This is a genomic window from Yimella radicis (assembly GCF_054778255.1).
In genome coordinates, this window is sequence record NZ_BAAGZR010000010.1 from 114,513 (window position 1) to 171,875 (window position 57,363).

Sequence of the window (57,363 nt, forward strand, 5' to 3'; positions counted from 1 at the left end):
CATGCCGATGATCCCCGAGACGATCTTCACGATGCTCGCGTGCGCTCGACTCGGCGCTCCGCACTCGGTGATCTTCGGTGGCTTCTCGGCCGACGCGCTGCACACCCGCATCGTCGACGCGGACGCGTCCGTCGTGGTCACCACCGACGGTCAGTGGCGCCGCGGCAAACCCGCACCGCTCAAGGCTGCCGTCGATGAGTCGCTCACCAAGGGCGATCACCCGGTCAAGCACGTCCTCGTCGTGCAGCGGACCAAGGGTGAGGTGGCCTGGAACGACGACCTCGACCTGTGGTGGCACGACGTGGTCGACCGCCAGTCCGACCAGCACACCCCCGAGCCGATGGACGCCGAACACCCGCTGTTCATCCTGTACACCTCGGGCACGACCGGTAAGCCGAAGGGCATCCTGCACACGTCCGGCGGTTACCTGACGCAGGCCGCGTACACGAACTCGGTCGTGCACGACGTGCACCCCGAGACCGACGTGTACTGGTGCACCGCCGATGTCGGGTGGGTCACCGGCCACTCCTACATCGTCTACGGACCGCTGGCGAACGGCGCGACGCAGGTGCTCTACGAGGGCACACCCGACACTCCGCACCAGGGTCGGTGGTGGGAGATTGTGCAGAAGTACGGCGTCACGATCCTCTACACGGCACCCACCGCGATCCGCACGTTCATGAAGTGGGGCAACGACATCCCGACGAAGTTCGACCTGTCGTCCATCCGCCTGCTGGGTTCGGTCGGCGAGCCGATCAACCCCGAGGCGTGGCGGTGGTACCGCCAGAACATCGGTGGCGGTAAGGCGCCGATCGTCGATACCTGGTGGCAGACCGAGACCGGCGGCATCATGATCTCGCCGTTGCCCGGACTGACCACTCTGGAGCCGGGTTCGGCGCAGAGGCCGATTCCCGGCATCGCGGCCGAGATCCTGGACGACATGGGTGAGCCGTTCACCGAACCGGAGAAGGTCGGCTACCTGGTGCTCACCAAGCCGTGGCCCGCGATGCTGCGCACCATCTGGGGCGACGACCAGCGCTACCGCGACACCTACTGGAGCCGGTTCGGTGAGAAGTACTACTTCGCCGGTGACGGCGCCAAGTACGACGCCGACGGCAACATCTGGCTGCTCGGCCGCGTCGACGACGTCATGAACGTCTCGGGTCACCGGCTGTCGACCGCGGAGATCGAATCCGCCCTGGTGTCACACGAATCCGTGGCCGAAGCCGCGGTGGTGGGAGCCACGGACGAGACCACCGGCCAGGCCGTCTGCGCGTTCGTCATCCTGCGCGAAGGCTTCGAGGACGACGGCGACGACACCGTGCAGGAACTGCGCAACCATGTCGCCAAGGAAATCGGTCCGATCGCCAAGCCTCGACAGATCCTGGTCGTTCCCGAACTGCCCAAGACCCGCTCGGGCAAGATCATGCGCCGTCTGCTCAAGGACGTCGCCGAGAACCGCGAGGTGGGCGACGTCACCACGCTCGCCGACTCCTCGGTGATGAACCTGATCAAGGACGGCATGGCCAAGGGCTGAAGTCCGCGATCGAACGCCCCACGTCCCCTCGGACGTGGGGCGTTCGTCGTCTCGCCGCTCGGGCCGTCGCAGTGCCGTCGAAGTGCCGTCGCGGGACGGCCGCGGGGCCGGTTGGTCGGACTCACCCGAGCGGATGATGGGATGGGTCATGTTCAGGTACACGTCGACAGGGGGTCCCCACGTGCCAGCTCCACCAGCCAGCGCTGCGCCGAAAGCCGGACGCGGACGCATCGAGGTGCACAACCTCACCAAGTCGTTCAAGGGCTTCCGGGCCGTTGACGACCTGTCCTTCAACGTCGAACCGGGCCGAATCACCGGCTTCCTCGGGCCGAACGGCGCCGGCAAGACCACCACGCTCCGCATGATCCTGGGGCTCATCCGGCCGACGTCCGGCGGCTCCACCATCGGCGGCGTCCCGTACGTCAAGCTCGCCGACCCGCTGCGCACCGTCGGCTCGGCACTCGAGGCCACGAACTTCCACCCCGGACGCACCGGACGCGATCACCTACGTGTGCTCGCCACGTCCGCCGGCCTGCCGAAGAGCCGCGCCGATGAACTCCTCGAACTCGTCGGCATCCCGGCGGCTGCGAAGAAACGCGCCGGCGGCTACTCGATGGGTATGCGTCAGCGGCTCGGACTGGCCGGCGCACTGCTCGGCGACCCGGACATCCTGGTGCTGGACGAGCCGGCGAACGGTCTGGATCCCGAGGGCATCCGCTGGCTGCGCGGGTTCCTGCGCCACCTGGCGGCCGAGGGCAAGACCATCCTGGTCTCCAGCCACCTGCTGTCCGAGGTCGAACAGACCGTGGACGACGTGATCATCCTGGCCAACGGCAAGCTGATCCGCCAGGGGCAGATCGACGAACTACGCGGCGAACCGAAGGTGCGCGTGCGCACGCCCGGCGCCCGTGAACTGGCCGAGGCGCTCACCGCGTCCGGTTTCCGGGTCGAGCCCGGCGAGGAGGCGGGGATCGTGGTGGCCTACAGCGACAACCCCGCCGCGGTCGGTGACGTCGCGTTCCAGGCACGCGTGCCGGTGCACGAACTCGCCCGTCAGCGCGCCGACCTCGAAGCACTGTTCTTCGAACTCACCAGCCAGGGCACCGCGCGCAACCGCAACCTGGGTGACCCGCCCGGCCCCGAAACGGGGGCCGGCGCACCGCAGGACCAGGCTCCGACAGAAGGGGGCGTGCGCTGATGGGCCGCGCGATCAAGGCAGAGATCCAGAAACTGATGACGACCCGCCTGTGGTGGGGGATGGCGATCGCGTTGTTCCTGTGCGGGGCGCTGTTCGCGTTGCTGTTCGGCTCGATCTCCCAGACCGACTCCGATCAGGAAGGGATGCCGACGTTCACACCCCTGCAGATCGCGATCAACACCTACACCAGCGGTGTCGGCTTCGGATACGTGTTCCTGATGGTCATCGGCATCATGACGATCGGCTCGGAGTATCGGCACAAGACGATCACCGGCACGCTGTTGGCCGAACCACGACGTCCGGTCATGATCGCCTCGAAGGTGATCGCGCTGCTCGGTTTCGGTGTGCTGTACGGCCTGGTGTTCCTCGCCGGATCGGTCATCACCGGCGCGACGATCCTGTCGGCGCGTGGGATGCAGGCGTTCCCCGAAGCAGGCACGCTCACCCGTTCGCTCCTGCTGGTGCTGCTCGTACTCGGCCTCTGGGCGCTCATCGGCCTCGGCCTGGGTGTGATGATCCCCAACCAGGTCGCCGCGATCCTGGTCGGCGTCGGCATCGCGTTCATCCTCGAACCGATCCTGTCGGTGGTCGGCACACTGATCGACGGTGGCCGCGACGTGGTGAAGTTCTTCCCGAGTCAGGCCACCAATGCGGTCCTCGGTGGGTACACCGGCGACCCCGAGAGCGTGATGCTGAACTGGTGGCAGGGCACGCTGATGTTGCTGCTCTACGCGGCCGTCTTCGTGGCCATCGGGACGTGGTTGACCAACCGCCGCGACGTCACCTGAGACACAACGCAACAGCACTCGACCCACACGGGCGAACCCCAGCCTGCAGGCGTAGGCTGGGGTTCGTCTGTGTGTCACCCCACACGGGCGATTCGATCGGCGACACAAACGAAAGAGGCGCATCAGCGTGTCCCAGCCTTCCGAGCCGCTCGCAAGCTTCGGCCCCAACGAGTGGTTGGTCGACGAGCTCTACGAGCAGTACCTGCAGGACAAGAACTCGGTCGACAAGGCCTGGTGGAGTTTCTTCGCCGACTACGAACCGAGTGCCGAGTCCGGCTCGAGCAACGGCTCGTCCAAGAGCTCCTCGAACGGCAGCGCCGAGAAGACCGCCGAGAACACTGCGGACAAGAACGGCGAGAAGGCCGCTGCGAAGCCGTCGAAGGACGCTTCCGCGAACAGCTCCGAGAGGGACAAGGCTCGGTCCGCCGAGGGCAACGCCGAAAACGTCCAGCCGGGCGATTCCAAGGCCGCCGACGCCGACCCGTCCGCCGCTCCGCAGGCCAAGACGGAGAAGTCCCGCTCCGACCGCAACCCCGGCCGGGTGCCGACCCTCGACCCCAAGCAGCACGAGCTGTCCAACGCCCGCCCGATCTCCCGTGACGGTGGCGTTGCTCCGGTCCAGTCCGTCGACGCCGAGGACGAGAAGGTGCCGTTGAAGGGTGTCGCCGCCCGCATCGTCACCAACATGGAGCAGAGCCTGGAGGTGCCGACCGCGACCAGCGTCCGCTCGGTGCCGGCGAAGCTGCTCATCGACAACCGCATCGTCATCAACAACCATCTCGCCCGCAGCCGCGGCGGGAAGGTGAGCTTCACCCATCTGCTCGGGTACGCGATCGTCAAGGCGCTCAAGCTCGTTCCCGACATGAACAACGCGCTGGCCACCGACGACAAGGGCAAGCCGGTGCTGGTGCGCCCGGGCCACGTCAACTTCGGCCTGGCGATCGACCTGGCGAAGGACGACGGCACCCGCACGTTGGTCGTCCCGAACATCAAGAACGCCGAAGCGATGGACTTCGTGCAGTTCTGGACGGCGTACGAGGACATGGTGCGTAAGGCGCGCACCAACACCCTCACACTCGAGGACTACCAGGGCACCACGATCACCCTGACCAACCCGGGCGGCATCGGCACCGTGCACTCGGTGCCGCGCCTGATGAAGGGCGCCGGCGCGATCATCGGAGCCGGTGCGCTGGAGTACCCCGCCGAGTGGCAGGGCGCCAGCCTCAACACCCTGAACAAGAATGCGGTCAGCAAGGTCCTGACGCTGACCAGCACCTACGACCACCGCATCATCCAGGGTGCGGTCTCGGGTGAGTTCCTGAAGGTCGTCCACCAGCTGCTGCTGGGCGAGGACGGGTTCTACGACGACATCTTCCAGGCGATGCGGATCCCGTACGAGCCGGTCCGTTGGGTGCGCGACATCGACACCAGCCACGACGACGACATCAACAAGGTCACCCGCGTGCACGAGTTGATCCACGCCTATCGGGTGCGCGGGCACCTGATGGCCGACACCGACCCGCTGGAGTACAAGCAGCGTCGTCACCCCGACCTCGACATCACCAACCACGGCCTGACGCTGTGGGACCTCGACCGCACCTTCCCCACCGGAGGGTTCGGCGGCGAGCCGTTCCTGAAGCTGCGCAAGGTGCTGGGCATCCTGCGCGACTCGTACTGCCGCGGCGTGGGTATCGAGTACATGCACATCCAGGACCCCGAGCAACGCCAGTGGATCCAGGGCAAGGTCGAGGTGCCCTACGAGAAGCAGACCTCGGCCGAGCAGCTGCGCATCCTGCGTAAGCTCAACGCCGCAGAGGCGTTCGAGACCTTCCTGCAGACCAAGTTCGTCGGCCAGAAGCGCTTCAGCCTCGAGGGCGGCGAGTCGGTCATCGCGCTGATGGACCGCATCATGTGCGAGGCCGCCGACGAGGGTCTCGACGAGATCTGCATCGGTATGCCGCACCGCGGACGCCTGAACGTGCTGGCCAACATCGCCGGCAAGTCCTACGGCCAGATCTTCCGTGAGTTCGAGGGCACCCAGGACCCCAACTCGGTGCAGGGGTCGGGCGACGTGAAGTACCACCTGGGCACCGAGGGCGAGTTCGTCTCCGACGCGGGCAACAAGACCAAGGTCTACCTCGCCGCCAACCCCTCCCACTTGGAGGCCGTCAACCCGGTGCTGGAAGGCATCGCGCGCGCCAAGCAGGACCGCATCAACCTTGCCGGCACCGCGTTCACCGTGTTGCCGATCCTGCTGCACGGTGATGCTGCGTTCGCCGGTCAGGGTGTGGTGGCCGAGACGCTGAACCTGAGCCAGCTGCGCGGGTACCGCACCGGCGGCACGATCCACGTCGTGATCAACAACCAGGTCGGTTTCACCACCGCGCCGTCGCAGTCGCGTTCGTCGACCTACTCGACCGACGTCGCCCGGATGATCCAGGCGCCGATCTTCCACGTCAACGGCGACGACCCGGAGGCGTGCGTGCGCGTCGCCGAGCTGGCGTACGAGTTCCGTCAGCGCTTCCACAAGGACGTCGTCATCGACATGGTGTGCTACCGCCGCCGTGGCCACAACGAGGGCGACGACCCCTCGATGACACAGCCGCTGATGTACAACCTCATTGAGGCCAAGCGCAGCGTCCGCAAGCTGTACACCGAGGCCCTCATCGGCCGCGGTGACATCACCCCGGACGAGGCCGAGGCCGCCCTGCGCGACTACCAGCAGCAGCTGGAGCGGGTGTTCGTGGAGACCAAGGAGGCCAAGAAGCAGGCCGCCGCCCCCTCAACCCCTGACGCCTCGACCGGCACCGACGCCGAGGGCCACGGTGGCCTGGAGCGTCCGTCCGCGCAGACGGCCGACGACGCGACGGTCGACGGGCGCAACCGCTCGACGGCGATCAGCGAGTCCGACCTGCACAAGATCGGTGAGACCTGGGTCAAGCCGCCGGAGGGCTTCACCGTCCACCCGAAGATCGCCAAGCTCATGGACCGCCGCAACGAGATGGTCCACAAGGGCGGGATCGACTGGGCCATGGGCGAATTGGCCGCCTTCGGCTCGTTGATGATGGAAGGCATCCCCGTGCGCCTCGCCGGCCAGGACAGCCGTCGCGGCACCTTCGTGCAGCGTCACGCCGTCCTCATCGACAAGGTCAACGGCAACGAATGGACGCCGCTGCGTTACCTGTCCCCCGACCAGGCCTGGTTCTGGGTGTATGACTCCCTGCTGTCGGAGTACGCCGCACTCGGGTTCGAGTACGGCTACTCCGTCGAGCGTCCGGATGCGCTGGTGCTCTGGGAGGCTCAGTTCGGTGACTTCGCCAACGGCGCCCAGACGATCATGGACGAGTTCATCTCCTCCTCGGAGCAGAAGTGGGCGCAGCGCTCGTCTGTCGTGCTGCTGCTGCCGCACGGCTACGAGGGTCAGGGTCCCGACCACAGCTCGGCCCGCATCGAGCGGTTCCTGCAGATGTTCGCCGAGGACAACATGACGATCGCCTACCCGAGCACGCCGGCGAGCTACTTCCACCTCCTGCGTCGCCAGGCGTACGCGCGTCCGCGCCGTCCGCTGATCGTGTTCACGCCCAAGCAACTGCTTCGCCTGAAGGCGGCGACCAGCAGCCCCGAGGAGTTCACCAGCGGTGTCTTCCAGCCGGTGCTGCCGGACGCCACCAAGCCCGAGGCCTCGCAGGTCGACCGGGTGCTGCTGGCATCGGCGCGTGTCGTGTACGACCTGGAAGCCGAGCGCGAGAAGCGTGGCGACACCAAGACCGCGATCGTTCGGGTCGAGCAGTTGGCTCCCATTCCCGCCAAGGAGATCGCCGAGATCATCGGCCAGTACCCGAACGCCGAGCTGGTGTGGGTGCAGGACGAGCCCAAGAACCAAGGTGCGTGGCCGTTCATGGCGCTCAACCTGCCGGAAGCTCTGGCCGAGTTCGGCGAGACCCGCGCACTGCGCGTCGTGTCACGTGCTGCCGCGGCATCGCCGGCGACCGGATCGCCCAAGCGTCACGCGGCCCAGCTGGCCGAGTTGGTCGCTTCGGCGTTCGACCGCTGACCGGAACGGCCGAGTACGGATGTACTTCACCGACCGCGGAATCGAAGAATTGGCGAGTCGGCGTGGCGAGGAAGAGGTCAGCCTGGAATGGTTGGCCGATCAGCTGCGCGCTTTCGTCGACCTCAACCCGGAGTTCGAAGTGCCGGTCGAACGGCTGGCAACATGGTTGGCTCGCCTGGATGACGACGAATGACGAGTGAGGATCGAGTGACCCAGAACGACGAACGGCGTCAGCCGGAGTTCAACCCGAGCGCCGAGTTCCAGGTGGTCGAGGGTCCACGCCGGGTCGGCGTGTGCTTTGTCGGCGACGAGTACGTAGCAGGACTCGGCGACCCCAAGGCGCTCGGTTGGGTTTCGCGGGTCGTGGCCCGCACCCCGCACGCCGGGGTCGACCTGGCCGCGTACAACCTGGGCGTCCGTGGCGACAGTTCGACCGAGGTTCTCGCCCGGTGGCAACAGGAGTCCGAACCGCGATGGCGCACCGCGAACGAGCGGCGCCTGGTCATCGGTTTCGGTGCGGGCGACATTGGCCAGGACCTCTCGACGGCACGCTCGCGCCTGAACCTCGCCAACATCCTGGACGACGCGTCGTCCGCGGCCATCGCGACCTTCGTCGTCGGGCCGGCGCCCACCCAGGACAACGAGTTCAACGAGCGCCTGCAGCTGCTGGTCGATGCGCAGGCGGACGTCTGTTCACGCCGCGGCGTCACCTACGTCGACTGCTTCCGCCCGTTGCTCGGGCACGACCAGTGGCAGTCCGATCTTGCTGCATCACCCGACGGCCTGCCCGGGCAGGCCGGCTACGGTCTCATCGCCTGGCTGGTGCTGCACGCCGGCTGGCAGTCCTGGCTCGACCTCTGAGCCTGACCGCCCGATCACGCTCGATCAGTACGCGCCGTCCTTCGCCAGGACGGCGCGTACTGTCTTCACGAGGATGAGCAGGTCACCGGTCATCGACCAGTTCTCCACGTAGTACAGGTCCTTGCGCACACTCTCGTCCCAGGTCAGGTTGGAGCGTCCACCCACCTGCCACGGCCCGGTGATGCCGGGCTTCACGTACAGCCGTCGATGCACGTGCTGGTCGTAGGACTCGACTTCGGCGGGTAACGGCGGACGGGGGCCGACCAACGACATGTGCCCACGGATCACGTCGAACAGCTGCGGCAGTTCGTCGATGGAGTAACGGCGGATGAATTTGCCGGTGCGCGTGACACGCGGGTCGTCCCTCATCTTGAACAGCATCTCGTTGCCGTCATGCTCCTCGTGCAACGACTGCAGGCGGGCCTCGGCATCGGTGACCATCGAGCGGAACTTCGTCATCCGGAAACGGGAGCCGTTGACCCCCACGCGCTCCTGCCGGTAGAACACGGGACCGTGGTCCTCGAGCTTCACCGCAAGTGCGGTCACGATCATGATCGGAGCCGCCAACAGCAGCATGCAGAGCCCGACGACGAGGTCGAAAGCTCGCTTTCCGACGTACTTCATCCCGGTGTAGCGCGGCATCTCCACGCTGATCAACGGCAGACCCTCGACCGGCTTCCAGTGGATTCGCGGACCGGCGATGTCGGTCATGCGGCTGGCGAGCACCAGATTGCACTTGGTCTCTTCGAGATCCCAGCCGAGATCACGCAGGAAGGTCGGACCGGTGGAACTTTGACCGGCGACCACGACGACATCGGCACCGACCACCATCGCCGCCCTCGCGGCGTCCTCCGGCCGGCCGACCTCGGGCAGTACGCTGCCGTCGGCCAACCGGAACTCACGGGACTGACCTGCGGTCGCGACCGCCACGACCTCATAACCGGCGATCGGGGTTCGCCGGACGGTGTCGACGACGTAGCGGACCTCGACCGGTGAACCGACCACGAGCGCCCGCTCGACCCACTCCCCACGCCCCCGACGCCGGACCAGCACCCGGCGCTGCACGACCCGTCCGATCAACAACAGGATCAGACCGAGCGGGAAGGCCACAGCAAGGAAACCGCGGGCGAACGCGACCTTGAACAGCGTCGCGAAGATCGCCACACCGCCGAACAACGCCCACGTCGCACGGGCCAGGTCGCGGTATTCGGTCGAGCCGACGGCCACGACCTTCATGCTGTAACCGCCGAACGCTGCGATCGCGATCAACCACGCCAACCCGAGCGCGATGCCGGTCTGGCTGTACGACAGGTCGCCGAGCCCGGCGACCTTCGCACCGCGTGGATCGCCGAAGCGCACGACGACTGCCAACCACATCGCCAGTGCGATCCCGAGCACGTCGCCGGCCAGCAGACGTGCTTGAAGGGACCGGCGCCAGTTGATGTGCGTGGAACCGGTGACCGTTCGCTCGCCCAAGGTCGTCATACGGGGCCGTTCATCCCTCACGTGCCCGGTGTCACGACCGGCAGTGCGGCGGCCAGGCGTTCGTTCCAGGGGCCGATGGGCTCGATCCCGTTCGCGTCGAACACGTCGTGGCCCAGGACGCTGTTCGCGGGACGGGGTGCCGGTACCGGAAACTGATCGGTGGTGATCGGAGTGACCCGTCGGGCGTCGAGGCCGGACAGGGTGAAGATCTCCTGCGCGAACCGGTGCCAGGAGGTCGAGCCGGAACTGGTGCCGTGGTAATAGCCACCCGGGGCCCCGGAATTCACGAGTCGGACGATGAGTTCGGCCAGGTCACGGGTCCAGGTCGGCTGCCCGACCTGGTCCGCGACGACGGTCAACGTGTCGCGTTCACCGGCCAGCCGCAGCATGGTCTTGACGAAGTTGCCCCCACCGGCGCCGTACAACCACGCCGTCCGAACCACATAGGCGTCCGGACTTGCTTGCCGCACAGCCCATTCGCCCGCGGCCTTCGTACGACCGTATGCCGAAGCGGGTGCTTGCGGCGCGTCCTCGGGCCACGGCTGGTCACCGTCACCGGGCATCACGTAGTCGGTCGAGACATGCACCAGCCGGACACCGGCAGCCGCGCACGCGACCGCGACGTTGTGCGCGCCGACCGCGTTGATCATGAACGCCTCAGCCTCGTGCTCCTCGGCCTTGTCGACCGCGGTCCAGGCCGCACAGTTCACCACCACGTCAGCGTCCCGCACCGCGTGCGTCACCGCTCCCGGAACCCGGATATCGCAGTCCGCACTGCCCAGAGCCCAAAAATGCTCTCCCGCCTGCGCCAACACCGACTGCAGGTCCTGACCGAGCATCCCGTGCCCGCCCAGCAACACCCACCTCATCGATCTGCACCCATGGGACCCGGGGAAGTGCCGGTCGAAGTGCCGGTGGACAGAACCTGTTGGGTGCGGGCGTACTTGTCCTCGACCGCTTGCTTCACCGGACGCCACCAGGCTTCGTTGGCCTGGTACCACTCGACCGTCGCGGCCAAACCCTGATCGAAGCTGCGGTAGGTCGGTTCCCACCCCAGTTCGGTGCGCAGCAGGGTGGAATCGATCGCGTACCGCAGGTCGTGCCCGGCCCGGTCGGTCACCTGATCGAACGCGTCCGGCTCTTGCCCGAACAGCACCAACAGTTTGCGCACCACGTCCAGGTTGTTCACCTCACCATCAGCACCGATCAGATACGTCGCACCGATCCGGCCACGATCCAAGATCGCCCACACCGCACTGTTGTGATCATCGACATGGATCCAGTCGCGCACATTCAAACCGTGCCCGTACAGCTTCGGACGCACCCCATCGATCAGGTTCGTGATCTGCCGCGGAATGAACTTCTCCACATGCTGACGCGGACCGTAATTGTTCGAACAGTTCGAGATCGTGGCCTGCACCCCGAACGACCGAACCCACGCCCGCACCAACAAATCCGACGCACCCTTGGTCGACGAATACGGCGAGGAGGGGTTGTACGCCGTGGCCTCGGTGAACCGGCCCGGGTCATTCAACTCCAGATCGCCGTACACCTCATCGGTCGAAATGTGGTGATACCGCACCCCATGCGCACGGACCGCTTCCAACAACGTGTACGTGCCGATCACATTCGTATCCAGAAACGGGCGCGGGTCAGCCAACGAATTGTCGTTGTGTGACTCCGCCGCGAAATGCACCACCGCATCCGCACCCGCCACCACACCGTTCACCAGGTCAGCATCCGCGATATCGCCCTGGACGAACTCGACCTCATCCAGCACACCGTCCAGGGACGCCTTCGACCCCGCATAGGTCAACTTGTCCAACACCGTGACCCGCACATCCGGCCGCGTCCGCCGCGTCAGCTGAACAAAATTGCTGCCGATGAACCCCGCCCCACCGGTCACCACGATCCGCACGAAAAATGCCCCACTCCACGCTCGACTCGACGCCGGAACAGACGCCCGCGCAAGCTTACCGGCCAACCCATAGACTGCCGCGGGTGAAGGGAATCATTCTCGCTGGCGGGTCGGGCACACGACTGCACCCGATCACTCGCGGCATCAGCAAACAACTCATGCCGATCTACGACAAACCGATGATCTACTACCCGCTGTCAACCCTGATGATGGCCGGCATCCGCGAAATCCTGATCATCACCACACCCCACGACGCCGACCAGTTCCAACGCCTGCTCGGCAACGGATCCCAATGGGGCATCGAGCTGACCTACGCCGTACAACCCTCACCCGACGGCCTCGCCCAAGCCTTCATCATCGGTGCTGACTTCATCGGCAAGGACAACGTCGCCCTCGTCCTGGGCGACAACATTTTTCACGGCACTGGACTCGGCACCCGCCTACGCGACCACAAGAACCTCACCGGCGGGCTCATCTTCGCGTACCACGTCCCCAACCCCACCGCCTACGGCGTCGTGGAGTTCGACGAACACATGCGCGCCGTGTCCATCGAGGAAAAACCCACCTACCCCAAATCGAACTACGCCGTCCCCGGTCTCTACTTCTACGACAACAACGTCATCGACATCGCCCGCAACCTACAACCCAGCACCCGCGGCGAACTCGAGATCACCGGCATCAACGACGCCTACCTCCAACAAGGCACCCTGCAAGTCACCGTCCTACCCCGCGGCACCGCCTGGTTCGACACCGGCACCTTCGACGGCCTCATGTCCGCCTCCCAATTCGTTCACGTCGTCGAAGAACAACAAGGACTCAAAATCGGGTGCATCGAAGAAATCGCCTGGCACAACGGCTGGCTCGACGACAGCACTCTGCGACAACACGCCGACGACCTCACCAAAAGCGGATACGGCCTCTACCTACACCGCATCCTCGCCGAACCCCGACGCGAAGGACGACTCGCCCGATGAACATCGAACCCCTCGCCATCGAAGGCGCCTACGTCATCACCCCGCGCCAGTTCCCCGACGACCGCGGCGTATTCATGGAAGGCTTCCGCGCCGACAAACTCGCCGAACACCTCGGCCACCAGATGCAGGTCCTGCAGACCAACATCTCCGTCTCCAGCGCCGGCACCGTCCGCGGCATCCACTACGCCGACGTACCACCCTCACAAGCCAAATACATCACCGCCGCCTCCGGCGCCCTCATCGACTACATCATCGACATCCGCGTCGGCTCCCCCACCTACGGCCAATGGGACTGCGTCCTGCTCGACAGCGACTCCCGCAAAGCCGTCTACCTGTCCGAAGGACTCGGCCACGCATTCTGCGCACTGCAGGACGACACCACCGCCGTCTACCTCTGCTCCGCCGTCTACAACCCCGAACGCGAACACGGCATCCACCCCCTCGACCCCACCATCGCCCTAACCCTCCCCGACGGAATCGAACCCACCCTCTCCCCCAAAGACAACGCCGCACCCACCCTCGCCGACGCCGAAGCACAAGGCCTGCTGCCCACCTACGAAGACTGCCTCAACTACCGCAACTCGCTGCGCTGAACAACGGTCGCTGCGACACGGCGGACAATCGCGCACGAGTTCGCGGGCTCGGGCGGTGAGTGCTCGCCGCTGCGCCAGCGGCACCGTCCGGTCGGCGACCGGACGAACAGGCGGTCACAGAGGCATCACACTTTCGGCGAATCCGAAGCGACTGCACGGCAACGGTGCGAAGATCTGCGCACATTCGGGCCCGCTCGGGTCGTCGATCTGCAAGGAGTTCCACCATGGCACTGGTCCACTCGCGTTCACGTATCGCTCTGGCCACAGCGGTCGCTCTCACCTTCGGTCTCACCGCCTGCGGTTCGGACAGCCTCGAGGAGGGCACCAGCAGCGCAAAAGAGTCGGTGAAGAGCGTCGCCAAGGACACCTCGCTCGCCGACAAGGTGCCGGCTGCCCTGAAGAGCAAGGGCACGCTGACTATCGGTACCGATGCGTCCTACCCGCCCAATGAGTACTTCGACACCGACGGCAAGACGATCGTCGGAATGGACATCGAATTACTCGACGCGGTACTCAGCAAGCTGGGACTCAAGGCGAAGTACGTCAACGGCGGCTTCGACTCGCTCATCCTCGGTGTCGGATCCGGCAAGTACGACATGAGCGTCTCCTCGTTCACCATCAACAAGGAGCGCATGCAGCAGGTCACGATGGTGAGCTACCTCAAGGCCGGCAGCCAGTGGGTCGTGCCGAAGGGCAACCCGAAGAAGATTTCGCCCGACGACGCCTGCGGAAAGACGGTCACCGTCCAGAAGGGCACCGTCCAGGTCACCGACATGCAGGCCCGTAGCAAGAAGTGCACCACTGGCGGCAAGGGTGAGATCAAGCTGCTCATCGAACAGGACCAGAGCAAGGCAACGCTGAACCTGTCCGCAGGCAAGGCCGACGCGATGGTGGCAGACCTCCCGGTCTCGGTCGACGCCGTCAACAAGAGTGGCGACAAGCTCGAACTGCTCGGTGAGAACTACGACACCGCCCCCTACGGCTACGTGGTCAAGAAGGACCAGAACGAGTTCGGCAACGTGCTTGTCGAAGGCTTGAAGGCCATCAAGAAGGACGGCACCTACGACCAGATCCTCAAGAAGTGGAAGGTCGACGGCGGCGCCATCGACGACTTCGCGGTCAACCCCTCGGTCTGATGACCACTCAGACACACAACGACGACCGGCCGGGCGAGATCAACGCCCGGCCGGTCCGGCACCCTTGGCGCTTCGTCGCCGTCGCGGTCATCTTGATTCTGGTCGCGATGTTCGTGAGCTCGTTGCTCACCAACGACCGGTGGAATCTTGAGTTCGTCCCGAACGTGATGAACTTCAGCCCCGTCCTGCGTGGCCTGGTACAGGGCACGATCGTCTGCACGATCGGCGCGATGGTTCTCGGCGTCACTCTGGGCATCCTGCTGGCGGTCATGCGACTGTCGGGCAACCCCGTCCTTCGCGGCGTCGCCTTCGCCTACACCTGGTTCTTCCGCGCCGTCCCCCGCCTCGTCCTGCTGGTGATGCTCGGCGTGGGCGCCGGATTCCTCTACCCCAGGCTCGACGTCGGCATTCCGTTCGCGCAGCAGATCTTCGGAATCGACACCCCGCTGGTGTTCGGCTCGATCGACGTCAACGCGTTGTCCAACGGAATCGCAGTCGGCATTCTCGGGCTCGGCCTGTCAGAAGCCGCCTATATGGCCGAGATCGCGCGGGCCGGCATCCTGTCGGTCGACAAGGGGCAATCCGAGGCCGCTCAGGCACTCGGCATGAGCAACGGCAAGACCATGCGTCGCGTCGTGCTCCCGCAGGCGATGCGCGTGATCGTCCCGCCGACCGGCAACGAGACGATCGCGATGGTCAAGGACACCTCACTGCTCGTGGCAGTGCCGGTGTCCAACGAGCTCTGGTTCCAAGTCACCCAGGTGGCCAACAACACCGGCCGAATCATGCCCGCGTATGTCGCCGGATTCCTGTGGTACCTGATCATCTGCTCCATCCTGATGGTCGGCCAGTACTTCCTGGAGCGACGCTTCGGACGCGGCTACGGCACCCAGACGAACAGCTCACGAAAGCTCACGATGATCGGCAAGGGATCCGCATGACCACCGGCACCCACGCGCAGCCGCTCGTCCACGCGGTCAACGTGACCAAACGCTTCGGCGACAACAAGGTGCTCAAGGGCATCGACCTCGACGTCCGCGAGGGCGAGGTGGTCTGCCTGCTCGGTCCGTCGGGTTCGGGCAAGACCACGTTCCTGCGCTGCATCAACCAGTTGGAGTCCATCAACGGTGGACGCATCTGGGTGGACGGCGACCTCATGGGGTACGAGGATCGCGGTGGCACGCTGCACCACCTACCCGACAGGAAGATCGCCGACCAGCGTCGCGAGATCGGGATGGTCTTCCAGCGATTCAACCTGTTCCCACACATGACGGCGCTGGAAAACGTCGCCGAGGCGCCGGTGCACGTCAAGGGTGTCGGCAAGAAGCAGGCACGCGACGAGGCACGCACATTGCTCGAGCGGGTGGGTCTTGGCGACCGCTGCGACCACTACCCCGCGCAGTTGTCGGGTGGCCAGCAGCAGCGGGTCGCGATCGCCCGCGCTCTCGCGATGCGCCCCAAGTTGATGCTGTTCGACGAGCCGACCTCTGCGCTCGACCCCGAACTTGTCGGCGAGGTGCTCGACGTGATGCGCGAGCTGGCGCAAGGCGGGATGACGATGATCGTGGTGACCCACGAGATCGCGTTCGCCCGTGACGTCGCCGACCGTGTCGTCTTCATGGACGCCGGCGTGGTGGTCGAGCAAGGAGAGCCACGCGAGATCATCGCCCGCCCACAGCACGAACGCACCCGCACCTTTCTGCGTCGCATCCTTGCCGAGCAGGACGAATCGCCGACACCGGAGCCCGACGCACCCAACCTCACCAAGGGCTGAGCGGCACGCGAATGTCGTTGTCCCGCTTCAAGATCGGCCTCGCCATCGTGCGAGGCCGATCCATGTTGCCCACCTATCAGGACGGCGACCGGCTACTGGTGCTGTACGGCGCCCGTCCCCGTCCCGGACGCGTCCACCTGGTGCAGTTACCACCGTCACCGGCCGGTCCGCGTCCGCTGGCCGTCAAGCGGGTCCGCGGTGAGACACCGGACGGATGGTGGGTCGAGAGCGACAACCCTGCCGAGGGCACAGACTCCCGAACGGTCGGCGCCATCGCGTCCTGCGGGATGGTCGCCGCGGTGATCGGCGGACGACCGTTGCCCCGCCGCCCGCTCGGTCGCCGCGCGGAGTAAGTTCGATCTCGACAGGGCTTGCTCGGCTGCTGCCGAGTGGGCCACGCCCAGCGAAAACCCACGGGAAGGACTTTCATGTTCCGCCGTTTCATCGCCCCCACCGTCGAGGTCAGCGCCCACTGCGACCTGCCTTGTGGCGTCTATGACCCCGCTCAGGCCCGCATCGAGGCCGAGTCGATCAAGGCCATCATCAAGAAGGTCGCCGACAACGACGACCCGGACTTCCGCACCCGCGCGATCCTGATCAAGGAACAACGCTCCGAGCTGGTCAAGCACCACCTCTGGGTGCTGTGGACCGACTACTTCAAGCCGCCGCACTTCGAGAAGTACCCCGAGCTGCACACCCTCGTCAACGAGGCCACCAAGCTCGCCGGCGCCAGCGGCACCAAGGGTGAGCTGGACGAGAAGGTCGCCGACGACCTCCTCGCCAAGATCGCCGAGATCGATCGCATCTTCTGGGAGACCAAGAAGGCCTGAGCACCGCTCCCGGTTCGAAGGGGCACGACCGTCGCGGTCGTGCCCCTTCGTCATGTTCAGGATCGGGTCCGACCAGGACGACCCACGCGTCCAGGCGTACGACCCGGACCCGTTCGAGGACCACACCCACGACGAGGTCGGGTCGTCCGGCAAGCACGCCCCACGCACGACCTGACGTGCGACCGGCAGGAACGGCGAAGGAGCGGTGCAGATGCACCGCTCCTTCGTCATGTTTGTGCGATTCGCTCAGGCGTTGGGACGCTTGCCGTGGTTGGCACCCTTGCCCTTGCGCGCACGACGCTTACGACCGCGCTTGCTCATGGTCTGCTCCTGAATGTCGTCCAATGGCCGGGCAGGCCCGGCAAACTCCGTCAGTCTCCCACACCGGCACCCGGAGGCAGAAATCACCTGACGTTCACTGCAGGTCACCCAGCCTGAACATCTGTTCAAGGATGTGTGACACATGGCATAATGAAGGACTGCGCTCGACCGAGCGCATGACTACAGCATTCAGGTGGACCATCTATGAACGCCTTCCTCGAACTGCTTGCCGCCATGCTGTCCGGCGGGCAGACGACCTCCCCTACCCCCGTTGTCGGATGGCGTCCGCCCACCGGCTGATTCAGCTGTGACTTCCAGCGTTCCTGACACTCAGTCTTCGGACGCTGCAAAGCACGACCCGCGTAGCGCTGCCTTGGGCAGCGCTACGCCTGTTACAGCAGTCCTTGCTGTCACACTCACGATGGCCTGCGCCGCTTGCGTCCATCTCGGGATCCCGATCGATGACCCGCTGAGCCTCCTGCTCCTGGTCGCGATTGCCTGGGTTGCAGAGACCTTCGCATCTCTGGTGCAGCGGTTCTCCTCGATGTCGCTGACCTCGACCCTTGTCGGTGTCGCTGCTGTCCTTTGCGGTCCTCTCGGCGCGTGCGTAGTCGGGTTCATCGCTACAGGTTTCGCAGTAGGTCGCCTTCCGGCGCCGGTTCGAGCCTTCAATGCAGTGATGACCGGCTGGATGGGCATGGTCGGCGGGTTGGCCTTCGGCGGACTCACCGGGTCCGCCATCGACCGAACAACCTGGCTGAACATGCACACGGAGGCGTTGATCGTGCCGATGGGAGTCATGACGCTGGTCATGATGCTTGCCAATGCTCTGCTGCTGAGCCTGGTCATTCAGGTGACTGCGGGCGTCCCGTTCTCGCGCTCGCTGCGCGACTTCGGCGAGAACAGTGCCCTACTGTTCCTGATCGGCGGCCTCATCTCCTACCTGATCGTGGTGCTGTGGGTCGGTGCTCGCATCGGGCCGTTCACGGTCCTGGTCATGGCACCTCCGCTGCTGCTGGCGCAATGGGCCTACTCCTCCCTCGCCGCCGAGGCATCCAACGTCGACCACGCCGTCGAGGCGCTGGTGTCCGCCCTCGAACTCCACCGTCCGGGGTCTCGCCGCCACGGCGAGCTCGTGATGGTGATCGCGGAGGAGATCGGCAATGTGCGCGGTTTGTCCGAAGCCGACGTCCAGGACGTCCGCCATGCAGCACGCCTGCACCACCTGGGCACCATCGACCCCGATCGCCCGAACATCATCACCGTCGACCGTGAGTCCGCCCGTAGCGGAGCAGGCCTGCTCGACGGCGTCGACTTCCTGAGCAGCGTCCGGAAGGTCATCGCCACCCAGTCCGACCCACTGGGTGCGCCGGGCAACACGTCGGTGACAGGGGTGCTGGCCACCGCCGATGCGCTGGCGTCGATGCTCGAGCACCGGCTCATGGAGCTCGGCCGCGACGCAGGCGTCGATTCCACGCTGATCTGCGAGTGCATCGAGGCCGTTGCCCGACGCGACGAACTCGACCCGGCCGCCCGTCAGGGCATGTCCGCTGCAGCCGGCGGAACCCTGCCTGAGCAGATCATCCAGAAACTCGCCTCGCCGTCCCCGTTGGGGGTCCACGAGGGTGCCGTGGGATGAGGAGTCGTCAGCCGCTGGTCGATCGCGCGATCGTTGTGCTGAGCGCGGTCGTGCTGCTCGTCGCGGCTGCCACGCTCGCCCTCAATCCGGCACAGGCACTTGCCGACGCGGGTTGGCGTCTGGGCGTGATGACCATCGCGCTCGCCCTGGTCGTCCCGCTGCATCTTCGACTGCCCAGCGGCATGGACGCATCGCCACTGGCGCCGTCCATCGGACTGGCGATGGTGCTGACTCCGTTGTCGACCGCTCAGAATGACCTGACCGGCACCGCTCTGGTGGTCGTCGCCCTCGCGGTCGGAACGATGGTCGGGGTGGGTTTGTCCTCGTTGCTGGGTCAAGGCCGCACCTCGTTGGCGATGCTCGGCAGCCGCCTCATCGGCGCAACGGCAGCCGCCCTGCTGTTCCGCAACATGCCGATCATCGACGGCGAATCGCCGGCTTCGGCTGCTCAAGGATGGCTCGACGATCCGTGGCGCACGGCGCTGGCGATGACCCTTTGCGGCCTGGTGGCGATCGCCGTCGACCTCGGGCTCCTCGTGCTGCGCACTGCCGCACCGGGACGCCTTGGCACCCAGGGCGAACAACTTGCCCGCGAGATCGGCCCGGTCTGGCTCGCGGTACTGGGCATCGCGGTCGCGATCGCGCTGGGGTTCGGCCCGCTCGATCTGTGGTCGGTGCCGGTCATGGCCTCACCCCTGTTGCTGATGCGAACCGCTCTTCGCCGGCAGGCGGCGATCGTCCGGGTGCGCCACGACGCCATCGCCGCGCTGGGACAGCTCACCGACGGCACGGGCTACACCACCACCGGCCACGGGCGTCGGGTTCGTGACCTGGCGCGCGAGGTCGGCCTGCAGTTGATGCTGAGTGACCGGGAGCTACGCGACCTGGAGACGGCGGCACTGATGCATGACGTGGGCCAACTCGGATTGACCGACCCGATCCCGGGCGGCGCCACCAGCGAAGCCGCACCGTCCGACCAGGCCGCGATCGCAATCGCAGGAGCCCGAGTCGTCCGGACCCTCGGCGGGATGGAACGGGTCGCCGAGATCATCGAGCAGCAGACCACGCCGTACCGCAATGTGCGCGAGTTCGGCGAGGACGTCCCGATCGAGTGCCGCATCCTGAAGGTGTGCAACGCCTACGACGACCTCACCCAGGGACGTCCGGAAGCGCGGGCCGAGGCCATCGAGCGGATCTCGCTGGGCATGGGCTACGAGTACGACCCGGACGTCGTCGACCTGCTGACCCACGCCGGCACCACCCGCTGACGGCGAAGCAGGCCGGACGGACCGCTTCAGTCGATGCGGTGGATCTCCACCGTCGTGACCTGGATGCTGATCCGCTGCATGATCTGCGTGCGCAGGGCGACGGGCGCCGATTCGCACTGGCAAGAGCGACGCACGAGCGCCTTCATGATCGCGTCACGCTGGTACTCGTCCAGGCACGGCGGGCAGTCGGCCAGGTGCTCCTTGAGCGCGGCGCACTCCGCGTCGGTGAGTTCACCGTCGAGGTACTCGCCCAGGTGCTGCAGGTAACTGTCGCACCCGTGGGCCCCGTCGAACATCATGCGTCGTCACCCTTGATGAATCCGCGCTCACGCGCGTAGTCGGTGAGCTTCTCCCGCAGCATCCGGCGTCCGCGGTGCAGGCGCGACATCACGGTGCCGATCGGGGTTTCCATGATCTCGGCGATCTCCTTGTAGGAGAAGCCTTCGACATCGGCGAAGTAGACGGCCAACCGGAAGTCCTCCGGGATGTCCTGCAACGCGCGCTTCACATCGGAGTCGGGCAGGTGGTCCAGCGCCTCGGCCTCGGCGGACTTCAGGCCCTTGGACGTGTGCGCCTCGGCACGTGCGAGTTGGTAGTCCTCGATCTCGGCGGCGTCGGACTGCAACGGCTGCCGCTGCTTCTTGCGGTAGTCGTTGATGTAGGTGTTGGTCAGGATGCGGTACAGCCACGCCTTCAGGTTCGTTCCCGGCTTGTACTGGTGGAACGCGGCGTACGCCTTCGCGAAGGTCTCCTGGACGAGGTCCTCGGCGTCGGAGGGGTTGCGCGTGGTGCGCAGTGCGGCGCTGTAGAGCTGGTCGAGGTAAGGCATCGCGTCGCGTTCGAAGCGAGCCAGGCGCTCGGCCGGCGATTCCGCGGCCACGTCGACGGTGCCGCCGGAGACAGCGGTCTTCTCGTGGCTGCGGTCACCGTCGTCGCCGTCGGCCACGTCGTCCGGCAGGTCGGTTGGCACGGTCGCCGTGCTGGAGGATCGATCCTGAGTCATCGTGGTCCAGCCTAACGCCGACCGCTGACGGTCGGTCTCCTTCGGCTTGGCCGGTAGGCCGAGACCGTTGGGCGCCGGCTGGGGCGCGGCGTCGTACGCCACGTCGTCGGGCGCGCAGGGTGCGGCAAACACGCTCGGTTTCCTCCTCCCGTGCGAGCACTCACCCGCACGCTCAGGCCAACACCCGTCGGGACCTGATCATTCCGGCCTCACCCGACCCAGACGCGCGGTTCAACGGGCGAGTGTGCCGAGCCAGTCCCGCACCGCAGCCACGACGTCGTCGGGCTGCTTGCTGAAGCCGTGCGCCCCCTTGCACGCGAAGACCGGCAGCGCGTCACCGAACTCGTCGTGGAAATCGTCCGGACGGCCGAACGGGTCGGTTGCTCCCTGCACCACCGCGATCGGCAGTCCGGCATCCAGCACGCCACGCACCTCGCACGCGCGGCCCCGGTCGGACTTGCCGGCCCCGCTCAGCGGGAACGACAGGGCCAGCACGGCGTCCGCACCCACCTCGACCGCGGTGCGACAGGCGACCCGGGCACCGGCGGACCGGCCGCCCACGACCAACGGACCGGGCAGCTTGCCGCGACCCGCGGTGAGCGCCGCGATGATCGGCGCCCAGGCCACGTCCAGTGTTCTGGGCGGCGTCGCCAGCTTGCGTCCGACAACCCGCCAGGGTTGCTCGACACGGACGTAGTTCCAACCGTCGGCAACGAGGGTACGCAGCGCAACCAGGTCGGGCGCTTCGATCCCGCCGCCGGCACCGTGGCTCACCACAACCGTGCCGCGAGCATCCGTCGCACGCTCGATGTGCGCTCGGCCGACTCCCTGAGGAGTGTCGATCTCCTTGATCTGCAGCCTGGTCTGCACCGACATTCGCTACGCCCCGATGATCTCGCCGGTGGTCGGGTCGGTGACTCCCCGAAGCTCGTCCCGGCCGATCGGCAGGGTCAACTGCTCGCCGTTGTTGCGTCCGGAACCGACTGCGGACGAGACCGGCCACGCCTCGAAACGGCCCGGCGGAGGCGATTCGAGCAGCGCGCGCACCTCGTCCGGGTCCTTGGTGTCCGGGTCGAGCCAGTGCTGCCACACCTCGCGGTCGAGCACCAGCGGCTGACGGTCGTGGATGCGGTCGAGGCCGGCCTCGGCCGCGGTGGTGATGATCGAGAACGTCGTGAGCCACGCGTCCGGGTCGTCCGCGTCCTTGCTCTTGTCGCGCCAGAACTCATAGACACCCGCGAACGCACAGTGCTCGCCGTCGCCACGACGGATGAAGAACGGCTGCTTGCGCGGCTTGACCTTCGCGTCGGTCGCGGTCTGACTGACCTGCCACTCATACCAACCGTCAGCCGGAACCAGGCACCGCCGACCGACCGCGGCCTTCGCGAATGCGCCCTTGTCGAGCAAGGTCTCCGATCGAGCGTTGATCATTCGCAGACCGACCTTGGTGTCCCTCGACCACGACGGCACCAGACCCCACGTCAGCAGGCGCAGCTGACGGACCGGTGCGTTGTCGGGATCGTCCTTCGGAACACGCGTCAGCACGACGGTCGACTGCTTGGTCGGAGCCATGTTCCAGTCGGGCGCACCGGCCGGCGGTTGCTGTGGGTTCACCAACACCGATCGAGCGTGCTCATCGGTGCGGTCCTCGTCGACATCGAACTCGTCGGCGATGTCGTCCGGGCTGAAGCTGGCTGCGTATCGCCCACACATGTGGCCAGCCTAGAGCCGCGCACGTGCGCTCTCGCACTACCGTTGGACCCGATGGATCCGCATACTCCCACCGGCGACTGGCCGGCACCGACCGCCCCTGGCCCGCTCGACTCCACCGTGCTGGTGCCCGGTTCGAAGAGCCTGACCAACAGGTACGCAGTGCTCGCGGCACTTGCGACCGACGCCTCACGCATCACCCGTCCGCTGGTCTCGCGCGACACGACTCTGATGATCGACGCCCTGCGCAGCCTCGGCACGCAGGTGATCGAGGAGGAGGTCGACGACGAACCGAGTTGGCTGATCGAACCACTCGCCCTGCGCGGGCCGGCCCGTATCGACTGCGGTCTCGCCGGCACCGTGATGCGCTTCCTGCCGCCGGTCGCCGCTCTCGCCGACGGCGAGGTCTCCTTCGACGGCGACCCGCACGCGCGTAACCGTCCGATGGCGCCGGTTCTCGGTGCGCTGCGTGACCTCGGGGTCGAACTGCGCACCGAGGGCGCCGAGGCTCTCCCCTTCACCGTCGTCGCAAACGGCTCGGTGCGCGGTGGCACGGTGCTGATCGACGCGTCCGGTTCATCGCAGTTCGTGTCGGCGCTGCTGCTGGCCGGTGCCCGCTTCGAGCAGGGCATCACCGTGGTCCATGACGGCAAACCGTTGCCGTCGTTGCCGCACATCGCGATGACCGTCGAGGTGCTGCGCGATTCCGGTGTCGTGGTCGACGATCTGGACGCGAACACCTGGCGGGTCGAACCGTCCGAGATCTGCCCGGTCGAGGTCGAGGTGGAGCCCGACCTTTCCAATGCGGCACCGTTCCTGTCCGCGGCACTGGTCGCCGGAGGGTCCGTGCGCGTGCCGGGCTGGCCGCAGTTCACGACGCAGGCGGGCGACGCGATCCGCGACATCCTGGACGCGATGGGCGCCGACGTGAGCTTGGACCGCGACGGTCTCACCGTCAGCGGCGACGGACAGATCTCGGCGGTCGATCTCGACCTGCACGACGTCGGTGAACTGACCCCCGTGGTCGCGGCGCTCGCCGCGCTCGCCGACTCCCCCAGCCAGTTGCGCGGCATCGCACATCTGCGCGGCCACGAGACCGATCGCCTGGCGGCGCTCACCGCCGAACTGAACGGTCTCGGCGGTAAGGTCACCGAGACCGACGACGGCCTGCGCATCGATCCCGCGCCACTGCACGAGGGCGTCTTCCACACCTACGGCGATCACCGCATGGTGATGGCCGCCGCAGTGCTGGGCTTGCGGGTGCCCGGAGTCGTGGTCGAGGACGTCGCGACCGTGGGCAAGACGCTTCCCACCTTCACCCGGCTCTGGGGTCAGATGCTCGGGCACCGGGACTGATCCGTGGGCGGACGGTACGACTATGACGAGTCGCGCATCGGCGTGCGTCCGAACCGGCGCGGTACCCGTCCGCGTACCAAGGACCGCCCGGCGCACAAGGACGCGATCATCGGCATGGTGACCGCCGTCGACCGAGGACGCTGGACCGTGCTGGTCGACGATCACCCGGTCACCGCGATGCGAGCGCGCGAACTGCACCGCAGCCCGATCGTTCCGGGCGACCGCGTGGGACTCGTCGGGGACACGTCCGGCACCGAGGGCTCCCTCGCCCGCATCATCCGGATCGAGGAGCGCGACACGTTCCTTCGCCGCACCGCCGACGACACCGATCCCGTGGAGCGGGTGCTGGTAGCCAACGCCGACCAACTGGCGATCGTCACCGCCCTGGCCGATCCGGAGCCGCGTCCGCGGATGGTCGACCGATGCCTGGTCGCCGCGTACGACGCCGGCATGGAGCCGCTGCTCGTGCTCACCAAGGCCGACCTCGCCGATCCGGACGAGTTCATGAAAACCTATGCGGGACTAGATGTTTCGTACGTCGTCACCGAGGTCAGGGACGACGGCACCATCACCGGGCTCGACGCCGTCCACGAGCGGGTCCACGATCGGATGACCGTTCTGGTGGGGCACTCCGGAGTCGGCAAATCGACCTTGGTCAATGCCCTCGTGCCCGGGACGGACCGGGCCGTCGGACACGTCAACGCCGTCACCGGACGCGGCCGACACACCTCGACCTCGGCCATCGCACTGCCGCTGCCCGAGGGCGGCTGGGTGATCGACACCCCGGGCGTCAGATCGTTCGGTCTGGCCCACGTCGATCCGGCTTCGTTCATCGACCACTTCCCCGAACTCGCGGCGGGCACCGAGGAATGCCCACGCGGGTGCACGCACGACAACGAGTACTGCGCGCTGGACGCCTGGGTCGCGGCCGGCCACGCCGGCGATTCCGGGCCGGCCCGGTTGGAGTCGCTGCGCCGCTTGCTAGGTTCGCGCCTGGGCAACCCCGAGGACGAGTGACGGTGCTGCGGTGGCGATCGGGTTGAGCACCGCCGGCTCCCACCTGTCGGCGCTCGCCGAGATCAAGTCGGCGCCGGGTCAGTGGAAGGTCGCCCTTCGCGCGACCGCGATGACGACGGTGACCGTACTGGTCGTCTGGGCCACGCTGGGCAAGGAACTCGCGCTGCTGTCGATCACCGGGTCCTTCATCGGCAACACCGCGATCCGCCGCCCGTGGCGCGCTCGGCTGCACATCCTGCTCTGGATGGACGCCGCCTACCTGATCGGTTGCGCGATCGCGGTGCTCATCGGCGACAACCCCGTGCTGCTCACGCTGTCGATGACCGCCATCGCCATGACGGCGGTGCTCGGCTACAACGCACTGATGGCCGACCCACCGGGACCGATGTTCCTCATCATCGGTCCCGCGATCGCCTCCTACCTGCCGACGATCGGGGTGGGCGCCTGGCAGGTGATGGCGGTCTGCGCACTCAGTTGCCTGGTCGCGTCCGTCGCGACGTTGGTGCTGCATCCGCGCGCCAAGGAGTCCGCCGAAACCCTCGCTGTGGCCAAGGCTGCCGATGCGGTCGAAGACCTCACCGAGGCGACGGACAAAGCTTCGGACGACGCCCTCGAACTGGCCCGACTGCGGGACGCCGCCTACGCGGAGGTGCTAGCCGCGAGCATGACGCTCGCCGAAGCGTCCGGACGAAATCCTGTTGGGCGACAGTGGCATTCGTTGCTCATCGAGCTGCGCAAGCTGCACTTCGAGGTCATCGACGAGGTCGCCGAACGGTGGCTGCCGGGAGCGGTCGTCGAGGTCGAGGCGGGTGCTCAGCGCAGGTACCTGGGTGCCCCGCCGGTGGAGTACATGCTGCGCTGGGGACTCTCTCCACGGTCGCTGCCGTGGCTGGCCGCCCGCCGCATCGGCATGGCGATCGCGCTCACCTGTGCCGTCTCGTACGGGCTGCAGTTACACCATCCGTTCTGGGCGGTGATGACGACCGCTCTGGTGATGTCACTGGGCACCGACCGCCTGTCCCTCACCCACCGCGGACTGCACAGGATGCTCGGCACACTTGCCGGCATCGTTGTGTTCATCGGCGTCCACGCGCTGCACCCGCCGCTCGAGGCCGCGATCGCGATCTGCCTCGTGCTGGTCTTCCTGGTCCAGTGGACCGCCGTACGCAACTATGCGATCGCCGCCTTCTTCGTGACCCCGATGGCGCTGCTGGTGACCACCACGAGCAACGAGGGGCAGGCGGTGGGTGACGTCGTCGGCGAACGCATCATCGACACACTCATCGGCGTCGGAGTGAGCCTGCTGGTGATGTGGGCGACCGACCGACGGGCGCCGATCGCTTTGGTACGCAGGCAGTTCCGGCGGGTGCTGCGAGTGACCGCTGACCTGTTGGAGCTCCTGGCGGCAGGCGATCAAGCATCCGAGACGGGGTTCCGGGTGCGGCGCGACCTCGCCTACGAGCAACTGCAGGCGGCCCGCATCCTGAAGATCGCCCAGGAGGACCTCCCCGTGACGCTCGGATCCTGGTCCCGGGTCGAGATCACCGTCAATCAGCTGGTCTTCACCGCTCTCGTGGCCTGTTGGCTGCGCGACCCGACCGAGCACCTGGACGCTGCCGGGATGGCCACACGTCTGCGCACCGTGATCCGTGAGTTGCCGCCGGTCAGCACGCGTCTGGTCGACGCCGATCAGTTGTGCGAACAGTTGGACACCGTGCTGGGCATCGGTGCGCCACAGCTCCCGCTCCGCACCGTCCAGGCGGACGACTGACGCGCAGGTCCCGGCGCCACCACAGCAGGGTCGCTACGGTCGTCCTCGTGAGTTACTCCGATGATGTCCGTATCGCCCACGTGATCGCCGATGCGGTCGAGCCGACGACGATGGGCCGGTTCCGGGCCGACGACCTGATCGTCAACAACAAACCCGACCTGACACCGGTGAGCGACGCCGACATCGCTACGGAGGAGATCATCCGCGCCCAGCTCAAACGGGCCCGCCCGCGCGACGCCGTCGAAGGCGAGGAACAAGGACTGGTCGGCGAGGGTCCGCGTCGCTGGGTCGTGGATCCGATCGACGGCACCAAGAACTACGTCCGCGGTCTGCCGGTCTGGGCGACCCTCATCGCCCTGGTCGAGGACGACGAGCCGGTGGTCGGCCTCGTCGCCGCCCCCGCACTCGGGCGCCGCTGGTGGGCGGGCAAGGGCACCGGCGCCTGGACCGGACGAAACCTGCAGGGCGCCAAGCAGATTCACGTGTCCGAGGTGTCACGGATCGAGGACGCCTCGATGTCGTACGCCAACGTGCGCGACTGGGACGCCCACGGCAAGCGCGAAGCGATGCTGCAACTGATGGACGATGTCTGGCGCAGCAGGGCGTACGGCGACTTCTGGTCGCACGTGCTCGTCGCCGAGGGCGCCGTCGACATCGCGCCCGAGCCCGAACTCGCCACCTACGACATGGCGGCGTTGGTGCCGATCGTCACCGAGGCCGGTGGCCGGTTCACCGGCCTCGACGGGAAACCCGGCTGCTGGAGCGGCAACGCGGTCAGCAGCAACGGCCTGCTGCACGACGAGCTGCTGCGCCGCTTGGGATCGTCGGGCGCACCCGAGGCGTAGGTCAGACGACCGTCAGATCGCCGATGCCGAGCGCACCCACTTGGTCGGCGTACTTATCGGCATCACCGACGAGCACGATCGTCCGAGGCTGCGAACTCCATTGCTGCCAGGCCGAGTTCACGTCCTCGAGGGTCAACGACCGCATGGCCGCGAGGTAGTCGGTGATGAACGAGGTGTCCAGGCCGACGAAATGGAGCGACGCTGCCTCGTCGGCGACCGCGTCCGCAGTGGCGTACCGGGCGGGAGCCGTCATCGACAGGAAATCGACGCCCTCGCGCAGCTCCTCGGCGTCCAGACCGCCGTCGACGCCGTCGAAGATCTCCCCCAGCAGCCGTAACGAATCGGGCGTGGAGTCCGCCCGCACCGAGCCCGCGACGACGAACTGCCCGAAGTCGGACCTCGGTCGGAAACTGCCGCGCATCCCGTAGGTATAGCCCTTCTCCTCGCGCAGCACCCGGTCGATGCGGGCGTGCGGCGAACCGCCGACGGCGTACGACAACACCGGGTAGGGCGCCCACTGCGTGCCGTTCTCGCGGGCCGGGCCCAACCAGCCGAGGTGGATCTCGGTCTGCACCGAGCCCGGACGGTCGACGAAGACGACGCGATTGCGGTCGTCCGCGGGTTGGTCGGATGCGACGTCCAGCGTCGGCGCGGACGCCTGGGAGTGCCAACCGCCCAGCGTCCGGTTCAACGCAGCGAGCATCGTTTGTTCGTCGAAGTCACCCGCCACCACCACGAACGCATCGCCCGGGCGCACCCAGTCGGCATGAAAGCGTGCGCAGTCGTCACGGGTGAGGTCGGCAAGCGACTCGCGCGTTCCCCCGGTGGGCCGGGACAACCGCGACTGCGGGGTGAAGAAGGTACGGACGAACTCCAACGTCCCGCGGTAGCCGGGGTCGGCGAGATCGTGGTCGATCTGCGAGATCCGTTGCAGGCGATGGCGATTCACCTCCTGCTCAGGGAAGGCCGGTTCGGTGAGGCATTCCAGCGCGAGCCCGAAGCCGGTCTCGACGTTGCGGGTGGTCGCTTCGAGGTCGAGCCAGATGCCGTGCTGGGTGACGCCCGCGTGCAGCCCGATGCCGTTGCCCTCGAACAGTTCGGCCATCTCGTCGGCGGAGTGCGATGCGGTGCCCTCGTCCATCGTCCGGGAGACCATCGTCATCACCCCTTCCCGGTCGCGCGGCTCGGCGGCCAACGGAACCGGGAGGTTGAGACGGGTGGAGGTGACGTGCTGTCCCGGGAGCGGATAGAGCGCGACCTGCAGTCCGTTGTCGAGCGTGTGCTCGCTCGCCTGCGGGAAGGTCCACGGCGCGGGCGGGTGCACCTCGGGTCGGGCGGCGTTCATGCTGCGGCTCCCTTCTTGTGGACGACGACAGCTCGGGAGTCGGGCCGCATCCATTCACTCGCGACCCGGCGTACCTCATCGGCGGTGACCGTCGCGGCGTCGTCCAGGTGGGTGTTGATGAACTGCGGGTCGTCGTGCAGCAGCGTCGACTGGCTGATCGTGTCGGCCCGCTCCTCGTGCACGGCGAGCGCCTGCAGCCAGCCGCGTTCGAAGTCGGCGAAGGCTGCCTTCATCTCGGCGCCGGTCGGGCCCTCGTCGGCCAGACGGGTGAGTTCCTCGCAGATGACCTCCTCGACCCGGTCGATGCTCGAGTCCTCGGCCGCGTCCGCTGTCAGCAGGCCGAGCGAGACACCGTCGACCAGACCCATGCAACTGCGCGAGACGTGGGTGGCGACCTGCTCGCTGCGGACGGCCCGCCGGTACAGCCGCGAGGTGGCCAGGCCCGAAAGGATGTCGAACGCCGCCTCGGCGACCAGGTAGTCGCGGGTGTGGTCGGGCGGGAGTCGGAACGCGAGGTAGAGCCGGTCGTCGGGTACGTCGTCCGTGCGCTCGAAACGTAGCGGCGCCGTCAACGGCGGCAACGGTTCCGTGCGCGGGGCGAGCGCGATGTCGGCGCGCGGGATACCGCCGAAGTACTTGTCCGCCAACTCGATCCCCTGTTCGGCACCGACGTCGCCGACCAACGTGAGCACGGTGTTGTTGGGGCCGTAGTGCCGCTTGAAGAAGTCGTGGACGTCGTCCAGCGTCGCCGCGTCCAGATCAGCCATCGAGCCGATCGTGGAGTGGTGGTAGGGGTGGTCCTCAGGGAAAACGAGGCCGTAGAGGTCCTCCAACGCGTGCCCGTACGGCCGGTTGTCGTAGCGCTGTTGCTTCTCCTCCTTCACCACGTCGCGCTGATTGTCCAGGCAGGTCTGCGTGACGGCGTCCAGCAGATAGCCGTGCCGATCGGCTTCCAGCCAGAGCGCGAGATCGAGCACGCCGGTCGGGACGGTCTCGAAGTAGTTGGTGCGGTCGAACCAGGTCGTCGCGTTCAGCCGGGAGCCGTGGCCCATCAGGACGCGCATGTGCTCGCCCTCGGCGACATTGCGCGATCCCTGGAACATCAGGTGCTCGAACAGGTGAGCCAGTCCAGTGCGGCCGGGCGTCTCGTGACGTGAACCCACGTTCACCCACAGGTTCACGGCGACGACCGGGACGCTCGGGTCGGGCGCGACCACGACGCGCAGTCCGTTGTCGAGGGTGTGGTCGTGCACTTCGAAGTCCAAGGGCATGGGCGCCACCCTAAGCGGGTGGAACCGCCGTGCCCTGACGGGCGTCGGGGCAAAAGTCCGGCATTCGTCCTCAGGGGTGAGTTGCCGGGTAACCTGAACCGACGTCCGGCCGGTGCGCCGGACCGCAGATCGTCAACGAAAGTCGGAGACCTGATGAGCACCTCGCACGACCCGCAGTTCGGCAGCCACCCGTCCGCCCCCGCGCACGGCGGTCACGGCGCTCCGGCGCAGATCGTCTGGCAGGACACCTCGCCCGGTGCGACGCCCGCGTGGACAGGCCCGGCCGCCTTCGGCGCCGAGAGCGAGAACCCGCCGGCCGAAGCACCCGCACGCGAGGAACCGAAGTCGCTGTCGTCCGCCTGGGCCTCGTGGTCGCGGACGCAGGAGCCGGCGGCCTCCGATGCTCCCGCCCGGCACGACAGCTTCACGAACGACCGGAATGACCGACGTGATGACGTGCGCGTCGATGAACCGGTGGCGCAGCAGCCGGTCGAGGATTTCGCCTCGCAGGAGCAGGTCGCGCAGGTCGAGCCCGATTCCGACTCCGGCGCCCGGGATCGCGGCGACGAGCAGCGTCCCGATGGTTCGGGCGGAGCTGACTGGAACGGCGCGGCCGCCGGCGGACTCGGTGCCGCGGCAGCGGCCGGAGCCGCGACGCCCGGGGGTTGGGTCAGCCCCGGCTCGGCCCCGACCGCGGACGAGGTTCACCAGGACTGGACCGACCGCAACGGGCAGTTGGCCCCGTCTACACAGGACCCACGTGAAGCACAGGCGCCGGCCCACGAGCCGAACGTCCCGCAGACCTCGCACGAGCAGCACGACCAGCACGAGCACCATGTGCCCGACGAACAGCCCTCGGGCCTGAGCCTGAGCAAGGACGAGAGCCACCGCGACGAACCGAACGACTTCGGTGCCCCGGCGGACGGCCAGGCCACCATGCACCACCGTCCCGACGACGACGACTTCGGCGGCGAGGACCGGCGTGGACAGGACGACGGATCGCAGGGCGGCTACGACCCGTACGCCCGTCCGGCGCAGCAGCCCGAGCCGTTCGGTGGCCACGACGACCGCGCCCCCGGTGAGGTGCACCGCCCGCCGATGGACGGGCCGCAGGCACAGCCCTTCCAGCAGGACGCCTCGTACCCGGCGCAGGGGCAGCCCCAGGGCTATCAGCAGGGCTACCAGCAGGGTTACCAGCAAGGACAGGGCCAGGCCGAGGCGCAGGACGCCTGGTCCGCCCACCACCAGGGACTGGCGGCCGAGAGCCCGATGGCGACCGACCCGTCGGCGGGTGACGCGATCCCGGCACCGCCCGCGAACGATGCCCCGGGCCAGTCCGGTGCAGGCTCCACGGCCACCGACTCCGACGACGATGCACTGACCATCGGGCGTGGACGCGACAACTCGATCGTCCTCGACGACATGTTGGTCTCGCGCAAGCACCTGCGCATCACCGCCGACGACGAAGGACTGCTGTTGGAGGACCTCGGCAGCCGTAACGGCACCTATGTCAACGGACGCCGGGTCGAGCGCTCGCACCTGCAGGAAGGCGACCGGATCGGCGTGGGTGGCACCACGTTCGAGGTGCGCGACGGCTGGCTGGTGACGATCTGATCTCGCGAGACGGAGACCGCTTGTTGATCGATTGTTCGAACCTGCCGCGAGTACGCACATGACCACCACGACCAGGGGGACGGGTCGATGACCGATGTCCGCATCACGTACGGCGAAAACACACGCCGTATCGCCAACAACCAGATCCTGACCATCGGCCGCAGCCGCGACAACGACCTGATGATCACCGACGCGGGTGCTTCGCGCCGACACGCCCAGGTGCGCCGCACGGGTGACCGGATCGAGGTCACCGACCTCGGCTCCTCCAACGGCACCTTCGTCGACGGTCAGCGGATCAGCGGGCCCACGATCGTTGCCGTCGGTGGACGCGTCCAGTTCGGCGGTCTGGATGCGCAGCCGATCGGTGTCGTGATCCGTGACTCGGGTACCACCGGCGGTTCCACGAGTACGCCGATGCCCTCGGCGGGAGCCCGCATGCCCGGTCCCGGCTCACGCCCGGCGACCGGTGGCCCTTCGGGACCGACCGGACCCACGCGTCCCGGCGGTGGTCCGAGCGGACCCTTGCCCAAGCGATTGCCCGCGACCTCGTCGGTGCCTCGCGTCCCCTCTCACACCGGTGTGGTTTTCGACCGCTACCAGTTGCAGGATGCGCTGCGGGCGCCGTCCGACGGTCGCCCGACAGCCTTGAGCGGCGCCGCTCCTCAGGTGCTGGCTCCTGCCGGCGGGCCGGGCGGACAGCGCGGCCCGGGCGGCCCGGGCGGTGCAGGCGTCCCGGGGCCGGGTGCGGCTCAGGGCACGCTGACCATCGGTCGCGGCCTGGAGAACCAGGTCGTCGTCGATGACCTGTTGGTCTCCCGGGTGCATGCTCGCCTGGTGCCGAACGGTGTCGGGTTCGACGTCCAGGACCTCGACAGCCGTAACGGCACGTACATCAACGGTCAGCGGATCACCGCGGGACGCCTCGGCGAGGGCGACCTGCTGGCTGTCGGTCACTCGCGGTTCACGGTGTTGCGCGGTCAGCTCGTCGCCAGCCTCGACGAGGGTGACGTCAACTTCGTCGCCAACCATCTGACCTTCGAGTTGCCGAGTGGCAAGAAGCTGCTGGACGACATCTCGTTCGCCCTCGAAGGGTCCAGCCTGCTCGCGGTCATCGGCCCGTCGGGCGCCGGCAAGTCGACGCTGTTGAAGGCGCTGACCGGTTCGCAGCAGGCGACCGAGGGCGAGGTCTACTACGACGGACGAGACCTGTACGAGAACTTCGACGACCTGCGTCACCGCATCGGAGTGGTGCCGCAGGACGACGTCGTCCACCGCCAGCTCACCGTCAAGCAGGCGCTGCGGTTCGCCGCCGAGCTCCGTTTCCCGGACGACCTCGACAAGCACCTGCGCGACCGCCGGGTCGATGAGGTCATGGGCGAACTCGACCTCACCGCCCACGCCGACACCCGGGTCGACAAGCTGTCCGGTGGCCAGCGCAAGCGCACCTCGGTCGCGCTCGAGTTGCTGACCCGACCCTCGCTGCTGTTCCTGGACGAACCGACGTCCGGTCTCGACCCGGGCCTGGACAAGCAGGTCATGCACACACTGCGCGGCCTGGCCGACGGCGGTCGCACAGTCGTGGTGATCACGCACAGTGTCGCCAACCTCAACGTCTGCGACAAGGTGTTGTTGCTGGCGCCTGGTGGCAAGGTCGCCTACTTCGGACCGCCCGACCAGCTCCTGCCCTTCTTCGGGCTCTCCGACCACGCCGACGTGTTCACTCAGGCCGCCCGCGATCCCGAGGGATCGAAGCAGCGCTTCAAGGCCTCCCCGCTCGAGGCCGAGCAGATCGAAGCACCGCTGTCGGCTCGTCGTCCTGCGCAACGTCCGCTGGAGAAGCCGCCGAGGCAGCAGTCCATCGGTTCGCAGTTGTCGACGCTCGCGCGGCGGCACCTCAAGGTGATCTTCGCCGACAAGGGCTACACCGCGTTCATGCTGTTGCTTCCGGTCGTGCTCGCCGTCCTGGTGATGGTCGTCCCGAGCAAGCACGGACTGGCCACTCCGCCGGCCGATCAGATCAACACCGCCGAACCACGCGTCCTGCTGGTGGTGATCATCGTCGGGGCGCTGTTCATGGGCACGGCGGCGAGCATCAGGGAACTGGTCGGCGAGCGCGCCATCTTCACCCGGGAGAAGGCGGTCGGTCTGTCACCGGCGGCGTACCTGTGGAGCAAACTGGCGATCTTCGGCTTCCTGACGCTGCTGCAGTCGATCGTGCTGGTCGTCCTGGTGACGTTGGTGAAGCCCGGTCCGTCGTCGGCGGTGATGTTCGGCAGCGGACTGATCGAGTTGATCATCGCCACCTGGCTCACCGCATTCTGCGCGGTCGCGCTCGGCCTGTTGATGTCGAGCTTCGTGACGACCAGCGAGCAGGTCATGCCGCTGCTGGTGGTGTCGATCATGACGCAGATGGTGCTGTGCGGTGGCCTGTTCCCTGTCGACGGGCGGGCGGTCATGGAGCAGCTGAGTTGGTTCACTCCGGGTCGCTGGGGGTACGCCGCGGCCGTGTCCACCGTCGGTCTGCAGGACTGGATCCCCGACGGCGAACAGTTCGCCGCCTTCCGTGCCGACGTCGATGACCCACTGTGGTCGCACTCCTCCGGTACCTGGATCCTGTGCGTCGCGATGCTGCTGGTGCTCGCGGCCGTCTTTACCGCGTTGACCCAGTGGCGGTTGCGCAAGACCGCCGACTGATCAGCACCACAAGCAGTCACACACTGGGCAGCCCCACCGACAATTCGGTGGGGCTGCACCCGTTTCGGCACGTATCCTTCTCGGTATGCCCCGTGAAGCCGGCAAGAAGATCATCGCCAACAACAAGAAGGCGCGCCACGACTACCTCATCGAGGAGACGGTCGAGGCCGGCCTGGTCCTCATGGGCACCGAGGTGAAGAGCCTGCGCATGGGGCGCGCCAACCTCACCGACGGTTTCGCCGGCGAACGCAACGGCGAACTGTGGTTGGAGAACGTCACCATTCCCGAATACCTGCAGGGCACCTGGACCAACCACTCGGCCAAGCGCCGCCGCAAGCTGCTGATGCACCGCGCCGAGATCGACAAGCTGATCGCCAAGTCGCGCGAGTCCGGGCACACGCTCATCCCGCTGTCGCTGTACTTCCTCGACGGCAAGGCGAAGGTCGAGATCGGCCTTGCGAAGGGCAAGAAGCTGCGCGACAAGCGGCAGTCGCTGCGCGAACGGCAGGACAACCGCGAAGCCGAGCGGGCGATGTCGAACGCGTTCAAGCGCGGTCGCAGGTAGGCGCGATGAAAAGGCGCACGGCAGGAACGGTCATGGTGGCCGCGCTCCTGCTCGCGAGCTGCACCTCGGGGCCACCCGGCACCGGCGAATCCTCACCCTCAGGCTCTGGCGGGTCCTCACCGTCGACCGCGCCGTCGACCACAGCGGCAGGCTCCGACTCCCCCAGGCTCACCGTCCGGCCGGTCGCCGGCGGGCTGGAGAACCCCTGGGATCTTGCGTTCCTGCCGAGCGGCCAGATGTTGGTGACCGAACGTTCGGGCGGCCTGTCCCTGCTGTCCTCGACGCGGCCCGGGGCACAGCGCACACCCGTCGCTGCCGACCTCGACTCTCTGAACGCACGCGGCGAGGGTGGTCTGATGGGTCTGGTGCTGATGCCGGACTTCGCGACATCGCGTCAGTTCCTCACCTGTGAAACCCACCGCGAGGTCGACATCCGTCTCGTCGTGCGGAAACTCTCGCCGGACGGTCGCAGTGCTGACCGCGTCCGCGATCTGTTGACCGGGCTCCCTGTTGCCGGCAGCGGACGTCACTCGGGCTGCCGAATGGACTACGGCACGGACGGCATGTTGTACGTCGGCACCGGAGATACGGCGGATGCCGCTGTGCCGCAGGACCGCTCGAGCCTCGGCGGGAAGGTGCTGCGGATCGATCCACGCACCGGCGGAGCGCCTGCGGACAACCCGTATGCGTCCTCCTCGAATGCCGGCGAGCGTCTGGTGTGGACGTACGGTCACCGCAACGTCCAGGGCGTGGCCGTACGCGGGTCACGGGTGTACGTCGCCGAACACGGACCCGACAAGAACGACGAGATCAATTTGCTGCGCAAGGGCGCCAACTACGGCTGGGACCCCAGCAAGGGCGGTAGCCAGGACGACTACGACGAGTCGGTGTCGATGACCGACACCGACCGCTTCCCCGACGCGGTGCCGGCCGTGTGGTCGTCCGGCGACATGACAGAGGCGATCTGTGCGGCGACCTTCCTGACCGGCAAGCAATGGAAGAACTGGGACGGCGCACTCGTCACGACGGCGCTCAAAGGTTCGAAACTCCTTGTGTTGCAACTTGATTCATCGGGGACCAGGGTGGTCTCGACACAGGCCCCGAAGCCGGTGAACGAGGCGTACGGACGCCTTCGTGCAGCCCGTCAGGGTCCGGACGGCGCGTTGTACGTGACCACCAGCAACGGCAGCGACGACCGCGTCCTGCGGATCAGCGCCGGCTGATCAGCCGATCCAGCTGCGCGGGTCGACGGCCTGTCCGTCATTCAACGTCGTGTAGTGCAGGTGACAACCGGTGGACCGACCCGTGGTGCCGACGTACCCCACCAGCTGACCCTTCTTCACCGTGCCGCCACGGACGGCGAAGGCCGACAGGTGCTCGTACATCGTGGCGAGGTTGACCCCACGGACGAACCCGTGGTCGACGACCACGTAGTTGCCGGCCACGCTGTTGTAGGTCGCGGTGACCACCTCGCCGGCGGCGGACGCGTACACCGGCGTCCCGCAGGCCAGGGCCCAGTCGACGCCGGCGTGCAGCATCCATACCTTCAGCACCGGGTTGTTACGCATGCCGAACTCGGACACGATCGAACTCGGTGACGCGGGCGGCTCGAGGAAGCCGCTGCCGCGGCTGGGCGCACGCGGCGAAGCGGCCGGTGGCGGCACGGCCATGCGTGCCTGCCGGGCCGCCTTCGCGCGGGCTGCGGCGCGCGAGGCCAGCACCCGGCCCAGGCGGGAGGACTCGCCCTTCTGCCAGGCCAGGAGCTTCAGGTCGGCCTTGCGCTGCCGTTCGAGGGAGTCGCGCTGGGTGATCTGGGTGCGTCGCAGTGACTCCAGGCGGGCCTTAGCGGACCGCGCGTTGTTGCGAGCAGTCGTCGCCGCGGTCACCGCGGTGCCGGCCTGCACCTTCAGCCGGGCGACTCGCCGGCTGGCAGCACCGAGCCGGTTGATCGCAGCGGTCTTGGACGCCTTCTCCCCCGCCAGGCTCGTCAGGACGCCGTTCTGCTGGCGCATCACGATGTCGGCCAGTGACATCGTCTCCGACGGGTTCTTGCGACTCATCAGGATCTGCAGCGTGAGGTCGAAGGACCCCAGACCACCGGTCATGTAGCTCTGCCGCGCCACACCACCCACCAGACGTTTGGTCCTGACCTGATTGGTGTTGATCGTGGTCAGGTCACCGCGGGCCCGACGCTCCTCGGACTGCGCGATCTTGAGCTGGCTGTTGACACCCTTGAGGTGGTTCTCGGCGCCGGTGAGCGCCTTCTGCTTGGTGCCCAGGTCGGTACGTGCCTTCGCCAGCAGGCCGTCGGTGCGACGCAGCGCGTCCGAGGCCGCGATCAACTGACGACTCACGGCGTCGAGCCCGCCGGCCGTCGCGATGATCTGCCGGTCGATCTTGGCCTTCTGGTCGCCGGGATCGTCCGCTGCCGCGTTTGCCCCGCCGGGAACGAGCATCATCAGTGCCGCGATGGCTGCACCGCGTCGCAGGGTCGGGCGCAGACCTCGTTCAGTTCGCTCCACGTCGCTTGTGCCTTTCTGCGTCACACCTACACCCTCACCACACGGCGCAGGCTCAACCATGAGACGAGGATGGACAACACGACGGCTCCACCCACCAACCAGGGTAGGACCTGCCACACCTCGTCCGCACCGATGAGCGCAATAACGTCACCCCCGCGACCCTCGGCCGAAAACAGATCGGCCACGCCCTTGACGACCAGCAGCCACAGCGCCACCCCGGCCAGCACGGCACCAACTAGAGCAGCCAGGACCACCTCGATGATGAACGGCAGGTAAATGGTCGTGGCCGAGGCGCCGACCAGGCGCATGATCTCGACCTCGCGCCGTCTGCTGAACGCCACTTGTCGCACCGTCGTACTGATCAGCAGGATCGAGCACAGCACCATCAGCGCCGCGAGACCGACGGCTGCGACGCTGAGCACACCGAGCAGCTTGAAGAAGGTGTCGAGCACCTTGCGCTGGTCGGTGATCGCCTCCACCCCGGGCGATCCGTCGATGGCAGCCACCACCTCGGCGTAACGGTTGGGGTCGGACAGCTTCACCCGGAAGGACGCGGGCATCGAGTCCGGGCCGACGTCACTGAGGTACGGGCTGTTCTTGAACTGCTGCTTGAACCGTTCGTAGGCCTGGGCGGCGGACTCGTAGTGGATCTCCTCCACCAAAGGCTTCATGCTCTCCAGGTCTCGCTTGACCTGGTCGCGTTGAGCCGGCGTCACCGCGCCGTCGACGCACGAGGCGGCCGCCGAGGAGTCCTTGGTGCACATGAAGATCGAGACCTCGACCTTGTCGTACCAGTACCCCTTGGCCATCGTGACCTGCTTCTGGGCAAGCAGACCGAGACCGAGGAAGAACATCGACACCATCGTGACCAGCACGACGGAGATGATCATCGACATGTTGCGGCGCAGGCCCCCACCGACCTCGCCGAGCATGAAACGCAGTCGCACCTCAGTCCACCAACCGTCCGCGCCCACGCCGTTCGTCCGGCTGAGGTTCGGCCAGGTAGCTGCCGAGTTGTTCGTCGCGCACGAGTTCTCCGTTGTGCAGTTCGATGACCCGCTTGCGGAACAGATCGACGATGCGCTCGTCGTGGGTGGCGACCACGACGGTCGTCCCGGTCTTGTTGATCCGTTCCAGCACCTTCACGATCTCGGTGCTGGTGTCGGGGTCGAGGTTGCCGGTCGGTTCGTCGGCCAGCAGGATCTGGGGCTTCTTCACCATCGCGCGCGCGATCGCGACGCGCTGCTGCTCGCCGCCGGACAACTCGTGCGGGCGCCGTTTGGCCAAGCCGTCCAGCGAGACCAGTTCGAGGATCTCGGGCACCATCTGCTTGATCCGGTGCCGCTTGGTGCCGAGCACCTGCAGAGCGAACGCGACGTTCTGCGCGACGGTCTTGTTCTCCAGCAGACGGAAATCCTGGAAGACGACGCCGATGTCCCGGCGCAGTGGCGGCACGTGCCGGTCGGGCAACGTACGCAGGTCGCGGCCCGCGACCAGGATCGCGCCCTGGGAGGCAGTGATCTGGCGGGTCATCAACTGCAGCATCGTCGACTTGCCGGAGCCGGAGGTCCCGATGAGGAAGGCGAAGTCGCCGCGCCCCACGTCGATCGAAACATCGGACAACGCCGGTTCGGCGCTGCCTGCGTACCGCTTGGTGACGTTCTCGAAGGTGATCATGCGGGTTCGAGCAAGGCCTCACGTCGGTCGGATGGTGCGGCCGCAGCGAGATGCTCGCCGAGGCATCGCCACCGTACGCCGCGGTAGCGTCCGACCCCGGACGGCACGCCGGACGCCCGGCCAAATGGCGCTGCGGCATGGTCCTGACGCATGGGCAGGTCTACCCATGGTGGCGGCCGAACCGCGTCCGGCGTGGCCACGGCTCGATTCGCCTACGCCGGGGGTGCGTGTTCGTGAATCCGTCCGGCACTCGGTTGATTACCGCGGGCCACACCGGCGGTGGCATGACCGTTCGTTCGGTGGCGACCGGCGCGACCCAGCCAGTGGTGCCCGCCGACGCGTGCCTGCCGCGGAGCGAGGCGGACTCAGCGTCGTTCATCGCCGAGTGCAAGGGGGATCGGCTCGGACATCCATCGATGTCCGAGCCGATTGTCGTGCAATCACTCGCGAAAAACGCTGTGCGTCAGTCTTTTTCGCCGGTGCGCTTCCAGCGGATGCCGGCCTCGATGAAAGCGTCGATCTCGCCGTCGAAGACCGCCGAGGTGTTGCCGGTCTCCTGCTCGGTGCGCAGGTCCTTGACCATCTGGTACGGGTTCAGCACGTACGAGCGCATCTGGTCACCCCAGCTCGCGGTGGAGTCGCCCGCCAGTTCCTTGCGCTGTGCGGCCTCCTCCTGACGCTTGAGCAACAGCAGTCGGGACTGCATGACGCGCAGGGCGGCGGCGCGGTTCTGGATCTGGCTCTTCTCGTTCTGCATCGAGACGACCACACCGGTCGGGATGTGCGTCATGCGCACCGCCGAGTCGGTGGTGTTGACGCTCTGGCCGCCGGGGCCGCTGGAGCGGAAGACATCGATCTTGAGCTCGTTCTCGGGGATCTCGATCGAGTCGGTCTGCTCGATCAGCGGGATCACCTCGACCGCGGCGAAGCTGGTCTGGCGTCGGCCCTGGTTGTCGAACGGGCTGATCCGCACCAGGCGGTGGGTGCCGGCCTCGACCGACATGTGGCCGTACGCGTAGGGCACGTTGACCTCGAAGGTGGCCGACTTCAGGCCGGCCTCCTCGGCGTAGCTGGTGTCCATCACCTTGGTCGGGTAGCCGTGACGCTCGGCCCAGCGCAGGTACATGCGCATGAGCATCTCGGCGAAGTCAGCGGCGTCGACACCACCCGCTCCGGCGCGGATCGTGACGACGGCCTCGCGCTGGTCCCATTCGCCGTTCAACAGGGTGCGCACTTCGAGTTCGCCGACGGCCTTGCGGATCGAGATCAGCTCACGCTCGGCTTCGGCGAGGGTGTCGGCGTCGTTCTCCTCGGCGGCCATCTCGACCAGCACCTCGAGGTCGTCGATGCGCTGGTCCATGGTCTCGATGCGCTCGATCTCGGAGTTGGCGCGCGAGAGAGCGCTGGTCACCTGCTGCGCCTTGTCGGGGTCGTCCCACAGATCGGGGGCGCCGGACTGCTCCTCGAGGTCGGTGATCTGAGCCCGGAGCGCGCCCATGTCGGTCACGTCGCTCACCGACTTCATCGTCGCGCGAAGTTCCTTCAGTTCCACCGCAAAATCAACAGCCACAGTCGGCAAGCCTACGGCAGTGCCGCGCACTTGCCGAACCTACTGATGCGCGCCGAGCCCACGTGGCAGACCCAGTGGGTTCGGCACTCACGGTCGGACGATGGAACGTGCTCGTGACTCGACGGTCACCGATACCTCGGTGCCGAGGAACGACAGGAAGCCCCCGGTGATCGGCGGCCGGACGAGTGCCTGGACGCGTACGACGGCCGTGTTGTTGCCCGGTGCCGAACCGTTCACCACCTGCCAGGCCTGGACATTCGTCGGCACCTCCTGCCGGGACAGGCTTCCCTGCGCTGTTTGGCCCACTCGTGCGTCGGTCAGTGGCACTCCTCCCGCCAGCCCGCCCCGGTACACCGATCCTTCGTCCACGCTGTCGGCCGCTTCGAGGGCCGCGGAGTCGGCTGCGTTCAGCACCCGCATCTTGGCCAACTGAACTGCCGTGACGTCGATGCCACCCACGACAAGGAGGCCGAGTATCGCGAACAGTCCGGCCGCGAGGACGAGGATGCGTCCGCCTTCGGGGTCTCGCTGCAGACGGGTGACGAGCGCGCGCACGAGCCACCTCATTCGCGGTACTTCCCTACCGATTCGACGTGAGTGCTGGTCATGCGCACGGAGGTGGGAACCACTGCCCCGAGGAAATCGGGCACCAACGGGAGATCGACGTCAACAGCGGTGCGCACGGTGACCTGGGCGCCACGGGTCAGGCACGGCGATGCTGAGCAGGCGACCGTCATATCGCCGCTCAGACCATGATCGGCGAACACCAACGCCGCCCCTGCATCGGCGCGTCCGGCCGCGCTCGCGTCGTCCGAGGCGGTGACGTACATGCGGCCGGCTTCGCGCGCCGCCCCGGAGACCGCGTAGGCCCCGGCCTGCATCCTGGACAAGGTGATGACCAGATAGAAGACCGGCAGTGTGAGCAGCACACCGACGACGAGGAACTCCAGCACGGCGCTGCCGCGTTCGGGTTCCCGCAATCGAACGCGTATCCGCTCGACCAGCGTGCTCAGAGCATGCCTCATTGCGCCTCCGCGTACGCCCGCCCGGACACTTCGAGCCCGCCTGGTGGACCGAAAGGCCCGAGCACCGGAAGTTGCGCACGCACCTTGATCACGACGACGCGCGCACCGCCTTCGGTCGTCTCACTTGCACTCACGTCGCCGGAGAACCGGTCGTCCAAAGCTTGATCGATCAGGCCACGGGTTCGATCGGCACCGGCAGCCGGTGTCGAGTCGGCCCGAGCACCGTAACGGGCACCCTCGACGGCGTACGCCGTCAAAGAGTTGCGCACGAACAAGGCGAACCCCACCTGGAACGCACCGAGGAAGAGCACGACCAGTAAGGATCCGACCATCGCGAACTCCGCGACGGCGCTGCCCCGTTCGCGATCGGACTCATTTGCCGCCGTTGACGCCGTGGATGGCATTGTCGAACAAGCTGGTGAGCTGAGGCTGGGCGAACTGCCAGATCGCGGTGACCAGTCCTGCGGTCATCAAGGTGATCAGAACCCAGCCCGGCACGTCGCCGCGCTCACCCTCGACGCGCAGCTCGACCACTCGGCGCAGCATCCGGTCGGACATCCTCTGCAGAACGCTCATTGTTCATACCTCCGTGTTTTCCCTTGAGACACAATGCAATTCACATCGTGAGTTTGAGCGCGGACAGCCCTGGCCAGACCGCGAAGAGGATGGTCACCGGCAGGACGAGGAACACCACCGGAACCATCATCGCCAGTTCCCGCCGGCCACCCAGTTCGATGAGTTCCTGCTTGGCGGCGTCACGCGCGTCCTGCGCCTGCGCACGCATCACGTCAGCGAGGGGTGTTCCGCGTTCGAGAGCGACCACGATGCCGTCGACGAACCGAGCCAGGCTGGCGAGCCCGGTGCGGTCGGCGAGACCCTGCAACGCTTCCGGCAGGCTGGCGCCGGCACGTGCGTCGATGAGACACCGGCGCAGTTCGCTCGACAGCTCCCCCTTCGACAGGCGAGCCACACGTTCCAGAGCAGCCGCCGCACCTTCGCCAGCAGTGACGGCGAGCGCCAGGAGTTCTGCGACTGCGGGAAATTCGGCCAGGATCTGGCGGTCGCGCTTCTCAGCTGCTCGAGTGAGAAGCTGGTCACGCAGGACGACTCCTGCACCCGAGGCGATGAGCACCAGCAGCACTGCGGTCACCGGCGACTGCGATCCGGACGCCATCCGCAAGGACACCCAGCCGGTGGCGGCGAGCGCCGCGACACAGCCGTACATCGCCTGCTCAGCCCGGAAGTCCTCCACGGACGCGTTGCTGCCTGCTCGTTCGAGCCGGCGACGCACCGAGACACTTCCGCCCAGCACGGAGTCGACGACACCACCGGCCTTGCGTAGCAAGGAGTTCCACAGTTGGTCGGACGCGATGGGGCCGCCGAGGTACTTGGAGGGACGTGGCCGCTCGGCGACGTAGGGTGCGATCCGGTCGGACAATGTCAACCGTCGGCGCATCGGCAGGCCCTGCCACAGCAACAGCAGTCCGGCGGCCGCCACCAGTCCGCACAGGGCACCGATCCACCCGAGGTTGGCGGTCATGCCATCACCCGGATCTCACTGGGCAGCCGGCCGATCCGACGCATGATCCGGTAGGCAGCGAACGACACCAGGCCACCGATCGTCAGGATCGCCACCCCTGTACCGCTGCTGTATGCCTGCAGGCTGCTGCCGCGCGTGGCCAACATCAGCAGCACCAACCACGGCGCCACGAGTGCCAGTCGAGCGGCGTTCACAGTCCAGGACTGCCGCGCCTCCAACTCAGCGCGGGTGCGCGCATCGTCGCGCAGGAAGGTCGACAGGGTGCGCAGCAGTCGCCCGAGGTCGGTGCCTCCTACCTCGCGTGCCAGCCGCAGCGATTCGACCAGTCGGTCGGCCACCGGGTCGGCGAGGCGCTGCTTGAGATCGTCCAGGCACCGCTGGAAGTCACCCGAGGTTCGATACTCCTGGGCAAATTGTGCGAACGCCGGTCGCAGCTCCTCCGGTCCGCGAATCGCCAACTGCGCCAACGCTTCGGGCAGGGCAAGCCCGGCGCGGACCGCAGAGGCAATGTGATCGACCGCGTCCGGCCAGAGTTCACGGCGGTTGTGCCGCCGTTTGTGTGCCTGGCTACGGACGAGCGCGATCGGGCCGTAGCCGGCGAGGACGGCGAAGCAGAGTGCCACCGGAATCACCCCGGTGGCCGCCATGGCGACCAGGAACACCAGCAGCGCACTTCCGACGCAGATGAAGGTGAGCATCGGCAGGGAGAATCCGCGAACGCCGCTGACCGCAAGGTCGCTGCGCAACCGGTCGGCGGCGGTGACCTTGGACTTCGGCTTGGCTTGCATACGCGGCCAGAAGGACCAGTAGATGCAGAAGACGCCCAGGCCGAACAAGACACTGACGACCGGGATCATCGTCGGTCCCCCAAGAGGTCGGCGACGTCGTACCCTGCGCGCGCGAAACGTTCCTCGTGCGGCGGGAATCCCTCGCCCCGCACCAGTTCCCCGTCACGCCGTACGAACAACTCGGCCAATTCGATGACGCTTCCCTCGAATCGCCCTGGTACCGCTGCGATCTCCCGAACAGCACGCTTCCCGTCGCGTTCGAGCCCGACGTGCACGATCAAGTCGATCGAGCTGGCGACAGTCGGCATCACGAACTGCGAACCCACATTCGGTCCGGCAAGCAGCGGCAGCGTGCACATCTTCACCAGTGCCTCGCGTGCGGAGTTCGCGTGCAAGCTCGCCATGCCGGGTAAACCGCTGTTCATTGCGATCAGCAGGTCGAGGCTCTCCTCCTGGCGCACCTCACCGACGATGATCCGGGAGGGTCGCATTCGCAGCGCTTCCTTGACCAGGCGCCGCAGCGGGATCTCCCCGGTGCCCTCGAGACTCGGTTGGCGGCATTGCAGCGCTGCCCAGTCACGCAGATTGAGCTTCAGCTCGAAGACTTCCTCGCAGGACACCACCCGCTCGGTGGGTGGGATCGCGGCTGCCAGACAGTTGAGCATCGTCGTCTTGCCGGCTTGCGTACCTCCGGTCACCAGGATGTTGAGGCCACTGGTGACGGCGGCTCGCAGGAACTGGGCTGCGTGCCGGTTGAGTGAACCCAGCGTGACCAGATCGTCCAACGAGTGTGCTCTGGCGACGAACTTTCGGATGTTGATGTACCAGCGGCCCGGGGTCACATCCGGAATCGCGACGTGCAGCCGGGACCCGTCCGGCAAGGTTGCGTCCACGAACGGTGAGGAAAGGTCGACCCGTCGACCGGACGGCTCGAGCATCCGCTCGACCAGATTGCGGACGTCGTGCTCTGTCAGGATCGTCGGGGTGAGCTCGGATACGCCGTGTCGCGCCACGAATACCCGGTTCGGATCGTTCAGCCAGATCTCCTCGATCGTCGGGTCGTCGAGGTACTGCTGCAGTGCCCCGAAACCAAGGACGGAATCGAGCACACTGCGTGTGGCGACATCACGGTCACCGAGCGGCTCGAGCCCACCGTGCAGCGTGCGCTCCTCGTAGTCCTGAACGACGTCGTGCACGAGCGAGTGCAGCGAGGCACGGTCCCCGACCGGGTCGAGGCGACGTCGACGAATGAGTTCGCGGACTTCGCCCTCGATGACCTGGATACCGTTCATGCCCCTTGCCTTCCTGCCGCTCGGCACCTACCGGCGGCATGAAGCACATGAAACGCGCTCCGCAGCCGGACCGGAACACTCATCCACAAAATTTGGGGTCCGGCTGGCGTGTTCTTGACCATCTGTTGACCTTCGAGCACTTATCCACAGGCCCACCGGCAGCGAACCCCGTCTCGGGCGATACTCCGCGCCCATGGCACACCTGCAACGAGCTGAGTCCTCGAGCATCCGACGGATCGAACTGGCCCTGAGCATCGTGGGTGCGGAGGCGACCGTCCACGACGTGCGAATCGCGGCGGCGCCCGACTCGACGTGGGCAGAGGTCCGGACCGCCATGATCTCGTCGGGTTGTCCGGTGCCGAGCCGGGTGTGGATCGGACGGGACGAACTCACCGACGATTTCCTCATCGGCCACATCGCACATGGTTCGGTCCTGTCGTTCCGACCCACCGCAGCAACGCCTCATGGACTGCTGGCCCTTGAATGCATCCACGGCCCGCAGGTCGGCGCGCGACGTTGGCTCGACCGCCGGCCGCTGACGATCGGCAGGGTTGAACCTGCGGTCTTTCCTCTCGACGACCCGGACGTGTCGCGACTGCACTGCGCGGTGGCCCTGGACGCCGGTCGGGTCACCCTCCGTGATCTCGATTCGACGAACGGTACGCAGATCGGCGGCCGGAAGATCGGTGCGTTCGCATCGGGGTCGGAGCTGCGCGTCGGTGACGAACTGAGGGTCGGCAACTCCACGCTCACACTCAGCGCACCACCTGCAGGGCGACGCCCGGTTCAGGACGCGAGGGTGCCGGTTCGGCGTCCGCCGACGCGTTCCGCCCCACCACCGCAGGTGCGGCTGGTCGCCCCGACCCGCCCGCGACGTCCGGATCGACGCACGATGCCGTGGATCGTGATCCTGCTCCCGCTCGTGATCGGTGTCGGCCTCGCGTGGTGGATGAAGACGATGATGTTCCTCGCCTTCGCCCTTTTCAGTCCTGTGCTGATGCTCGCCCAGCACCTGTCGGACAAGCGCGACGGACGACGATCTCGCGGACGAGACATCGATGACTACAACAAGGCCCTGCAACGTCATCGTGAGCGGGTCGCCCGCACGCTGCTGGCCGAGCAGGCGGTCAGAATCCGCGCGCTCCCAGGTCTCAGCGATGCATTCCGCACCATCGAGACCCTCGACCGGCGATTGTGGCACCGTCACCCGGCCGAGTACGGGTACCTGCACTGGCGAATCGGTCGCGGAACCATCGCCTCCGGGCTGACCGTGGTACGCGAGAGCGCCGAGGACGAGCGGGTGCCGCTGCCGGACGCGCCCGTGACGGTCGATCTCGCGGCGCACCGCGTCATCGGCGTGGCCGGTCACGACCATCGACGTGCTTTCGAGAGCCTGCTGGTCCAGGCCGTGGCCTGGCACTCACCGGCGCACCTGCGGATCGCAGTCGTCAGCCACCGCCGGCTCGATGAGACCGAGCTGGGTTGGCTCCCCCACCTGCGACCCGTGCTCGACCGTCCCGCGGCGTTGTTCGACCTCGACCATCCGGACGCCCTCGCCGACTTCGTCCGAAGCCTTCCGGTCTGCTCCCCGGACGATCGTTCACAGGATCCGCCGAGTCTGCTGCTCATCCTTCTTGACGCGGAGTTCACCTGCGCTGCAAAGGCATTGACCGAAATCATCGGCGATCCGAAGCGTTACCGTTGCAGCGTCGTCGCGTTCGGCGAGAGCGAGACCGAGTTGCCCGACCGAGCCCATCCGGTCGTCCGGTTGCACTCCTCGACACGGACGACGGTGCTCGCCGATGACGTCACCGACTGTGTCCCGGATCTGCCGGCCACCGGACTGCTCGATCGTTCGGCGAGGCTCCTCGCCCCCGCACACGACATCTCGTCGATCGATGTCAACGGCACTCCACCGACACAGGTCGGACTGGACGAGGTATGGCGCTCGCACCTGGGCACAGACCTGCTCGATCTCGCTGCGCTTCAATCGAACTGGCCCCGTCGACCGGTGATGTCCGCCGTCCTCGGTGCCACGGCGTCAGGACCGGCAGTCACCGACCTGGTGGTCGACGGACCGCACGCGCTACTCGCCGGCACGACCGGCGCGGGCAAGTCGGAACTGTTGCAGACGCTCATCGCTTCGCTGGCTGCCGCCAACCGTCCGAATGCACTCAACTTCGTCCTCATCGATTACAAGGGCGGCGCAGCTTTTCGCGAGTGCGCTCGGCTGCCCCACACAGTGGGGCTGGTGACCGATCTTGACGGGCATCTCACCGAGCGCGCACTCGTGTCTCTGCAGGCCGAGCTCCAGCGCCGTGAACGATTGCTTGCTGCAGCCGGCGCGAAGGACCTGGACGACTATCACCGCGATCCGAGCGCCCCGACCATTGCGCGCTTGTGCCTCATCATCGACGAATTCCGCGTGCTGGCAGAGGAATTGCCTGACTTCGTCGACGGTCTGGTGAGACTGGCGACCGTGGGGCGATCGTTGGGTGTGCACCTGGTGCTGGCGACACAGCGTCCGGCCGGCATCGTGTCGGCCGACATCAGAGCCAACGTCAACCTGCGCATCGCGCTGCGGGTGCGTGACGACGGCGACTCCCAGGACGTCATCGACACCATGGACGCCGCCCGAATCCCGGCGTCGTCCCCCGGACGGGGATACCTGCGCTGCGGCGGTGGTGAGTCCCAGCTGTTCCAGAGCGCGCGAGTCACAGTGCCCGCGCTACGGCGCGACAGCATCTCGGTGGGTGAGTTCGGTCGACCTACCCAGCACCGCGGAACCGAAGACGAGTCGATCCTCACCCGGCTCGCGCCCCTGCTCACGGATTGCGCAGAACACCTCCGGATCACCGCTTCGCCGCCTCCGTGGCTCCCGCCACTGCCGGACGCAGTGACACGACGGACCCTCGACGGACGCGACTCAGTGACCGTCTGCGGCGCAGAATCAGCGGGCTACCGATTCGGCCTCGCCGATCGCCCGCACCGACAGGATCAGCCGGCCATGGTGTGGTCGCCGCCGACCGATCAGCACCTTGCGATCGTCGGTGGTCCGCGCAGCGGACGATCGACGGCAGTCCGCACCCTGTTGGCCGAGGCCCTCTCCCAGGACGACGCCCCGCACGTCTACATCCTCGATCTCGGGCGGTCGTTGGCCGATCTGGGCAGCCATTCGCGCGTGGGAGCCGTCGTCAGCCCGGATGAACCGAGTCGCGTCGAACGCGTACTGGAGTACGTCACCAACGAGATCGCCGACCGTCGACGACATCCTGAGCGGGGGCGTCAGCGGCTGATCCTGGTGATCGACGGCTGGGACGTGCTCGACGATCTCGCCGACGACGCGGCGCTCTTCCGCCTCATGGACCTGGCGACCACGATCCTGCGCGACGGTTCATCCGCCGACGTGCACGTGTTGGCGACCGGGGGACGCGGATTGCTGACCAGCCGCTCTTTGTCACTGTTTCGTTCCCAGATCGCACTGGCGATGGCCGACAAGGACGATCTCGCGGCGATCGGGGTCCCTCGCGATTGCATCCCCTCAGACATGCCACCCGGGCGCGGTCTGACGGTGCCGGACGGGACAGAACTGCAGATCACGCTTCCTGCCGAGCTGCCTGCATGCTTCGTGCCGACCGGCATTCACCGCATCGATGCGGTCCCGACCGCAGTGCCTGTCACCGACCTGGCTCCGTCTCAGGGAATCGCCGTCGGAGCCGGCGCCGAGGGCACGGTCGCACTCCCCCTCGGACGACTCGATGATCTGGTCGCGATCATCGCGGGACCACCCCGCAGCGGACGCACCACAACCCTCCTCACGGTTGCCGAACAGTTGCACGGGCGTCCTACCTGCTGGATCTCCACCGACACCCGCGCTGACCTGCCCGTCAACGTCTTCCAACCGGACGACGGGACACAGCTGGCCGAGTGGCTCGCTCGCGATCCGACCGGCGTGCTCCTGATCGACGACGTCTGTGCGTTGGTCGACTCGGAGATCGAGGAGTCGCTGGCCCGCTACGCGGCCAAGGCGAGCAGCACCGGAGCCGTCGTCGTCGCGTCGGGGGACATCGATCAGCTCTCCGGCAACTACCGGGGACTCGTCGGCGAACTGCGGCGTCGCGGCACAGGCGTGCTGCTGATGCCGAGCCGCACCGACGGTGAACTGTTCGCGCTCCGATGCCCCAAACTCGACCGTCCGCGTCCGGGCAACGGCTTCCTGGTCCACCGCGGCGAACTCACCGAACTTCAGGTCGCCCAGGTCGCGGCGCCCGCACGATCGAGTCCGGACGGACCGGGCGATGAATCGTCGTTCACCGAGTCCGGGTAGGTGACATATGTGCGGCCGGTGAGGGAGGTCCAGGTACAGACTCCGTCGTCGCTCATCTCGTAGTCCCAGTGCTTCTTCGTCTTCGCGTCATGGTGGTGGCGACAGAGCGCGGCGAGGTTGTGCCCGACGGTGGGCCCCTGGGGCCATTCGATGACGTGGTCGATGTCGCACCTGATGGCGGCGCGGGTGCACATGGGGAACCGGCAGGTCTGGTCGCGTTGCTGCACGAATTCCCTGATCCGCGGCGTGGGCTCGTACGCGGTCGTCGAGGTTTCACACGTGACTCCGGTGTCGGCGTCGACCAGTGCCCGGGTCAGGCGGCAACCGAACTGGTCGATCAACGCGTCGAGCACTTCGGGCCGGATGACCCCGATCCCGGCGATGCGTGCCCACCCCGTTGAGTAGGAGGTTCCCGATTCGCCTGATGTTGAACACGATTCGGAATCGGGAGCATCGGTGGGATCATGAGCGGTATCCGGGCCGCGGGGCGATGAGGCGGACTGACCGGGTGGGGGTGACCCGCCGTCCGCGGACGCCTCGGGCTCGTGTTCCGCGTCGTCGGTGGCACGTTTGGTGGCCGTCGCAGCCTGTTCCTCGCGTTCCTCGCGTTCCTCGCGCACGACAGGGACCTGGATGACGACCTGGTAGCTGACGTCAGCACCTTGTGTGACGAGATCGTGCAACGCGCCCAGGCGCAGTTGCCCGAGCGTAGGCTTCGCATCTGTGGCCGGGTCATCGGCCTTTGGTGGGTTCTTCGAGCGTTGATCAGCCAGTTGGTCCACGGCACCGTAGATGTGGGCGATCTGGTCGGCCGGGCCGACGGCGCACAGCTCGGCCATACCGGCAATGTCGGAGGGGCGAACCCAGACACCGGTGGCTTCTTTGGCTTCCTTCTGGCGGGTCTTCTTCGCGGCTTCTTCTTCCCACTGGGTCACCAGTGCCCGCGCGGCGCTCTTCATCTTCAGGTAACCCCAGCTGTCGAAGCCTTTGGTGTCGAGCAGGTGCTGCTCGACCCGGTGGGATGTTTCGGGTGAGGCGTTCACCAGTTCCGACGCAACGAGGGACACCTTCCAGAACGGGATCTCCCCTTCCACCGCCGCAGCCAGCAACCCGGGAGTTTTGGTGCACGCATCGATGGAGTTGCTCAGCTTGCTCGAGGCAGTGCGGGGAGCCATCTGACACGCAGCCGCCAGGTCGGTGTCGGCGAACGTCGCCTGATGACCCAGCGCGTGCTCGACCTTCGCGGTGACCCCGGTGTCGGAATCGACCAGCTCTTCATCGATCGCTGCGTACCTGGCCATGGCCATCGCCTGCACGGCTTGCGAGGTGGACGCCAACTGCGTAGACCCTTTGATGGCTTCCTCCAACAGCCGCATGTCATCGACATCGACAGGCCGAGCGGTGGCGATGGACCCGGTGTTGCGCACGGCGTCGGTCTCAAGCCGGTAGAACGCTTCCCGGGAGATCCGGTTCGCAAACGTCAGCATCTCCGCGGGTGACCCCAAAGCGTTCAGAAGCTGGTTCAACAAACGCTGCTTCTGATCCGAGATCGATTCCAGCAGAACGAATTCCACCGGAGACTCCGGTTCGTAGAACTCGTAGCTGATGCCCATGAGAAGACTCTAGGCGGGACCACCGACAACGTCCCCTGGCCGGAAACCGGGACCGCTGTGGGCGAGAAAAATCTAGAGCCGCGCAGCCAGTTCGGTCGCCTGCTTGATCGCCCGCTTCGCGTCCAGTTCAGCCGCGACGTCCGCGCCACCGATGACGTGCACCGGCTTACCGAGGGCGTCGGTGAGCGGCACCAGGTCACGCACCGACTCCTGCCCGGTGCACAGCACGACGGTGTCGACGGGCAGCACCTTCGCCTCACGCTCGGACTTCTCGTCCTTCGGGTCCACGGGCACGGTGATGTGCAGACCGTCGTCGTCGACACGCACGTACTCAGCCCCACCGACGAACTGCACGCCGGAGTCCTTGAGGGTCTGGCGGTGCACCCATCCGCTGGTCTTGCCCAGGCCCTTACCGTGCGCAGAAGCCTTGCGCTGCAACAGGATCACCTCGCGGCGCGGAGTGATCTTCACCTTGTCGGTAAGGCCACCGCGCTCCTGTTCGGGATCGGTGACACCCCACCGCTGCATCCAATGATCGAGGCTCTCCCCCACGTCGTGCAGCAGGAACTCACTGACGTCGAAGCCGATGCCGCCGGCACCCATCACGGCAACGCGCTGCCCGACAGGGACGCCCTCGCCGACCACCTGCTGGTACGTGACCACCTTCGGGTGGTCGATGCCCGCGATCGATGGCACGCGCGGCTCGACGCCGGTGGCGAGCACGACCTCGTCGAAGTGCCTCAGGTCGTCGACGCTCGCGCGAACTCCCATGTGCGTCTTGACATTTCGCAGATCGAGCATGTGCTCGTAGTAGCGGATCGTCTCGACGAACTCCTCTTTGCCGGGGATCTTCGCGGCCAACTTGAACTGTCCGCCGATCTCTCCAGACTCCTCGAACAACTCGACGCGGTGCCCGCGCCCGGCCAGCTCCACGGCGGCGGCAAGCCCGGCGGGGCCGGCACCGACGACCGCGATGTGCTTCACGGTCCGCGTCGGCAGCAGCACGAGTTCGGTCTCGTGGCCCGAGCGGGGGTTGAGCATGCAACTGGCGCGCTTGTTCGCGAACGTGTGGTCGAGGCAGGCCTGGTTGCAGGCGATGCAGGTGATGATCTCCTCGGAGCGGCCCTCCTGCGCCTTCTTCACGAACTCCGCGTCGGCGAGCAACGGACGTGCCATCGACACCAGGTCGGCCTGGCCTGACGCGATGATCTCCTCGGCGGTCTCCGGCTTGTTGATCCGGTTGGACGCGACGACAGGGATACCGACCTCGTCCTTCAATTTCGCTGTCGTCCAGGCGAATGCGGCGCGTGGTACCGAGGTCACGATGGTCGGTACGCGTGCCTCGTGCCAGCCGATGCCGGTGTTGAGGATCGTCGTACCCGCTGCCTCGAGCTTCTTGGCGAGTTCGGCGGTCTCCTGCCAGGTCTGCGCGTTGTCGACCAGGTCGAGCAGGCTGATGCGGTACTGCAGGATGAAATCGTCGCCGACGAGTTCCCTTGTGCGAGCGACGATTTCGACCGGGAAGCGCATCCGCTTCTCGGCGGCGCCGCCCCACGCGTCCGTGCGGTCGTTGGTGCGGGCAGCGAGCATCTGGTTGATCAGGTAGCCCTCCGACCCCATGATCTCGACACCGTCGTAGCCGGCGTCCTTGGCCAGCTTCGCCGCCTTCGCGAACGCCGACACCGTGTGGTCGACCTGCTTGGTCGACATCGCCCACGGCCGGAACGGCGTGATCGGCGACTTCTTGCGCGACGGCGCAAGGTTGAACGGGGTGTACCCGTAGCGGCCGGCGTGCAGGACCTGCAGCAGGATCTTGCCGTCGTAGGCGTGCACCGCGTCGGTGACGACCTGATGCTTGGCGGCCTGCCGTGCGTTGGTCATCTCGCTACCGAAGGGCAGCAGCCACCCACGCTTGGTCGGCGCGTAGCCGCCGGTGACGATCAGTCCGACACCACCGCGAGCACGCTCGGCGAAGTACGCCGCGAGCTTGGGCAGGTCCTTGAGCTTGTCCTCCATGCCGGTGTGCATCGAACCCATCACGACGCGATTGCGCAGTTCGGTGAATCCGAGGTCGAGCGGGCTGAGCAGGTGCGGGTACTGCTGCGGGTTCGTCATCGGTGTGCTCACTTCTGTGAATCGGTCATGTCGGCGGCGGCCTCGGCCAGGATCTGGTCGAACTGTGCGCCCATCGCCTCGGCGAGCGCATTCGCGCCGCGCAGCGGACGGACCATCACCATGAACTCGGTGATCAACCCGTCCGGTCCCACGGTGATGAAGTCGCAGCCGTTGACCTCCGTGTCACCGACCATCGCCCGGAAGATCAGTGCGCTCTGCCGGCCATCGACGATCTCGCGCTCGTACCGCAGATCGGTGAAGACGCGCATCACCCCACGCAGGATCGCGGCCGTGACCGCCTTGCCCTCGTACGGCTTGAATGCCACCGGGCTGATGAAGCGGACGTCGTCGGCCAACAGCGCGGCCATCGCGTCGCAGTCGTGGGCCTCGGCCGCCTCGCGGAACTTCTTCATCTCTGCTCCAATGTCTCGATGATCTCGTCGCACCAGTCGATACCGTTGCGTTCCAAGCGGATTCCACCTCGTAGCGCGAGGTAGGGGCCGATCTCGTCGTCGGCGAGTTCAGCCGGGTCGGCGAAGTACTTGCGGCGGCTGGCTTCGTAGCCCGCGAGCGCGTCCTCGTGCTGTTGCCGCCGGTCCCGGACGGCGCCCAGCACCGTCGCTCGATCTAGCAGGTGCAGCGCACGGATACGGACGGCGAACTCGCTGCGCACAGCCTCAGCGGGCGTCGGACGGGCCGACCAGGCGAGGAGTTCGGCGTGCCCGGCCTCGGTGATCGCGTGCACCTTCTTGTCCGGACGCGCCCCCTGGGACACACGTTCGGTGCTCACCCAGCCGTCGGCTTCCATTCGGGCGAGCACCTTGTAGATCTGCTGGTGGCTCGCCTTCCAGAAGTGCCCGATGGACGCATCGAACCGGCGCGCGAGATCGTATCCGGACGCCGAGCGTTCGGCGAGCGAGACGAGGATCGCGTGCTCCAGTGCCACGCGACGAAAGTACTATGCAACTCGCTGTTGTGCAACGAGTTGCATAAGTTAGCCCTGGTTCGGAGTCTCCGGCTGCTGCGGCTGCTGGTACTGTCCGTAGCGCGGCTCGGTCGCCGGCCAGCTCTGCTGTCCCTCGGGCGTCGGCTGCGCAGTCGCCCCGCCACGACCGTCGTTCAACGATTCGCTGTAGGTGCGCTGCGGACCGGCATCACGGGGAGCGTACGTCGCTTCCTGCGCAGCCCGCGCCGCGCGGCCTGCGTCGCCGCCCATCTGCGACAGCAGTTCACGCGCCTGATTGACGCTCTTGTGCTCGACCAGCACCTCGTACTTCGTGGCGACCACCTGAGACACCGAGGTGAAGTCGCGACGGCCCCGGGTTGCTGCGTAACCGATGGCCGCCCAGAACGCTCCGAAGAGCGCACCGAGCAGCACCGTGGACAGGATCATCGACAGGCCGTTCTCGTTGGAGAACAGGCTGAAGATCAGTCCGACGAACGCACCCAGCCAGGCACCGGACGCCAGGCCGCCCAGCAGCACGCGTCCCCAGGTCAGACGCCCGGTGATCCGCTCGACCTGCTTGAGGTCGGTGCCGACGATCATGCACTGCTGCACCGGGAACTCGTGGTCGGACAGGTAGTCGACCGCCCGCTGCGCCTCCTCGTACTCGCTGAAGACACCCAGCGACATCGGGTAGTCGAGGGTCAGCTTCGGAAGGTGGGCGTTGTTCGGGCGCATGCCAGGCGTGCTCATGCCTGCATTGTGCCACCCCTGCGAGGCACCGCAGCGCTGTCGTCCCCACCTAGAGTGAGCAGGTCCCCCGATCCAACGAACAGGAGCGTCGTGTCCACTCGCACCCTGCAACTCGGATGCACCTTCCGCTACTCCTCGCTGGCGCCCACCGCCGCCGTCTTCCAGGTGGCAGCGCAGCCGTCCGACACCGTGTCGATCAAGGACGAGAACTGGACGATCACCGACGACCTCCCGTTGCACCACTTCCGCGACGTGTACGACAACCCGTGCACCCGCCTCACCCTGCCGATCGGGGTCACGACACTCACCTACTCGGCCCTGGCCACAGTTCCGGACGCGTTCGACTCCTGGGACGAGGACGCCCCCGAGATGGCGCCCACCGACCTCCCGGACGACGTGCTGCTCTACACCCTGACCAGCCGCTACTGCTTGCCCGATCTGCTCGGCAACCAGGCGTGGAAGCGCTTCGGCACGATGAAGCCGGGCTACCAGCGGGTTGCAGCGATCAACACCTTCGTCAACCAGTGGCTGAGCTACACGACCGGCTCGACCACGAGCACCGCGACATCGGTCGACACCTTCGCCAGTGGCCAGGGCGTCTGCCGCGACTTCGCGCACCTGATGATCACTTTCTGCCGGGCGATGAACATCCCCGCGCGGTACGTGCATGGCTACATCAGCGAGATGGACGTCGAACCGACCGGACGTCCGTACGACTTCCACGCGTGGACTCAGGTGTGGCTCGGCGATCGTTGGTGGGACTTCGACCCGCGCTGGGACAGCCCACGCAAGGGACGCGTGATCATCGGTATCGGCCGCGATGCCGCCGACGTCGCGATGGTGACCACCTACGGAGCGCCCTGGATGCAGCTGATGACCGTCACCAGCAAGGAGGCCACCGAATGACCCGCCCCAGCGTGCTCGTCACCGGAGGCACCCGAGGGATCGGCGCCGCCGTGTGTGCCGCTCTCGCGCCCGACCATCACCTGATCATCGGCGGACGTGACCGAGATGCTGTCGAATCCGCCTGCGCCTCGTACGAGTCTGCTCAGCCCTTCATCTGCGACCTAGCCGACGAACAGTCGACGGCGGACGCCGTCGCCGCGCTGGGACTCGACCGCCTCGACGCCGTCGTGCACTCGGCAGGCGTCGCCGGCGGTCAACGCACCGAGGACTCCTCGCGTGAGATCTGGCGAAGAATGTTCGAGCTCAACGTGATTGCAGTCTCCGACCTCACTCGCCTGCTGTTGCCGGCCCTACGGGCCACTGAGGGCACGATCGTCACGATCAACTCCGGCTCGGGCCTGAAGGCGTCCGGCAAGGGCGGCCATTACCCGGCGACCAAGTTCGCCCTCACCGCGCTGACGGACGTGCTGCGCGAGGAGTTGCGCCCCGACGGCATCCGCGTCTGCTCCGTGCACCCCGGACGTGTCGACACCGACATGCAGCGCGAACTTGTCGCGTCCGAGAACCGGCCGTACGACCCGCTGGAGTTCCTGCGTCCCGAATCGGTGGCGACCGCTGTCCGCACCGCGCTCACCGCGACGCCGGACGCGACCTACGAAACCATCTCCATTCGTCCGGCGCCCGCAGCGTCGAACCGGCGACCATCGTAAGAATTCCGGCGCGGA

53 protein-coding genes (1 of these 53 cut by a window edge) are annotated in these 57,363 nt (G+C 66.9%); 27 read left to right on the forward strand and 26 right to left on the reverse strand.

The features are described from left to right. From acs to ACYU8W_RS10040, 6 genes are all read left to right on the forward strand, one after another. A protein-coding gene (acs, locus tag ACYU8W_RS10015) for an acetate--CoA ligase (protein WP_499468724.1) crosses the window boundary here: on the forward strand, positions 1-1,537 show its 3' portion. Its footprint begins 401 nt before the window's first position; only the last 1,537 of its 1,938 coding nucleotides appear in the window; its start codon lies beyond the left edge, outside the window; the stop codon is at positions 1,535-1,537. A 181-nt stretch (positions 1,538-1,718) separates the two neighbouring features. Continuing rightward, on the forward strand, positions 1,719-2,735 hold the full coding sequence (locus ACYU8W_RS10020; protein ID WP_499468726.1) for an ABC transporter ATP-binding protein: 1,017 nt from the start codon (positions 1,719-1,721) through the stop codon (positions 2,733-2,735). Next, complete coding sequence (locus ACYU8W_RS10025) at positions 2,735-3,523, forward strand: ABC transporter permease (RefSeq protein ID WP_499468728.1); 789 nt, start codon at positions 2,735-2,737, stop codon at positions 3,521-3,523. Before ACYU8W_RS10020 ends, ACYU8W_RS10025 begins: the two co-directional genes overlap by 1 nt. 127 nt (positions 3,524-3,650) lie before the next feature. After that, a complete protein-coding gene (locus ACYU8W_RS10030) occupies positions 3,651-7,577 on the forward strand; it encodes a multifunctional oxoglutarate decarboxylase/oxoglutarate dehydrogenase thiamine pyrophosphate-binding subunit/dihydrolipoyllysine-residue succinyltransferase subunit (RefSeq protein ID WP_499468730.1) in 3,927 nt (1,308 codons plus the stop codon). A gap of 19 nt (positions 7,578-7,596) precedes the next feature. Then, positions 7,597-7,770 (forward strand): DUF6104 family protein, encoded by a 174-nt coding sequence (locus tag ACYU8W_RS10035; RefSeq protein ID WP_168990149.1) that lies wholly within the window; start codon positions 7,597-7,599, stop codon positions 7,768-7,770. After that, the gene (locus tag ACYU8W_RS10040; RefSeq protein WP_499468732.1) at positions 7,767-8,438 is read left to right on the forward strand and encodes a GDSL-type esterase/lipase family protein; all 672 of its coding nucleotides are present in this window, start codon (positions 7,767-7,769) and stop codon (positions 8,436-8,438) included. Before ACYU8W_RS10035 ends, ACYU8W_RS10040 begins: the two co-directional genes overlap by 4 nt. Positions 8,439-8,462: 24 nt before the next feature. Here ACYU8W_RS10040 and ACYU8W_RS10045 read toward each other — a convergent pair whose 3' ends face one another. Genes ACYU8W_RS10045 through rfbB form a run of 3 tightly spaced genes read right to left on the reverse strand, consistent with a single transcriptional unit; the run spans position 8,463 to position 11,841 of the window. Continuing rightward, positions 8,463-9,923, reverse strand: coding sequence for a sugar transferase (locus ACYU8W_RS10045; RefSeq protein WP_499468734.1), 1,461 nt, complete (start codon positions 9,921-9,923; stop codon positions 8,463-8,465). A gap of 17 nt (positions 9,924-9,940) precedes the next feature. Continuing rightward, positions 9,941-10,792, reverse strand: a complete 852-nt coding sequence (gene rfbD / locus ACYU8W_RS10050; protein WP_499468736.1) for a dTDP-4-dehydrorhamnose reductase — start codon at positions 10,790-10,792, stop codon at positions 9,941-9,943. Next, positions 10,789-11,841 (reverse strand): dTDP-glucose 4,6-dehydratase, encoded by a 1,053-nt coding sequence (gene rfbB / locus ACYU8W_RS10055; protein ID WP_499468738.1) that lies wholly within the window; start codon positions 11,839-11,841, stop codon positions 10,789-10,791. Before rfbB ends, rfbD begins: the two co-directional genes overlap by 4 nt. 83 nt (positions 11,842-11,924) lie before the next feature. On the opposite strand from rfbB, the gene rfbA reads away from it, so the two are divergent. The 8 genes from rfbA (at position 11,925) to ACYU8W_RS10095 (ending at position 17,323) form a co-directional block, all read left to right on the forward strand. After that, positions 11,925-12,815 (forward strand): glucose-1-phosphate thymidylyltransferase RfbA, encoded by an 891-nt coding sequence (gene rfbA / locus ACYU8W_RS10060; protein ID WP_499468740.1) that lies wholly within the window; start codon positions 11,925-11,927, stop codon positions 12,813-12,815. Next, entirely contained in the window at positions 12,812-13,408 is a 597-nt protein-coding gene (locus tag ACYU8W_RS10065; RefSeq protein WP_499468742.1) for a dTDP-4-dehydrorhamnose 3,5-epimerase family protein, read from the forward strand. The genes rfbA and ACYU8W_RS10065 overlap by 4 nt, the downstream gene beginning before the upstream one ends. 224 nt (positions 13,409-13,632) lie before the next feature. Continuing rightward, on the forward strand, positions 13,633-14,544 hold the full coding sequence (locus tag ACYU8W_RS10070) for an ABC transporter substrate-binding protein (protein WP_499468744.1): 912 nt from the start codon (positions 13,633-13,635) through the stop codon (positions 14,542-14,544). Next, positions 14,544-15,485, forward strand: coding sequence for an amino acid ABC transporter permease (locus tag ACYU8W_RS10075; protein WP_499468746.1), 942 nt, complete (start codon positions 14,544-14,546; stop codon positions 15,483-15,485). The genes ACYU8W_RS10070 and ACYU8W_RS10075 overlap by 1 nt, the downstream gene beginning before the upstream one ends. After that, positions 15,482-16,318, forward strand: a complete 837-nt coding sequence (locus ACYU8W_RS10080; RefSeq protein ID WP_499468748.1) for an amino acid ABC transporter ATP-binding protein — start codon at positions 15,482-15,484, stop codon at positions 16,316-16,318. Before ACYU8W_RS10075 ends, ACYU8W_RS10080 begins: the two co-directional genes overlap by 4 nt. Before the next feature lie 11 nt (positions 16,319-16,329). Next, on the forward strand, positions 16,330-16,671 hold the full coding sequence (locus tag ACYU8W_RS10085; RefSeq protein ID WP_141927846.1) for a S24 family peptidase: 342 nt from the start codon (positions 16,330-16,332) through the stop codon (positions 16,669-16,671). 75 nt (positions 16,672-16,746) lie between these two features. Continuing rightward, entirely contained in the window at positions 16,747-17,148 is a 402-nt protein-coding gene (gene sodN, locus ACYU8W_RS10090) for a superoxide dismutase, Ni (RefSeq protein ID WP_129627272.1), read from the forward strand. A gap of 52 nt (positions 17,149-17,200) precedes the next feature. Further along, entirely contained in the window at positions 17,201-17,323 is a 123-nt protein-coding gene (locus ACYU8W_RS10095) for a hypothetical protein (protein WP_281279536.1), read from the forward strand. Positions 17,324-17,394: 71 nt separating this feature from the next. On the opposite strand, the gene ACYU8W_RS10100 is transcribed toward ACYU8W_RS10095, so the two are convergent. Beyond that, positions 17,395-17,469: a 50S ribosomal protein bL37 gene (locus ACYU8W_RS10100; RefSeq protein WP_370447367.1), complete on the reverse strand. Its 75-nt coding sequence runs from the start codon at positions 17,467-17,469 to the stop codon at positions 17,395-17,397. 679 nt (positions 17,470-18,148) lie between these two features. Here ACYU8W_RS10100 and ACYU8W_RS10105 point away from each other — a divergent pair. After that, positions 18,149-19,108 (forward strand): hypothetical protein, encoded by a 960-nt coding sequence (locus ACYU8W_RS10105; RefSeq protein ID WP_499468751.1) that lies wholly within the window; start codon positions 18,149-18,151, stop codon positions 19,106-19,108. Then, positions 19,105-20,376 carry an HD-GYP domain-containing protein gene (locus ACYU8W_RS10110; protein ID WP_499468753.1) on the forward strand — a complete coding sequence of 424 codons (1,272 nt, stop codon included), beginning with the start codon at positions 19,105-19,107 and terminating at the stop codon, positions 20,374-20,376. The genes ACYU8W_RS10105 and ACYU8W_RS10110 overlap by 4 nt, the downstream gene beginning before the upstream one ends. A 26-nt stretch (positions 20,377-20,402) precedes the next feature. Here ACYU8W_RS10110 and rsrA read toward each other — a convergent pair whose 3' ends face one another. The 4 genes from rsrA to ACYU8W_RS10130 all read right to left on the reverse strand — a co-directional run bounded on the left by rsrA (position 20,403) and on the right by ACYU8W_RS10130 (position 23,092). Beyond that, on the reverse strand, positions 20,403-20,675 hold the full coding sequence (gene rsrA / locus ACYU8W_RS10115) for a mycothiol system anti-sigma-R factor (RefSeq protein ID WP_499468755.1): 273 nt from the start codon (positions 20,673-20,675) through the stop codon (positions 20,403-20,405). Next, the gene (locus tag ACYU8W_RS10120; protein ID WP_499468757.1) at positions 20,672-21,511 is read right to left on the reverse strand and encodes a sigma-70 family RNA polymerase sigma factor; all 840 of its coding nucleotides are present in this window, start codon (positions 21,509-21,511) and stop codon (positions 20,672-20,674) included. The genes rsrA and ACYU8W_RS10120 overlap by 4 nt, the downstream gene beginning before the upstream one ends. Positions 21,512-21,610: 99 nt before the next feature. After that, positions 21,611-22,255 (reverse strand): alpha/beta hydrolase family protein, encoded by a 645-nt coding sequence (locus ACYU8W_RS10125; protein ID WP_499468759.1) that lies wholly within the window; start codon positions 22,253-22,255, stop codon positions 21,611-21,613. 3 nt (positions 22,256-22,258) lie between these two features. Next, positions 22,259-23,092 (reverse strand): SOS response-associated peptidase, encoded by an 834-nt coding sequence (locus ACYU8W_RS10130; protein ID WP_499468761.1) that lies wholly within the window; start codon positions 23,090-23,092, stop codon positions 22,259-22,261. A 51-nt stretch (positions 23,093-23,143) separates the two neighbouring features. Between ACYU8W_RS10130 and aroA the strand changes: the two genes are divergently transcribed. From aroA to hisN, 4 genes are read left to right on the forward strand one after another with little or no spacing between them, the layout of a single operon-like run. Further along, positions 23,144-24,445: a 3-phosphoshikimate 1-carboxyvinyltransferase gene (aroA, locus tag ACYU8W_RS10135; protein ID WP_499468763.1), complete on the forward strand. Its 1,302-nt coding sequence runs from the start codon at positions 23,144-23,146 to the stop codon at positions 24,443-24,445. 3 nt (positions 24,446-24,448) lie between these two features. Further along, entirely contained in the window at positions 24,449-25,462 is a 1,014-nt protein-coding gene (rsgA, locus tag ACYU8W_RS10140; protein WP_499468765.1) for a ribosome small subunit-dependent GTPase A, read from the forward strand. Between the two features lie 10 nt (positions 25,463-25,472). Then, a complete protein-coding gene (locus ACYU8W_RS10145) occupies positions 25,473-27,233 on the forward strand; it encodes an FUSC family protein (protein ID WP_499468767.1) in 1,761 nt (586 codons plus the stop codon). A gap of 47 nt (positions 27,234-27,280) precedes the next feature. After that, positions 27,281-28,078 carry a histidinol-phosphatase gene (gene hisN, locus ACYU8W_RS10150; protein WP_499468769.1) on the forward strand — a complete coding sequence of 266 codons (798 nt, stop codon included), beginning with the start codon at positions 27,281-27,283 and terminating at the stop codon, positions 28,076-28,078. 1 nt (position 28,079) lies between these two features. On the opposite strand, the gene ACYU8W_RS10155 is transcribed toward hisN, so the two are convergent. Together ACYU8W_RS10155 and ACYU8W_RS10160 are read right to left on the reverse strand one after the other, a co-directional pair. Continuing rightward, a complete protein-coding gene (locus ACYU8W_RS10155; RefSeq protein WP_499468771.1) occupies positions 28,080-29,423 on the reverse strand; it encodes a M16 family metallopeptidase in 1,344 nt (447 codons plus the stop codon). Next, positions 29,420-30,694, reverse strand: coding sequence for a M16 family metallopeptidase (locus ACYU8W_RS10160; protein WP_499468773.1), 1,275 nt, complete (start codon positions 30,692-30,694; stop codon positions 29,420-29,422). Before ACYU8W_RS10160 ends, ACYU8W_RS10155 begins: the two co-directional genes overlap by 4 nt. A 153-nt stretch (positions 30,695-30,847) precedes the next feature. Here ACYU8W_RS10160 and ACYU8W_RS10165 point away from each other — a divergent pair, with 153 nt between their 5' ends. The 4 genes from ACYU8W_RS10165 to ACYU8W_RS10180 all read left to right on the forward strand — a co-directional run bounded on the left by ACYU8W_RS10165 (position 30,848) and on the right by ACYU8W_RS10180 (position 36,790). Then, entirely contained in the window at positions 30,848-32,308 is a 1,461-nt protein-coding gene (locus tag ACYU8W_RS10165) for an FHA domain-containing protein (protein WP_499468775.1), read from the forward strand. A gap of 87 nt (positions 32,309-32,395) precedes the next feature. After that, complete coding sequence (locus tag ACYU8W_RS10170; RefSeq protein WP_499468777.1) at positions 32,396-35,002, forward strand: FHA domain-containing protein; 2,607 nt, start codon at positions 32,396-32,398, stop codon at positions 35,000-35,002. An 85-nt stretch (positions 35,003-35,087) separates the two neighbouring features. Then, the gene (gene smpB / locus ACYU8W_RS10175) at positions 35,088-35,567 is read left to right on the forward strand and encodes an SsrA-binding protein SmpB (RefSeq protein WP_499468778.1); all 480 of its coding nucleotides are present in this window, start codon (positions 35,088-35,090) and stop codon (positions 35,565-35,567) included. A gap of 32 nt (positions 35,568-35,599) precedes the next feature. Next, positions 35,600-36,790, forward strand: a complete 1,191-nt coding sequence (locus ACYU8W_RS10180; RefSeq protein ID WP_499468780.1) for a PQQ-dependent sugar dehydrogenase — start codon at positions 35,600-35,602, stop codon at positions 36,788-36,790. Here ACYU8W_RS10180 and ACYU8W_RS10185 read toward each other — a convergent pair whose 3' ends face one another. From ACYU8W_RS10185 to ACYU8W_RS10235, 11 genes are all read right to left on the reverse strand, one after another. Further along, positions 36,791-38,089: a peptidoglycan DD-metalloendopeptidase family protein gene (locus ACYU8W_RS10185; protein ID WP_499468782.1), complete on the reverse strand. Its 1,299-nt coding sequence runs from the start codon at positions 38,087-38,089 to the stop codon at positions 36,791-36,793. It lies immediately after the preceding gene. A gap of 26 nt (positions 38,090-38,115) precedes the next feature. Continuing rightward, on the reverse strand, positions 38,116-39,036 hold the full coding sequence (gene ftsX / locus ACYU8W_RS10190; RefSeq protein ID WP_499468784.1) for a permease-like cell division protein FtsX: 921 nt from the start codon (positions 39,034-39,036) through the stop codon (positions 38,116-38,118). Position 39,037: 1 nt separating this feature from the next. Beyond that, positions 39,038-39,766, reverse strand: coding sequence for a cell division ATP-binding protein FtsE (ftsE, locus tag ACYU8W_RS10195; RefSeq protein ID WP_499468786.1), 729 nt, complete (start codon positions 39,764-39,766; stop codon positions 39,038-39,040). Positions 39,767-40,229: 463 nt separating this feature from the next. After that, the gene (gene prfB / locus ACYU8W_RS10200; RefSeq protein WP_499468788.1) at positions 40,230-41,336 is read right to left on the reverse strand and encodes a peptide chain release factor 2; all 1,107 of its coding nucleotides are present in this window, start codon (positions 41,334-41,336) and stop codon (positions 40,230-40,232) included. A gap of 87 nt (positions 41,337-41,423) precedes the next feature. After that, positions 41,424-41,903, reverse strand: coding sequence for a pilus assembly protein TadG-related protein (locus ACYU8W_RS10205; RefSeq protein ID WP_499468790.1), 480 nt, complete (start codon positions 41,901-41,903; stop codon positions 41,424-41,426). Continuing rightward, on the reverse strand, positions 41,900-42,361 hold the full coding sequence (locus tag ACYU8W_RS10210) for a pilus assembly protein (protein ID WP_141927827.1): 462 nt from the start codon (positions 42,359-42,361) through the stop codon (positions 41,900-41,902). Before ACYU8W_RS10210 ends, ACYU8W_RS10205 begins: the two co-directional genes overlap by 4 nt. Continuing rightward, entirely contained in the window at positions 42,358-42,765 is a 408-nt protein-coding gene (locus ACYU8W_RS10215; protein WP_129627333.1) for a TadE family protein, read from the reverse strand. The genes ACYU8W_RS10210 and ACYU8W_RS10215 overlap by 4 nt, the downstream gene beginning before the upstream one ends. Next, positions 42,734-42,937, reverse strand: a complete 204-nt coding sequence (locus ACYU8W_RS10220) for a hypothetical protein (RefSeq protein ID WP_499469103.1) — start codon at positions 42,935-42,937, stop codon at positions 42,734-42,736. Before ACYU8W_RS10220 ends, ACYU8W_RS10215 begins: the two co-directional genes overlap by 32 nt. Before the next feature lie 40 nt (positions 42,938-42,977). Then, positions 42,978-43,901 (reverse strand): type II secretion system F family protein, encoded by a 924-nt coding sequence (locus tag ACYU8W_RS10225; protein ID WP_239702228.1) that lies wholly within the window; start codon positions 43,899-43,901, stop codon positions 42,978-42,980. Beyond that, positions 43,898-44,758 carry a type II secretion system F family protein gene (locus ACYU8W_RS10230; protein ID WP_499468793.1) on the reverse strand — a complete coding sequence of 287 codons (861 nt, stop codon included), beginning with the start codon at positions 44,756-44,758 and terminating at the stop codon, positions 43,898-43,900. Before ACYU8W_RS10230 ends, ACYU8W_RS10225 begins: the two co-directional genes overlap by 4 nt. Further along, positions 44,755-45,981 carry a TadA family conjugal transfer-associated ATPase gene (locus ACYU8W_RS10235; RefSeq protein ID WP_499468795.1) on the reverse strand — a complete coding sequence of 409 codons (1,227 nt, stop codon included), beginning with the start codon at positions 45,979-45,981 and terminating at the stop codon, positions 44,755-44,757. Before ACYU8W_RS10235 ends, ACYU8W_RS10230 begins: the two co-directional genes overlap by 4 nt. A 193-nt stretch (positions 45,982-46,174) precedes the next feature. Between ACYU8W_RS10235 and ACYU8W_RS10240 the strand changes: the two genes are divergently transcribed. After that, positions 46,175-50,308 (forward strand): type VII secretion EssC family protein, encoded by a 4,134-nt coding sequence (locus ACYU8W_RS10240; protein WP_499468797.1) that lies wholly within the window; start codon positions 46,175-46,177, stop codon positions 50,306-50,308. Here the strand turns inward: ACYU8W_RS10240 and ACYU8W_RS10245 are convergent. The 5 genes from ACYU8W_RS10245 to ACYU8W_RS10265 form a co-directional block, all read right to left on the reverse strand. Beyond that, a complete protein-coding gene (locus ACYU8W_RS10245; RefSeq protein WP_499468799.1) occupies positions 50,227-51,921 on the reverse strand; it encodes an HNH endonuclease signature motif containing protein in 1,695 nt (564 codons plus the stop codon). The two genes, ACYU8W_RS10240 and ACYU8W_RS10245, sit on opposite strands and share 82 nt — an antisense overlap. Positions 51,922-51,993: 72 nt before the next feature. After that, on the reverse strand, positions 51,994-54,036 hold the full coding sequence (locus tag ACYU8W_RS10250) for an oxidoreductase (protein ID WP_499468805.1): 2,043 nt from the start codon (positions 54,034-54,036) through the stop codon (positions 51,994-51,996). 8 nt (positions 54,037-54,044) lie between these two features. After that, positions 54,045-54,449, reverse strand: a complete 405-nt coding sequence (locus tag ACYU8W_RS10255; RefSeq protein WP_129627354.1) for a nuclear transport factor 2 family protein — start codon at positions 54,447-54,449, stop codon at positions 54,045-54,047. Continuing rightward, on the reverse strand, positions 54,446-54,982 hold the full coding sequence (locus ACYU8W_RS10260; RefSeq protein WP_129627357.1) for a PadR family transcriptional regulator: 537 nt from the start codon (positions 54,980-54,982) through the stop codon (positions 54,446-54,448). The genes ACYU8W_RS10255 and ACYU8W_RS10260 overlap by 4 nt, the downstream gene beginning before the upstream one ends. 48 nt (positions 54,983-55,030) lie before the next feature. Further along, on the reverse strand, positions 55,031-55,732 hold the full coding sequence (locus ACYU8W_RS10265) for a YflT domain-containing protein (protein ID WP_205744807.1): 702 nt from the start codon (positions 55,730-55,732) through the stop codon (positions 55,031-55,033). Between the two features lie 90 nt (positions 55,733-55,822). On the opposite strand from ACYU8W_RS10265, the gene ACYU8W_RS10270 reads away from it, so the two are divergent. Together ACYU8W_RS10270 and ACYU8W_RS10275 are read left to right on the forward strand one after the other, a co-directional pair. Beyond that, positions 55,823-56,638, forward strand: a complete 816-nt coding sequence (locus tag ACYU8W_RS10270) for a transglutaminase-like domain-containing protein (protein WP_129627360.1) — start codon at positions 55,823-55,825, stop codon at positions 56,636-56,638. Then, entirely contained in the window at positions 56,635-57,348 is a 714-nt protein-coding gene (locus ACYU8W_RS10275) for an SDR family oxidoreductase (protein ID WP_499468808.1), read from the forward strand. The genes ACYU8W_RS10270 and ACYU8W_RS10275 overlap by 4 nt, the downstream gene beginning before the upstream one ends. The last annotated feature ends 15 nt before the right edge of the window (positions 57,349-57,363 follow it).

What these genes read in the sequence shown, in the direction of transcription:
- ACYU8W_RS10025 (WP_499468728.1), top strand. Translation starts at nt 2,735, where the DNA reads ATGGGCCGCGCGATCAAGGCAGAGATCCAGAAACTGATGACGACCCGC.
- ACYU8W_RS10035 (WP_168990149.1), top strand. Translation starts at nt 7,597, where the DNA reads ATGTACTTCACCGACCGCGGAATCGAAGAATTGGCGAGTCGGCGTGGC.
- ACYU8W_RS10040 (WP_499468732.1), top strand. Translation starts at nt 7,767, where the DNA reads ATGACGAGTGAGGATCGAGTGACCCAGAACGACGAACGGCGTCAGCCG.
- ACYU8W_RS10045 (WP_499468734.1), bottom strand. Translation starts at nt 9,923, where the DNA reads ATGACGACCTTGGGCGAGCGAACGGTCACCGGTTCCACGCACATCAAC.
- rfbD (WP_499468736.1), bottom strand. Translation starts at nt 10,792, where the DNA reads ATGAGGTGGGTGTTGCTGGGCGGGCACGGGATGCTCGGTCAGGACCTG.
- ACYU8W_RS10065 (WP_499468742.1), top strand. Translation starts at nt 12,812, where the DNA reads ATGAACATCGAACCCCTCGCCATCGAAGGCGCCTACGTCATCACCCCG.
- ACYU8W_RS10070 (WP_499468744.1), top strand. Translation starts at nt 13,633, where the DNA reads ATGGCACTGGTCCACTCGCGTTCACGTATCGCTCTGGCCACAGCGGTC.
- ACYU8W_RS10075 (WP_499468746.1), top strand. Translation starts at nt 14,544, where the DNA reads ATGACCACTCAGACACACAACGACGACCGGCCGGGCGAGATCAACGCC.
- ACYU8W_RS10080 (WP_499468748.1), top strand. Translation starts at nt 15,482, where the DNA reads ATGACCACCGGCACCCACGCGCAGCCGCTCGTCCACGCGGTCAACGTG.
- ACYU8W_RS10085 (WP_141927846.1), top strand. Translation starts at nt 16,330, where the DNA reads ATGTCGTTGTCCCGCTTCAAGATCGGCCTCGCCATCGTGCGAGGCCGA.
- sodN (WP_129627272.1), top strand. Translation starts at nt 16,747, where the DNA reads ATGTTCCGCCGTTTCATCGCCCCCACCGTCGAGGTCAGCGCCCACTGC.
- ACYU8W_RS10095 (WP_281279536.1), top strand. Translation starts at nt 17,201, where the DNA reads ATGTTCAGGATCGGGTCCGACCAGGACGACCCACGCGTCCAGGCGTAC.
- ACYU8W_RS10105 (WP_499468751.1), top strand. Translation starts at nt 18,149, where the DNA reads ATGACCGGCTGGATGGGCATGGTCGGCGGGTTGGCCTTCGGCGGACTC.
- ACYU8W_RS10110 (WP_499468753.1), top strand. Translation starts at nt 19,105, where the DNA reads ATGAGGAGTCGTCAGCCGCTGGTCGATCGCGCGATCGTTGTGCTGAGC.
- rsrA (WP_499468755.1), bottom strand. Translation starts at nt 20,675, where the DNA reads ATGATGTTCGACGGGGCCCACGGGTGCGACAGTTACCTGCAGCACCTG.
- ACYU8W_RS10125 (WP_499468759.1), bottom strand. Translation starts at nt 22,255, where the DNA reads ATGTCGGTGCAGACCAGGCTGCAGATCAAGGAGATCGACACTCCTCAG.
- ACYU8W_RS10130 (WP_499468761.1), bottom strand. Translation starts at nt 23,092, where the DNA reads ATGTGTGGGCGATACGCAGCCAGCTTCAGCCCGGACGACATCGCCGAC.
- aroA (WP_499468763.1), top strand. Translation starts at nt 23,144, where the DNA reads ATGGATCCGCATACTCCCACCGGCGACTGGCCGGCACCGACCGCCCCT.
- ACYU8W_RS10155 (WP_499468771.1), bottom strand. Translation starts at nt 29,423, where the DNA reads ATGAACGCCGCCCGACCCGAGGTGCACCCGCCCGCGCCGTGGACCTTC.
- ACYU8W_RS10160 (WP_499468773.1), bottom strand. Translation starts at nt 30,694, where the DNA reads ATGCCCTTGGACTTCGAAGTGCACGACCACACCCTCGACAACGGACTG.
- ACYU8W_RS10165 (WP_499468775.1), top strand. Translation starts at nt 30,848, where the DNA reads ATGAGCACCTCGCACGACCCGCAGTTCGGCAGCCACCCGTCCGCCCCC.
- ACYU8W_RS10170 (WP_499468777.1), top strand. Translation starts at nt 32,396, where the DNA reads ATGACCGATGTCCGCATCACGTACGGCGAAAACACACGCCGTATCGCC.
- smpB (WP_499468778.1), top strand. Translation starts at nt 35,088, where the DNA reads ATGCCCCGTGAAGCCGGCAAGAAGATCATCGCCAACAACAAGAAGGCG.
- ACYU8W_RS10180 (WP_499468780.1), top strand. Translation starts at nt 35,600, where the DNA reads ATGGTGGCCGCGCTCCTGCTCGCGAGCTGCACCTCGGGGCCACCCGGC.
- ftsE (WP_499468786.1), bottom strand. Translation starts at nt 39,766, where the DNA reads ATGATCACCTTCGAGAACGTCACCAAGCGGTACGCAGGCAGCGCCGAA.
- ACYU8W_RS10205 (WP_499468790.1), bottom strand. Translation starts at nt 41,903, where the DNA reads ATGAGGTGGCTCGTGCGCGCGCTCGTCACCCGTCTGCAGCGAGACCCC.
- ACYU8W_RS10210 (WP_141927827.1), bottom strand. Translation starts at nt 42,361, where the DNA reads ATGAGGCATGCTCTGAGCACGCTGGTCGAGCGGATACGCGTTCGATTG.
- ACYU8W_RS10215 (WP_129627333.1), bottom strand. Translation starts at nt 42,765, where the DNA reads ATGCCATCCACGGCGTCAACGGCGGCAAATGAGTCCGATCGCGAACGG.
- ACYU8W_RS10220 (WP_499469103.1), bottom strand. Translation starts at nt 42,937, where the DNA reads ATGAGCGTTCTGCAGAGGATGTCCGACCGGATGCTGCGCCGAGTGGTC.
- ACYU8W_RS10225 (WP_239702228.1), bottom strand. Translation starts at nt 43,901, where the DNA reads ATGACCGCCAACCTCGGGTGGATCGGTGCCCTGTGCGGACTGGTGGCG.
- ACYU8W_RS10230 (WP_499468793.1), bottom strand. Translation starts at nt 44,758, where the DNA reads ATGATCCCGGTCGTCAGTGTCTTGTTCGGCCTGGGCGTCTTCTGCATC.
- ACYU8W_RS10235 (WP_499468795.1), bottom strand. Translation starts at nt 45,981, where the DNA reads ATGAACGGTATCCAGGTCATCGAGGGCGAAGTCCGCGAACTCATTCGT.
- ACYU8W_RS10240 (WP_499468797.1), top strand. Translation starts at nt 46,175, where the DNA reads ATGGCACACCTGCAACGAGCTGAGTCCTCGAGCATCCGACGGATCGAA.
- ACYU8W_RS10245 (WP_499468799.1), bottom strand. Translation starts at nt 51,921, where the DNA reads ATGGGCATCAGCTACGAGTTCTACGAACCGGAGTCTCCGGTGGAATTC.
- ACYU8W_RS10250 (WP_499468805.1), bottom strand. Translation starts at nt 54,036, where the DNA reads ATGACGAACCCGCAGCAGTACCCGCACCTGCTCAGCCCGCTCGACCTC.
- ACYU8W_RS10255 (WP_129627354.1), bottom strand. Translation starts at nt 54,449, where the DNA reads ATGAAGAAGTTCCGCGAGGCGGCCGAGGCCCACGACTGCGACGCGATG.
- ACYU8W_RS10265 (WP_205744807.1), bottom strand. Translation starts at nt 55,732, where the DNA reads ATGAGCACGCCTGGCATGCGCCCGAACAACGCCCACCTTCCGAAGCTG.
- ACYU8W_RS10275 (WP_499468808.1), top strand. Translation starts at nt 56,635, where the DNA reads ATGACCCGCCCCAGCGTGCTCGTCACCGGAGGCACCCGAGGGATCGGC.